The sequence below is a fragment of the Lactobacillus sp. MRS-253-APC-2B genome (assembly GCF_012843675.1).
Taxonomy (GTDB): domain Bacteria; phylum Bacillota; class Bacilli; order Lactobacillales; family Lactobacillaceae; genus Limosilactobacillus; species Limosilactobacillus pulli.
In genome coordinates this window covers 1-41,411 of sequence record NZ_JABAFO010000015.1, presented here as the reverse complement: position 1 = coordinate 41,411, position 41,411 = coordinate 1, and the positions used below count along the sequence as shown (strand labels likewise).

The 41,411-nt window shown below is 44.8% G+C and carries 42 protein-coding genes and 1 pseudogene; 25 read left to right on the top strand and 18 right to left on the bottom strand.

Features of this window, described 5'->3' with window-relative positions:
* Positions 1-210: 210 nt before the first annotated feature.
* Positions 211-552: a helix-turn-helix transcriptional regulator gene (locus tag HF864_RS07640; RefSeq protein WP_045025376.1), complete on the top strand. Its 342-nt coding sequence runs from the start codon at positions 211-213 to the stop codon at positions 550-552.
* 148 nt (positions 553-700) lie between these two features.
* Here the strand turns inward: HF864_RS07640 and HF864_RS07635 are convergent, their stop codons facing one another.
* From HF864_RS07635 to HF864_RS07625, 3 genes are all read right to left on the bottom strand, one after another.
* Positions 701-1,615, bottom strand: a complete 915-nt coding sequence (locus HF864_RS07635; protein ID WP_169462392.1) for a DNA/RNA non-specific endonuclease — start codon at positions 1,613-1,615, stop codon at positions 701-703.
* 134 nt (positions 1,616-1,749) lie between these two features.
* Positions 1,750-2,898 carry a site-specific integrase gene (locus HF864_RS07630; protein WP_169462391.1) on the bottom strand — a complete coding sequence of 383 codons (1,149 nt, stop codon included), beginning with the start codon at positions 2,896-2,898 and terminating at the stop codon, positions 1,750-1,752.
* Between the two features lie 746 nt (positions 2,899-3,644).
* Entirely contained in the window at positions 3,645-4,163 is a 519-nt protein-coding gene (locus HF864_RS07625) for a helix-turn-helix domain-containing protein (RefSeq protein ID WP_080890454.1), read from the bottom strand.
* A gap of 170 nt (positions 4,164-4,333) precedes the next feature.
* Here HF864_RS07625 and HF864_RS07620 point away from each other — a divergent pair, with 170 nt between their 5' ends.
* The 10 genes from HF864_RS07620 to HF864_RS07575 all read left to right on the top strand — a co-directional run bounded on the left by HF864_RS07620 (position 4,334) and on the right by HF864_RS07575 (position 9,683).
* Positions 4,334-4,525: a helix-turn-helix domain-containing protein gene (locus tag HF864_RS07620; RefSeq protein ID WP_006500527.1), complete on the top strand. Its 192-nt coding sequence runs from the start codon at positions 4,334-4,336 to the stop codon at positions 4,523-4,525.
* 2 nt (positions 4,526-4,527) lie between these two features.
* Positions 4,528-4,791, top strand: coding sequence for a hypothetical protein (locus HF864_RS07615; RefSeq protein WP_169462390.1), 264 nt, complete (start codon positions 4,528-4,530; stop codon positions 4,789-4,791).
* A gap of 318 nt (positions 4,792-5,109) precedes the next feature.
* A complete protein-coding gene (locus tag HF864_RS07610; RefSeq protein WP_169462389.1) occupies positions 5,110-5,799 on the top strand; it encodes a Rha family transcriptional regulator in 690 nt (229 codons plus the stop codon).
* A 144-nt stretch (positions 5,800-5,943) separates the two neighbouring features.
* Positions 5,944-6,189: a hypothetical protein gene (locus HF864_RS07605; protein ID WP_039945995.1), complete on the top strand. Its 246-nt coding sequence runs from the start codon at positions 5,944-5,946 to the stop codon at positions 6,187-6,189.
* Positions 6,179-6,397 (top strand): hypothetical protein, encoded by a 219-nt coding sequence (locus HF864_RS07600; protein ID WP_169462388.1) that lies wholly within the window; start codon positions 6,179-6,181, stop codon positions 6,395-6,397. Before HF864_RS07605 ends, HF864_RS07600 begins: the two co-directional genes overlap by 11 nt.
* The gene (locus tag HF864_RS07595; protein ID WP_169462387.1) at positions 6,390-6,716 is read left to right on the top strand and encodes a hypothetical protein; all 327 of its coding nucleotides are present in this window, start codon (positions 6,390-6,392) and stop codon (positions 6,714-6,716) included. Before HF864_RS07600 ends, HF864_RS07595 begins: the two co-directional genes overlap by 8 nt.
* Before the next feature lie 11 nt (positions 6,717-6,727).
* Entirely contained in the window at positions 6,728-7,063 is a 336-nt protein-coding gene (locus tag HF864_RS07590) for a hypothetical protein (RefSeq protein ID WP_143113177.1), read from the top strand.
* Positions 7,064-7,122: 59 nt separating this feature from the next.
* Complete coding sequence (locus HF864_RS07585; RefSeq protein WP_169462386.1) at positions 7,123-8,358, top strand: helix-turn-helix domain-containing protein; 1,236 nt, start codon at positions 7,123-7,125, stop codon at positions 8,356-8,358.
* 334 nt (positions 8,359-8,692) lie between these two features.
* On the top strand, positions 8,693-9,163 hold the full coding sequence (locus HF864_RS07580; RefSeq protein WP_169462385.1) for a hypothetical protein: 471 nt from the start codon (positions 8,693-8,695) through the stop codon (positions 9,161-9,163).
* A 67-nt stretch (positions 9,164-9,230) separates the two neighbouring features.
* Entirely contained in the window at positions 9,231-9,683 is a 453-nt protein-coding gene (locus HF864_RS07575; protein WP_169462384.1) for an ArpU family phage packaging/lysis transcriptional regulator, read from the top strand.
* A gap of 762 nt (positions 9,684-10,445) precedes the next feature.
* On the opposite strand, the gene HF864_RS07570 is transcribed toward HF864_RS07575, so the two are convergent.
* The 5 genes from HF864_RS07570 to HF864_RS07550 all read right to left on the bottom strand — a co-directional run bounded on the left by HF864_RS07570 (position 10,446) and on the right by HF864_RS07550 (position 17,780).
* Positions 10,446-11,837, bottom strand: a complete 1,392-nt coding sequence (locus HF864_RS07570; RefSeq protein WP_169462383.1) for a C69 family dipeptidase — start codon at positions 11,835-11,837, stop codon at positions 10,446-10,448.
* Positions 11,838-11,934: 97 nt separating this feature from the next.
* A complete protein-coding gene (locus HF864_RS07565) occupies positions 11,935-13,371 on the bottom strand; it encodes an amino acid permease (protein ID WP_169462382.1) in 1,437 nt (478 codons plus the stop codon).
* A 300-nt stretch (positions 13,372-13,671) separates the two neighbouring features.
* The gene (locus HF864_RS07560) at positions 13,672-14,916 is read right to left on the bottom strand and encodes a glutamate-5-semialdehyde dehydrogenase (RefSeq protein ID WP_169462381.1); all 1,245 of its coding nucleotides are present in this window, start codon (positions 14,914-14,916) and stop codon (positions 13,672-13,674) included.
* Positions 14,917-15,747, bottom strand: coding sequence for a glutamate 5-kinase (gene proB, locus HF864_RS07555; RefSeq protein ID WP_169462380.1), 831 nt, complete (start codon positions 15,745-15,747; stop codon positions 14,917-14,919).
* Positions 15,748-15,998: 251 nt separating this feature from the next.
* Complete coding sequence (locus HF864_RS07550) at positions 15,999-17,780, bottom strand: 1-deoxy-D-xylulose-5-phosphate synthase (protein ID WP_169462379.1); 1,782 nt, start codon at positions 17,778-17,780, stop codon at positions 15,999-16,001.
* A 162-nt stretch (positions 17,781-17,942) separates the two neighbouring features.
* On the opposite strand from HF864_RS07550, the gene HF864_RS07545 reads away from it, so the two are divergent.
* The 3 genes from HF864_RS07545 to HF864_RS07535 all read left to right on the top strand — a co-directional run bounded on the left by HF864_RS07545 (position 17,943) and on the right by HF864_RS07535 (position 21,166).
* Complete coding sequence (locus HF864_RS07545) at positions 17,943-19,166, top strand: DUF2075 domain-containing protein (RefSeq protein WP_205882327.1); 1,224 nt, start codon at positions 17,943-17,945, stop codon at positions 19,164-19,166.
* Between the two features lie 21 nt (positions 19,167-19,187).
* Complete coding sequence (locus HF864_RS07540) at positions 19,188-19,898, top strand: VTT domain-containing protein (RefSeq protein ID WP_169462377.1); 711 nt, start codon at positions 19,188-19,190, stop codon at positions 19,896-19,898.
* Between the two features lie 71 nt (positions 19,899-19,969).
* Positions 19,970-21,166 carry an MFS transporter gene (locus tag HF864_RS07535; protein ID WP_169462376.1) on the top strand — a complete coding sequence of 399 codons (1,197 nt, stop codon included), beginning with the start codon at positions 19,970-19,972 and terminating at the stop codon, positions 21,164-21,166.
* A 96-nt stretch (positions 21,167-21,262) separates the two neighbouring features.
* Here HF864_RS07535 and HF864_RS07530 read toward each other — a convergent pair whose 3' ends face one another.
* The 4 genes from HF864_RS07530 to HF864_RS07515 all read right to left on the bottom strand — a co-directional run bounded on the left by HF864_RS07530 (position 21,263) and on the right by HF864_RS07515 (position 25,497).
* Positions 21,263-23,005 carry a glycerophosphodiester phosphodiesterase gene (locus HF864_RS07530; RefSeq protein WP_169462375.1) on the bottom strand — a complete coding sequence of 581 codons (1,743 nt, stop codon included), beginning with the start codon at positions 23,003-23,005 and terminating at the stop codon, positions 21,263-21,265.
* 107 nt (positions 23,006-23,112) lie between these two features.
* The gene (gene yjeM / locus HF864_RS07525; RefSeq protein ID WP_169462374.1) at positions 23,113-24,612 is read right to left on the bottom strand and encodes a glutamate/gamma-aminobutyrate family transporter YjeM; all 1,500 of its coding nucleotides are present in this window, start codon (positions 24,610-24,612) and stop codon (positions 23,113-23,115) included.
* Positions 24,613-24,779: 167 nt separating this feature from the next.
* Entirely contained in the window at positions 24,780-25,127 is a 348-nt protein-coding gene (crcB, locus tag HF864_RS07520) for a fluoride efflux transporter CrcB (RefSeq protein WP_240936896.1), read from the bottom strand.
* Positions 25,120-25,497 carry a CrcB family protein gene (locus HF864_RS07515; RefSeq protein ID WP_169462373.1) on the bottom strand — a complete coding sequence of 126 codons (378 nt, stop codon included), beginning with the start codon at positions 25,495-25,497 and terminating at the stop codon, positions 25,120-25,122. The genes crcB and HF864_RS07515 overlap by 8 nt, the downstream gene beginning before the upstream one ends.
* Before the next feature lie 120 nt (positions 25,498-25,617).
* Between HF864_RS07515 and HF864_RS07510 the strand changes: the two genes are divergently transcribed.
* From HF864_RS07510 to HF864_RS07500, 3 genes are all read left to right on the top strand, one after another.
* Positions 25,618-26,007 (top strand): VOC family protein, encoded by a 390-nt coding sequence (locus tag HF864_RS07510; RefSeq protein WP_169462372.1) that lies wholly within the window; start codon positions 25,618-25,620, stop codon positions 26,005-26,007.
* Between the two features lie 72 nt (positions 26,008-26,079).
* Positions 26,080-26,613, top strand: coding sequence for a GNAT family N-acetyltransferase (locus HF864_RS07505; RefSeq protein ID WP_272209207.1), 534 nt, complete (start codon positions 26,080-26,082; stop codon positions 26,611-26,613).
* A gap of 77 nt (positions 26,614-26,690) precedes the next feature.
* Complete coding sequence (locus HF864_RS07500) at positions 26,691-28,451, top strand: AarF/UbiB family protein (protein WP_169462393.1); 1,761 nt, start codon at positions 26,691-26,693, stop codon at positions 28,449-28,451.
* A 54-nt stretch (positions 28,452-28,505) separates the two neighbouring features.
* Here HF864_RS07500 and HF864_RS07495 read toward each other — a convergent pair whose 3' ends face one another.
* The 5 genes from HF864_RS07495 to HF864_RS07475 are packed head-to-tail and all read right to left on the bottom strand — an operon-like array spanning position 28,506 to position 32,560.
* Positions 28,506-29,192, bottom strand: a complete 687-nt coding sequence (locus HF864_RS07495; RefSeq protein ID WP_169462371.1) for a hypothetical protein — start codon at positions 29,190-29,192, stop codon at positions 28,506-28,508.
* 30 nt (positions 29,193-29,222) lie between these two features.
* A complete protein-coding gene (locus HF864_RS07490) occupies positions 29,223-29,636 on the bottom strand; it encodes a Rib/alpha-like domain-containing protein (protein WP_169462370.1) in 414 nt (137 codons plus the stop codon).
* Between the two features lie 12 nt (positions 29,637-29,648).
* Positions 29,649-30,830: an AbiH family protein gene (locus tag HF864_RS07485; RefSeq protein WP_169462369.1), complete on the bottom strand. Its 1,182-nt coding sequence runs from the start codon at positions 30,828-30,830 to the stop codon at positions 29,649-29,651.
* A 34-nt stretch (positions 30,831-30,864) separates the two neighbouring features.
* The gene (locus HF864_RS07480; protein WP_169462368.1) at positions 30,865-31,290 is read right to left on the bottom strand and encodes a CopY/TcrY family copper transport repressor; all 426 of its coding nucleotides are present in this window, start codon (positions 31,288-31,290) and stop codon (positions 30,865-30,867) included.
* A 16-nt stretch (positions 31,291-31,306) separates the two neighbouring features.
* Entirely contained in the window at positions 31,307-32,560 is a 1,254-nt protein-coding gene (locus tag HF864_RS07475) for a hypothetical protein (RefSeq protein WP_169462367.1), read from the bottom strand.
* 148 nt (positions 32,561-32,708) lie between these two features.
* On the opposite strand from HF864_RS07475, the gene HF864_RS07470 reads away from it, so the two are divergent.
* The 8 genes from HF864_RS07470 to phoU all read left to right on the top strand — a co-directional run bounded on the left by HF864_RS07470 (position 32,709) and on the right by phoU (position 40,169).
* Positions 32,709-34,115 (top strand): hemolysin family protein, encoded by a 1,407-nt coding sequence (locus tag HF864_RS07470; RefSeq protein WP_169462366.1) that lies wholly within the window; start codon positions 32,709-32,711, stop codon positions 34,113-34,115.
* A gap of 152 nt (positions 34,116-34,267) precedes the next feature.
* Entirely contained in the window at positions 34,268-34,705 is a 438-nt protein-coding gene (locus HF864_RS07465; RefSeq protein ID WP_169462365.1) for a universal stress protein, read from the top strand.
* Positions 34,706-35,165: 460 nt separating this feature from the next.
* Complete coding sequence (locus tag HF864_RS07460; RefSeq protein ID WP_169462364.1) at positions 35,166-36,044, top strand: phosphate ABC transporter substrate-binding protein; 879 nt, start codon at positions 35,166-35,168, stop codon at positions 36,042-36,044.
* 39 nt (positions 36,045-36,083) lie between these two features.
* The gene (gene pstC, locus HF864_RS07455) at positions 36,084-37,007 is read left to right on the top strand and encodes a phosphate ABC transporter permease subunit PstC (RefSeq protein ID WP_169462363.1); all 924 of its coding nucleotides are present in this window, start codon (positions 36,084-36,086) and stop codon (positions 37,005-37,007) included.
* Positions 37,000-37,890 (top strand): phosphate ABC transporter permease PstA, encoded by an 891-nt coding sequence (gene pstA / locus HF864_RS07450; protein ID WP_169462362.1) that lies wholly within the window; start codon positions 37,000-37,002, stop codon positions 37,888-37,890. Before pstC ends, pstA begins: the two co-directional genes overlap by 8 nt.
* A gap of 17 nt (positions 37,891-37,907) precedes the next feature.
* Positions 37,908-38,708 carry a phosphate ABC transporter ATP-binding protein PstB gene (gene pstB, locus HF864_RS07445; RefSeq protein WP_169462361.1) on the top strand — a complete coding sequence of 267 codons (801 nt, stop codon included), beginning with the start codon at positions 37,908-37,910 and terminating at the stop codon, positions 38,706-38,708.
* Positions 38,709-38,717: 9 nt separating this feature from the next.
* The gene (gene pstB / locus HF864_RS07440) at positions 38,718-39,470 is read left to right on the top strand and encodes a phosphate ABC transporter ATP-binding protein PstB (RefSeq protein ID WP_169462360.1); all 753 of its coding nucleotides are present in this window, start codon (positions 38,718-38,720) and stop codon (positions 39,468-39,470) included.
* A 12-nt stretch (positions 39,471-39,482) separates the two neighbouring features.
* Positions 39,483-40,169, top strand: coding sequence for a phosphate signaling complex protein PhoU (gene phoU / locus HF864_RS07435; protein ID WP_169462359.1), 687 nt, complete (start codon positions 39,483-39,485; stop codon positions 40,167-40,169).
* 334 nt (positions 40,170-40,503) lie between these two features.
* Here the strand turns inward: phoU and HF864_RS07430 are convergent.
* Positions 40,504-41,411 (bottom strand): annotated as a pseudogene (locus HF864_RS07430) (hypothetical protein); the annotation flags it as partial.

Here is a 41,411-nt window from a genome sequence, read left to right as displayed (position 1 = left end):
GTACGGTAACACCATTAAAGACCTTGATGGGTTTTTCTGTCCACTTAAATGTTCAACTTAAATTTTACAATCTGCCTTATGCAAAAAAAAATTACTCAAAAATTCTGTGAATTCTATAATATGTGCATTAATTGTAAAAATTGTTTCGTGAAACCGTTTATTCGTAACGTTAAAAATTTCAAATTTTTTAGTTAGATTTAAAAAGAGGGGGTGCCGGAAATTTTAAATATAGGCGAGAATATTAGAGCCTTCCGTAGAAGCCTCGGTATAACTCAAGAAAAACTTGCTGAAGAAAGCGGTTTGTCTGTCAATTTCATCTCACGATTAGAGAGAACGAGTGATCAAAACGTCAGCATCAAAACGCTTAACAAGATTGCCCACGCCATGCAAATCTCAACTGCACAATTGGTCGAGGACAGTCAGCGTGACCGCGAAACCTCTCTTTCTGTTAATCAGTTGATCTACCAGTTAAAATCGATGGATCCACAGCAGGCTGACAAGGCAGCCTACGCGATTTTACAGTTGATTGACGCGATTAAAGATACACAATAAAAAGAGGCTGGAAATAAAGTCTCAAAACAGAAAAATGGCTGAAGATTGCGTGACTTAAAACGTTGATCTTCAGCCATTTCTATTATTAAAATTGTTTTATTTTGTCAGAAAAATTAGTTTTTTCCCAACCTCTTTTTCTGTTCTGTGATCAATTGCTAGTGCTATTGGCCGTAACCGCACCCGTTGCATAGTTGACTACGATATTGTTTTGGACGTTGGGAACGAACACATTGAACTCCAGACTGCCATCACTGGATTTGGCTTCAATGTGGGCACCAGATGGAACCAAATTGGCACCGTCATAAATATCGGTTACCCGATAGCGGACCTTTTTATTTTGATCCAGGGCCTTTCTAACCAGTCCCTCATAGTAATTTTGACCGGTCGATGTCTCACTGGCTGCTTCATTGGCCCAAGCTGTCTGCGTAGCGATGTTTTTAGCATTGGACTCGGAGGCATCAAAGCCTGAAATCCCCCCAACCAGCGCATAACCCAGCAGATGACCGCGATCATAGGCATGTGATGGTCCGTTGGTCAGATTGGTAGCCTGCAAAAAGCCCGCTGGTTTCCAACTGGTCGCGCCATTGCCTGTTTGATCACGACTACGATACTGGCGCGTAGTTCTGTTCAGCCATGCATCCCCACGCCAGGCTCGCCCACGACTGTCAGTATAGTTGACGGCATAGGGTGCACTGCTGACACCAGCATTCAGACTGGTCTGATTATTGTTGACAATGTAGGCACCATGGCCATTCCAAGTCAGACTGCCACCAAGCTGTTCTTTAACGCCCGCCGACAAAACGGAGGCTGCCTTGGTTTGACTGGGCGTGATCAGCGTACTGGAGCCCTGACGCTGATAGTTGCTGGAACTCGTGCTGCTCTTACCGATTAGACTGCTCAGTTTTTCTTTTGCTTGGCTAGCTAGCGTCGTTGAGCTGCTGGTAGAGCTGATGGTGGAGTTAGTCGAGCTCGTTTGCGTACCAGGCTTGATTAAGCTGCTTAGCGCAAACAAAATTACAAAGGCCGTTAGCCAATGCAGGATCCGCCGCGTTTTTTTCTTCATTTAGTTTTCCTTACCTATCGATTGATTGCTAGTATTGCAGTTTTTCGTTTTTAAAAGTTAATGGCATCTATAAAGCTTATTATAAAGCATATCTACGAGATTATCATAATACGTCAACAGAAACTGTTAACAGATTATGCTTGCATGAACCGGATAAATTTATCAGCGGTATTTTTTCGCTGCTGCTTGGTAACATGAGCATAAATATCTAACGTTGTCTGAATATTGGCATGGCCTAACCGGTCTTTTACATCATTAACTGGTACACCGGCGGCCAATAGCAAAGAACAATGAGTATGACGCAAGCCATGAATCGGGATAATCTTTAGTTTGTTTCTGGTTTGTATCTTTCTGAAAATTCTGTTTAACGTTACCTTAGATAAATATTTGTTGTTTCTACCTTGAAAAACTATTTGATTGCCGTTTATTGCGTTATAGCCTAGTGCAAGCAGCGCCTTACGTTGTTTTAATTGCCATTGTCTTATAATTGCCATTGTCTGACTATCCATTGAAATGACACGCATTGATTTTTTTGTTTTTGTTGTCTGAACAATGGTATGGCCGTTTTCGTTTCTTGAAACTGTTTTATTAATGCTAATGGTGTTGTTGCTGAAATCAATATCATTCCAGGTCAACGCTAAAAGTTCACCCTTACGCATACCAGAATAAGCAAGCAAGCGAAAAGCAGCATAATATTTTAAGTCGCATTCTTTCTTACAGCAGTCTAGGAATTGGCCTAATTCTTGCTTGGTATAGTATTTATCTTTAGCATCTGAAGACTTAGAACGCGGCATTATGACACGTTTAATTGGATTGCTGCTAACGAGTTCAAGGCGATAAGCATAATCGAACACTTGACCAGACCGCGAAACAAGCATCTTAATAAATTTAGGATAGTCTTTTGACCATTGATTAATTACTTTCTGACAAATAGCCGGCGTAATCTTATCCATGTAACGATTGCCTAATTCTGGTAAAATGTAATTATCGAATAATATTTTGATATTGTAGGCAGTTGACGGTTTAATATCTTGGTTATGCTGCTGAAACCATAAATCGTAAACATCTTTAAACGTGTAGCGTTTGGGACGCGGCTTTAATTGCCCGTTTTCAAACGCTTTTTTTGTATCCAGATAAGCAGACAAAGCAGAATCGAAATCTTTAAAACCCCGCTTTTGAATTGTCTTTGAATAGTCCTTGTTGGTATCTTGACCGCCATAAAAGCGAAAGCCGTATTTAGTGCCGTGCTTAGTTTCATATTCGTAAATTGGAATCTTATTCATGATTAGCCCCCCTATTTTGCTTTTAGGACAACGACACGCAAAAAAATAGGACGATACATGAATAAACTTTCGCCACAAGTGGAGAATTTACAAGTTTGTACGCTTGTACCAACAAGTAGCAGATATTGCACTTTCGACACTTTTGCCGAAAGCAGCCGAATCCAAAACTGGATTGGGCCACCTTAAAAATAAGGAAACCCAACAAGCGGCAGAGATGAACCAATCAACCCATAGTCAGAAAACATATACTTTGAAAGTATCTGTTTTGAAACCCAACAAGCGGCAGAGATGAACCAATCCAAAAATGGATCGGTTGGAGATGAGCTCAAAATTGAGCCCGTTAAAAGTTGGCCACAATTGGACAACTCAAAAGCCAAAACTGGATTTTGAACAACATTTACCAATACACAAAGGCCCTTTTTGCACTTACTAAAAAGTATTAGCTTTTAACGAATCGTTAAAAGCCTTATCTATCAGCAATCCTAACAACCGTAAAAACTTTAACGCTTGTTCAATTGGCTATTCGCTGCCTGGTTGATTGTGAACGTTGCTATCAGATAATCGCTTTTACATCATTATCTTTGATAGCAGCAAGGTTCTAACGTTTCGTTATAAGCCCCACACATCAAGCATGAAAGCCGTTTTTTTAGCTTATAGCATTTTGCTAGAAGCCCCATGTAATAGGGTTTCGAGGGTGTAAAAACATTTACGCCGTTCAACCACCTTTTTAAATGCTTTTGACGCATTTAGAAGATTGACGGAAGTTGAAATTCTGGGAGTTCAGATCCTAATTCATCGATAGAATTTTGAATCGATTTATATTTTTCTGCCATTTTGGCATTACTGTTTGATTTTGCATATAAGAAAATTGTCAGCAATTCAGTTACCGTGAACACAAAGTTATCGAATTCTTGGGGATCACTTATTTTAGACTGTAATTCTTCCAATTTTTTCTTTTTTTCGTTGGAAATCGTTTCAAAAAGAATTTTAGTCAGTCGCGAATATTGCGATGAAGATATATCATTCACAGTGTCAAGAGCAGATTTAACTACCTTATCAGTTCCTAGCAAATAAGAAATCGAAACATTACCAAGATCAGCGATCGCTTTTAATCTTTTTTTGTTTGGGCTGCCGCCATGTTCCCACCTTGAAACAGCACTTTTTGGTGCTGGAGGGTCAAACATTCTTCCAAATTCTTCTTGGGTTTTGCCTAACGATAGCCTAATTTTCTTTATACGATCACCTAATTCAACATTATAGGACAAACAAATCACACCTTACTAATTCAAAAAAGTTCAACGTATTTTATTGACTTAAGTATAGTTTAGGTTTTAATATTAGGTCAAGCGAGTTCAAAAAAGTTACGTTTTGAAACATCGCTATTTTTTTAATACGTTTGTTCAAAAAAGTTCAATTCTTGGGAGAAGGTGAAATTATGACGAATGCTTATTTTAACTACAAGCAGGCAATGGAATACTTGGGAATCAAGTCAAAAGCGACTTTTGGCAAGTACATCAAGCAAGGGCTGCCAACAATCAAGGTTGGCCGGTCAAAGCGAATCAGTAAGACCGCGATTGATAAGTTCATGGCAGAACATCAATCAAGCACGATCAAGGGGGACAAGTAACCATGATTGAAGAACAGTTAGATCAGAAACAGCAGCAGAATATCATGCTGCTAGTTGAAACAGCCGTTAATAATGGCGTTCAAAGGGCCTTACATCCCCGTTACGAGTGGATGAACAACAAGCAAATTTGCCAATGGTTAGCCATTAGCAAGACCACGCTTTATAAATGGCGAAAGTTGGGCCTGCCATATAGCAGCGTTGAGGGTATGAGCGTTTACAACAAGGCGCAAGTTAACGAATGGCTTTTAGCACACGGCAATAAGTAGAACAACGGACAACGACACGCAAAAGAGTAGGACAATCAATGATCACACAAATTAAAAACGATATGGCCGCCCTAATCGACACACAAGGCGAGCCAATGACAAAAACAGATGCTGCCTTTTGGTACGTATGTTTGAACGCGGTAACTTTTGCGGTCTTGGGACTGTATGGAGTAGCCGCAATTAATATTTGCGAATTATACCGGTACGGAAAACGCTGCTTTAACAATTAGGAGGCTACTTATGAATGTATTAATGGCGCTGGTTGGCTTGGGACTATATCTGTATATCGATAGCTTGGACGATTAACGAGGTGATTATATGGACACTGAAAAGATTATCAAGGCAGCCGGGAATGCTGAATTAGCAAAGAATTTTAGCGACCTGGTATTTTTAGGCAACGTAACAGAAGAACCCTACACAACAGATGAAATTGTCGCAGCTTATTCTGGATACTCTTTGCACGCGTTAAAGAATATGATCAGAAAACATAAAACACGACTTGAAAAGTTTGGACGATTAAACACTCACGAGGTGCGTTTAATCGGACGAGGACGACCGGTCAAAACATATCGATTAAATGAACCGCAAGCAACCGCATTAATAACCTATCTAGGGAATACAAAGCGAGTTCTTGACTTTAAAGACAATTTAGTTGCTGCCTTTTTCAAAATAAGAAACGAAAAGCTAGAGCAGATTAAAAACCGCGCTAGGTCAATACCAGAGCGCCGGACGCTTACAGATGCAATCCAGAATTGGCCTAATTGCAATCAATGGACGTATAAGACCATTACTGACTTGATATTGAAGAAAACAACAGGGATGAACGCAAAGCAGATTAAGAGCCGGCGAAACGTATCCAATGCAATGGACGGGCTAACACTGAAAGAACAGCAGACTTACAACGCAATTCAGAGTGTAGTAATTGGCCTGCTTGACTTGAAACAGTCATATCAGCAGATTAAGGCGCTGCTTAACTCAATGGATAGCAGCGGACTGTTAGAGGGCTGATACTAACCCCTTGTCGTGCCCGCTTGTGGGCATGGACAGATATCTGACTGTTAGAGGACTGATACTAACATCACCTATTGCTGATCAGAGCAAATTAAAAGGCGCTGCCATAACGACAACGCCGGAATCAAGCGAGGAAAAACCATGCAAAAAATATCTTTTAAGTTGTTAGATCTGTTAGAAACCAATATTAGCGATATTGATAACGCAAGCAAAATCCTATCAGATTATTTTGAAGAATTGACGGACACTGAGCCGGACTTATTGAAAGCTAAATTAGCAGACGTTTCACCGCTTATTGATTTAATGCTTAAAACTATCTATAACGCGGTTGATGCTGCCAACGATAAATTGCGAGTAATTGACGAGGCACAAAGTAATGAGCGATAAAACTGATTTTTGGGCTGAATACTTTAAACAGCCAAGCCCGGACAAAGAAACAATAGAGTTTAACAAACAGCTAGATAAAGGAATCCAGGAAATGTTTGACGATAGCAGGCTACTCGACAAAGAAACAATAGAATTCGACCAATGGTTAGAGAAAGAAATTCAGAAAAAGCTATTCAATACTGAAAGCGAGGACAACGAACATGAATGATTTAACAGTAATTACGATTGAACATCCAGAGAGCGGACGCAAGGCGCTTTTACTTACAGAGAGCGGACGCGAAAACAGTTTAATTGAAAATGGCATTACGGGCGCAAGAATCGAACAAAAAGCCATTGAGGATAAAACAGCTTTGTTCATCAACACACCGGACGATAAAACCGCGCTGCTAATTGGAGATGAAACGCTATTGAACGATTTAGAGGCATTTAAGAGTGCTAACACAAAGAAAATCCATTTAGCACTAGACGGCTTATCAGGCCAATTAAAGGCAGCAGTTCAACGTTTGATCGACATCTATTTAAATTAAGAGGTGATTATATGAGCCAATACCAAAACAAACGCATGACCAAAGATGAACGCCGGTTAATTGAGTTCCTGCCAAAAGGTAGCGAACGGCCGCGACCATTAAAAGAGTTGTCTAAATTGTTATATGGAGATGCTGAAAGCAACAACACACGCAAGACCAGGCGAATCATTAACAGCCTAGTGATCAATTATGAAATTCCAGTAGGATCAAAGCATAACCGGCCTAATGGCTACTTTTTGATCACTAACGAGGCAGAACGACAAATAGCACTTAAAACGTTAGATGCACAATCAGCAGACCTAATCAATCGAGCAGCACACTTACAGAAAGCGTCATTTTGGCGGTAATAGATGAACGGGCGCGACCACTTTAAGCCCTTTAATCTATGGAAAGAGAGAGGGACAAAATGGAATCAGAAAACATCAAGCGTTCAAATTGGGACGCTATATTACCCGCTAAAGTTCGTTATGATAGCCGGTTAAAAGGCGAGGCCAAAGTTCTATATAGTGAAATTCTTTTGTTATCAAGTCAAAAAGGATATTGCTATGCAACAGACAAATATTTAGCTGAATCTTACAGCAGCAGTCAGCGCAGTATTAACCGCCATATTGCAAGCCTTAAAAAATTTGGATATATCAAAATTGAAACCAAACGACAAGGAAAACGAATAACCGAACGGCATATATACCCGTTAGAATTGCCTAAAATGACAATTGCTGACAATGGCAAAGGTACAGCCAAAGTTGGCAATACCTTAGTAGGTATAGACAAAATTGGCAATAGGGGTATAGACAAAATTGGCGTAGTAAATGACTCTAACTCTAATGAATCTAATATTAATAAAGAGATAGAGAAAGAGGGTCAATCAACAAGTGATTGCCCTACCCCTTTTATTGAATTTAAAAATCTTTATTGGTACGAAAACAAGTTAGGCAGCTTAGACGGCAAACTTAAATTGCTACTGGATAAGTATTTAACATCTCTGCCAGTTAACGTTATTCAGTATGCAATCGACAAGGCAGCCAAAAAGGACAAACTTAAATCCAGTTATGGCTATCTGAATAAGGTTTTAGCTGACTATCAGACAAATAACATTCAAACACTGGACGACCTGGAACGGTTAAATGCTGAGCGCTATAAGCAAAACGGCATTAACGACCTAAACGAGTCTAGCAATGGCAAACAGCAGTCTGAAACCAAGTCAATCAGTGAATGGCAGAAAGAGCAGCAAGCTATCAGCCAACATGATATAGACGAGAATCGCAAATATGGCCTGCCTGAATGGTTTGACGCTAAAATGAGAGAATCAGAGCTTGCGACTGAAAAAGAACGAGAATCAAACAGCCTTGACGATACAAAGATCGAAAGCAAGCAACCGGACGACAAAGCCAACAATGACAATCAGCAAGACAAAACCAAAGTTAAGGACGGTCAGCCCGTAATTATACAAAAGACACCGGCTGAAAGACCTAAAATGACACAAAACGAACAGATCAACATAATTAATGGAATTGCTGCCTTGCAAAATGGTGAACGGCTAACCAAGTATCAGATTGAGTTGATTGAGCGGTTTGACAACAGCGAAAAGGATTTAGAGCTGCTGAGAGCATATAAACATCAAGCTGGTATCAAAGTTAGATAAGTGATGCACAACAGCATTCAATTAAACAGGCCTGAGAGTCCCGTATGATCATTTTAGGCAGAGAATGGATAAATTACCCTTAATGATTTATATATCTTTCATATCGTGATAACAGGATAAAAAGAGAGCATGAAACAGCCTGCTGAGAACATCCACTAACCTTATGGCAAACATATATTTGTTTTCACGTATCAAAACCCTATTTGCAATTTAATAGGTCTGAGAGTCCCGTATGAGCGTTTTAAGCCCTAAATGGATAATTACCCTATCAGAACATTATATTGATGAGATAGAGCAATCAGACCGCTAAAATCAAAAGAGAGGTAAAAAGACAATGCAAAAGAAAATTGAATATCCCGTTTTAGTCGAACAGATGCACGCTTATTTAATCAGCAGAGGCATCAACAACGTTAGCAAACTAACGCTATTTAATGAAATGGTCAAAGACGGCATGATAAACAAGAACGGTCAGCCAACTAAAAAGGCCATAGAAAATGGATTAATTGAGGCAGCAGACTATAACGACTTAAACCCAATTCAGCAGTTCAAAGCATACTATCCACAATTTAGCGCAGTACCTGATAAGTTCTTTCAGGTTGACGAGCAAAACAATGTATTAATTGGTTTTAAGGGTTTTGCATGGTACGCAAGCAGGTTAATCAATGACGAGAACGCAAGCATTCAAGAATTAAATGCTACAAAACAAATATTGGCACTCTATAAGCAACGCGGCTTAACAGATCAGAGCGAACAGCAAGCCAACAGCCTAATTGAATCAATTGATCGTTTAAGCAGTGCAAAGTAAGCCGCTATAATATACAGATTTTACACCGCTGAAAAAGCCTATCAGCATTATAGTTTGTAGCCGTGTTTTGAATGGAGATGAAAGTTTGGGAGTCCTTTTTGAGTTTGAGCCGGTCAATGAGAAAGAAACTAATTTACAAGTAAGAGAATTTTTTGATAAGGACGTTCAGAAACTACAAGACCTAGCAAACGAAACGCTACAAGGTATTATTAAATCACCTAGTTTTGACGGAATCGGCAGCGCTGATCATGCAACGAACAAAAGCGAGGAACATTATATTAGAGTTGTTGACGCAAAGAATGAGCTTGAAATTATAGCCAAAGCGATTAATAATTGCCCTGCCCTATCAAAAAAGATTTTGAATTTGCGTTTTGTTCAGGGCTTGCAACAATGGCAGATTAAGGAACAGCTATCGTTGAGCAGTAATAAGCAATATCAGAAATACCGGCGCAAGGCTTATTGTGATTTTGCTGATCAATACTCACGATATGGCAGAGATTTAAGAATAATGAACGATTAAAGGGAATGCACAACGGCATTCCTTTTTTGTTTGCCTTATATTGGCTTTCAGACGCAACGAAAAGTAGTAGCTGCTTATAGTTGATCGTTCATGATCGTTAAAAGAGGAAAGCTCAAAATTGAGCCTTGACCAATTTTAGGCTTACCTAGTTGACATAATTGGACAAAACGGCCCTTTTTACAAATTAGATGAAGACATCAAGACTTGGCAAAACGCCGCTTAAATGAGTTCAATATTAATTCGACAGTCGAGAAAATGGAGAGCCCAAAAATGGACTATCAAAAGCCCTGATCAGCTTATAGCAAAATGCTAAAAGCCTTATAGAACGGCAATCATAACGACCGTACCTTTAAGTACGCTGGTTGCGAACCTTAAAAAACCTAACATAGTCAGCGCCTAGAATTAGACAATATCAAGCAGCAAATGGCCGTTTTCAAGGGACGAATAACAGCTAACAGTTCCTCGCTATGTTTGAGCTTGCGAATGGTATTCCTAAAAAATAAATTGCTTTGGTCTAACAGCCTACACAAAATAAAAAGGCTGCTGCCTGATATGTAGGAATAGTAGCGCCATAAAAAGAGCAAAATAAAAGAGATGCTATAAAACATCTCTTGAAAGTCGTTCTATTCTTTTGAGTGCCGTTGTCTTTTGGTTAACAGAAAACGTCAACAGAACGCCAACAGATATTTGAGTTCGTATCAGTGATCACAAAATTAAGAATGCTGATATATCAACGATTGTAGACCATAGCAAACTATCAAATTAATAACTTAATTTTTCGTTTTTAAAGGCTTCCTTGACCATCTTACCCAAGAGTTTGGTACTTTCATTTAACGAAATCTGAGCCATTTTTTCATTGGTCTTGGTCAGTTCAGCACTGAGTAATGACTGATCTTCAATGTCAGCTGCCTTGGCGTCCATTTGCTCCTGCAGTTGGCGACAGGCAGCAACGACCGTCTGTTCAAAGGCTTCTTCCATCATTTCATAGCGCTGATAGTTTTGATCACCCAGCGCTGCAATCGTATGCGTCAGCCAATACATGTTCTGCAGATCAAAATCACCAGTCGTGTTCTTATAAGGAGCCGGCGTATCATCGATATTGGCATAAAACGGCACGACAGCATTAAACGTATTAGGTCCAAATGCCAGCCAGTGCACGCCGGCAATTGAGTCAGGCACGTGATTTCTGATCTGCAGCATATGGATCTCAAGATTTCGATTCAAGGCAATTGGACGATATTTCTGCCGCTCATTAACCGGACCATGACCATATGGATCATAATCGGTCTGTTGGAAATGCGAGCTCATCGCCTGCTTGACGTCTTCAATGGCTAATTTATGCTTGGGATGACAAACAAATGGCAGATCCTGATCAGTTGGCTGCTGCTCTGCTTCATCACTCAGCAGCCTTTGTACGTACCAGGCCCGTGGGTAATTGTAACGTGCATCGCTGGCCGTACGACTGCCAAAAATCTCGCGCAGATTCAGACCATGTTCTGGATTCAGATGATGCTGCTTGATAAAAGTTGGTAAATCAGCAGAATACATCGATGAGTCGCTTTCAAAATCATAATCGGCAATATTAAACTGATTTGGCGCAATTACATAAGCATCGTCAGGAATTTTCTGAGCTGCCCAGTGATGGCCGCCAATCGTCTCAAAATACCAGACTTCATCGTGATCGCTAAATGCAATTCCGTTTGATTCATAAGTACCGTATTGCTCCAGCAAATGGCCCAGCCGCTTGACGCCTTCACGTGCCGATTTGATATATGGCAATACCAAAACGACAAAATCTTCTTCACCAATTCCACTTTCGGTATTATAGGGATCGGCACCAAGCACGCGCGCATTGGTGGTTGCCGTTTCGGTTGCGGTCATGGCAACGTTGGCCGCATTAATGCCCCCAGCGGCAAAAACGCCCGCACTGTCGTCAGCATCCGGTACCGATGTATACTTAAGCGGATTATCGGGCAGCTCCAACGTAAATTTAGTCGTTTTGGATGCGTAGTGGAGTGGCTGGTCTTTAGGATCAACGACCACGAAGCGCTGCGGATCAAACGCATTGCCATAGTCTTCTTGCCGGCAGATCAAGGTTGAACCGTCAAGCGTGGCTGCCTTGCCTGCCAAAAAAGTCGTACAGGTATGTTTCATTGCAATCTCTTCCTTAAAAATATTGATTAATCAAAATTATAGCATAGCAATCCTGTCAAAAAGCGCCCGGCCGATTCGACCAGACGCTTTTTATCAATTATTTATGACGATTTAAATGATGCTCGTTTTCAAATTCCGTTTCTTCACTAGCTTCTGGTTCCTCATGCTTACGAACGCGCACGAAGTAGATGATTGACATGATTACCAAGAAGATCACCCCAACAGAAACCGAGATGCGCGTATCCGGATTGATAAACATAAAGGCCAGGATCAGCAGCAATGCCGCCGTAGCAAAGTAGTTGTAGAGCGGGAACAGTGGCATCTTGAATGGATGATTCTCCATCAGGTTGGGATTTTGTTTTCTAAAGTGCAGCTCAGAAATCAAAATAACGAACCATGGCACCATCCCCGGCAACACTGAGGCACTGTAGACGATGACAAACAGATTGGAAGCCGTTTTGCTCATCTGGGTCAGAATCGTGTTAAGCACAAAGCCAACCAGAATCCAGCCAGCAATCGTCAAAATCGCCACGTTTGGCACGACGCGCTTAGACAGCTTGGAGAAAAACGGAGAGACCTCATGATCAACCGACAGCTTAAACAGCATCCGGCTGGCACTGTAAATCCCCGAATTGGCCCCTGACATGGCGGCCGTCAAAACGACAAAGTTGATCAAACCGGCTGCCCCAGTGATTCCGACTTTTTCAAAAGTTTCCACAAATGGCGAGCCCACTGCACTCAATTGATTCCAAGGATAAATCGAAACGATTACGAAAATAGCTCCGATATAGAAAATCAGAATCCGCCAGATTACGGACTTGACTGACTTAACAATGGCTTTTTGTGGCGAGGCCGTCTCACCAGCCGCAATCCCTAACAGCTCAATCCCTTGATATGAACCGGCAATCACAGCCAAAGAGAAGAAGAAGCCTTTCCAGCCGTTCGGGAAAAAGCCGCCATGCGACCACAGATTGGAAATGCCGACTGGATGCCAGTTATTGCCCAGACCAAAGACGATTACCATTAAACCAACGACGATCATCAAAATAATCGTTACGACCTTGATCATGGCAAACCAGAATTCCAATGAGCCATATGCCTTAGCCGAAACCAGGTTGGCCAGCGTCAAGATGACAATTAAAATGATCCCCGAGATCCAGTCTGGTAAGTTGGGCCACCAGTAGTTCAGATACTGCGACATGGCAATCACGTCAGAGATCCCAACGATGATAAACTGAAAGACGTTGCTCCACTTAACCAAATAGCCTGATAGTGGATTGATGTATTTGGTACCGTAATCGGCAAACGAACCCGTTCCCGGATTTAGATAGATCATTTCCCCCAAGGCCCGCATCATGGCATACAAAACCAGACCAACCAGGGCATAGGCCAACAATACCGATGGCCCAGCCCATTTGATGGTTGAAGTAGCCCCCATAAACAGACCACTACCAATCGTTCCACCGATGGCTATCATTTCCATCTGCCCCGTCGTCATTGAACGTCGCAGATGACCGCTGTTCTGCTGTTCCATAGAAAAAACTCCTTTATTTTCAGCCAAACAAAAAGCCGATCGAATCCACCCATCTCAATCCCACTTAAGACTTTCTGTAAGTGGTTGAGCGGATTCGATCAGCTGTTAACTGCTTTATTGATATCCAGATTGAAGAACTCAACCACTTTAGATTGTTGTGGTTGAGGTGGAGGTTAGCTGAATCATGTGCATCTTTAATTGTCGAATTAGCATCTCAGCTACCTCCTTAAAACTTAGTATGCTATTAGAATAGCATTAGAAAATGATTTATGCAACTAATTTTATTAAAATTGCCAAAAATCAGTGACGAATCTGGCCATTGCCAATAATCTGATACTTAATCGTCGTCAACTGATCCAATCCCATTGGGCCTCTGGCATGCAGTTTTTGCGTACTGATACCGATCTCAGCGCCAAAGCCAAACTGACCACCGTCCGTAAAGCGCGTAGATGCATTGACATAAACACAGGCCGAATTAATCTGGTTTAAGAAGGCCTGCCCCCGCTCTAAGTCATCGGTAATGATGGCTTCGGAATGGTGAGTGCTGTGCGCATTGATATGCTTAACCGCGTCATCAAATGAATCTACGACCTTGACTGCCATAATCAGATCATTGTATTCGGTATCCCAGTCTTCTTTGGTAGCTGGCTGCATGTCAGAAACAATCGCGCAGGCCCGCTCATCGCCACGCAACTGAACGCCATGTGCCTGCAGACTCTTGGCTAATACCGGCAGATAGGCATCAGCAACGTCTTGGTGAATCAATAGTTTTTCGGCCGCATTGCAGACAGATGGCCGCTGGACCTTGGCATTAACCACGATTGCCTGGGCCATTTCCAGCCGCGCATCCTTGTCAACGTAGATATGGCAGTTGCCCGCCCCGGTTTCGATCACCGGTACCGTTGCCGTCTTGACCACGCGTTGAATCAAGCCACGACCACCACGCGGAATCAAGACGTCTAAGTAGTCGTTTAGATGCATCAGCTCACCGGCCGTCTCATGACTGGTATCAGTGATTAATTGGACGCTGTCTTTAGGCAGGTCTTGATCTTCCAGTGACTGCCGCAAAATGTTGGCCAAAGCGGCATTGGTGTGCAGGGCCTCCTTGCCACCACGCAAAATCACGGCATTGCCGCTCTTAAAAGTCAGCGCGGCTGCATCAACCGTAACGTTTGGTCGCGCCTCAAAAATAATGCCAATTACACCCAGTGGCACGCGCTTTTGCAAGATCTGCAGACCATCTGCCGTGTACCAGCCCTTATCGATTCTAGCAATCGGATCCGGCAGCTGGGCAACCGTCTTTAAGCCATTGGCCATATCATCAATACGGCTTTCATTGATCAACAGCCGGTCGGTAAACTTCTTTGGCATGGCGACGGCATTTTCCATATCGATCCGATTGGCCGCAATAATCTTGTCTTTGTTGTTCAGCAATGCTTGGGCCATCTGCAAAAGGGCCTGGTTCTTGGTGGCTGTGTCCAAGAGCATCAGTTTTTGTTCGGCTGCCTGGGCCCGCTGCCCCATTTTAATCAAAGTCGCGTTCATTTAAAATTCCTCCTTGTTGGCTGATAATGGCTTGATCGTGTTGCGGCCAAAGTGCGTACCAATTGGTTCACCATTGACCACCTTTAAGATGATGCGTGGATCTTGACCGTTGCAAAGCACCATTTGCCGATCCGCGTCTAAAATGGTCTCAGCTGCTCTAAGCTTGGTAACCATGCCGCCAGTCCCAAAACGCGTCGATGAACCTGTGGCACTCAGCCTGATTTCTGGTGTCAATTCAGTCACATTGTCAATCAAGCGGGCATCGTCATTTTTATGCGGATCCTTGTCAAACAAACCATCGATATCGGACAAAACAATCAAGAGATCCGCACCAATCCGTGTTGCCACCAGTGCCGACAATTCATCGTTGTCACTAAAAGTTGTGTGGTGATCCAATTCGTCAACACTGACAGGGTCATTTTCATTAATGATGGGCACGATTTTTTGCTGCAGCAGTGCCTCAATCGTATTCAACACATTGGTACGGTTGAGCGGATACTCCAGATTGTCGCGCGTCAGCAATAACTGTGCAATACGGGTCTGATAGTCCAAAAAGCGCTGTGAATAGATGCGCATCAATTCAACCTGTCCCAGTGATGCTAATGCCTGCTGCTCGGCAATGGCTGATGGCCGCTTGGTTTTGTTTAAGCTGGCCAAACCTGCCCCCATGGCCCCCGAAGATACCAAGACCACCTGATAGCCAGCGTTGTTTAGTGCCGACAGTGAATAAGCCAAGCGATCAATTGAAGGCAGATTGATGCGACCGTTTTTCATTACCAGACTGCTGGTCCCCACCTTGACAACCAGCCGGCGAATCGTTTTTGCTCCCATATTTTCACCTCATTATGAATAAGACAAAAAGCACGCCCTTAATCGAGACACCAGTGACGGCGGTACCATTCTCGTTTAAAGACGTGCTTTACCCTTTTAAAAGATTATTTTCGATGTAGCTATTCGCGACAGGGCTTCGGATACTAGCTCGCCTTTTCAGCTGCTGGCGATTCTCTGAACGATCCTTAATTGATTCGCGACGATATTGATTGAACTATAAAATGTTTTTTAAAAAAAGTCAAGCTGACAGCTTAGTAAATTGCCGAGTGCACGACCCGCTCGATGTCGTCTACGATCTGTTCTGGCGTTAGATGATACCATTCGTACAGCACCTCTAGCGGCACGTTATCGGCAAACTCGCGGGGTGCACCAAAGTTTAAGACCTTCATGTTGGTTGGTCCATAGTAGCGATCGATCGTTTCGCCAAAGCCACCGCTCAAATTGCCATCCTCAATCGTAACGACGATATCATGATCTTCTTGCAGATAGTGCAGATCGCGCTGATCAATGCTGGTAACGGACTTGGGGTTGATCAAGGTAGCATCGATATTAAGCTTTTCCTTTAGCTGACGGCAAACTTCTTCACCCAGCTTCCAAAAACCGCCCACGGCCATGATGGCAACCTCGCTGCCGTGGTGCGCAATATCGTAGTCGATTGCCGCATAGTTATCCTGCGTTGGCGTGCCATGCAAAAGCTCATGTTCCGGCTGACGAATAACAACCGGCGTATCGTTTTGCTTTAGTGCCCAACGCAGCATTGAGATCATTTCCTCAACATTGGTTGGCGCCAGGTATTCGATATTTGGCAGACTGCTAATGTAGGAAATATCAAACGTACCCTGATGCGTAGCCGAACCTGATGAGATCGTGCCACCACGAACGATCATGACGATTGGGTAGTCGTTTAAGGCTACGTCATGTACTAATTGATCATAGGCCCGCTGCAAGAACGTACTGCTTTCAAACAGCACTGGCCGCGCCCCGCCAGCTGCCATGGCAACAGCAGTCGTTACGGAATCTGGTTCGGCAATGCCCACGTCAAAATAGCGATCAGCATGCGCAGACTTAAAACGTTCCAGATCAAACATACCTGGAATAGCAGCATTAATGGCAACAACCGGCTTACCGGACTCAACTTGAGCATTGAGCTCATCAATCACCGCCGCACTATAGCTTTCTTTTGGCGACTGGTGCTTGCTTTTTCCCGTTTCAAGATCGAATGGTGCGCGCCAGTGGTATTCTTTTTGGTTATCAATGGCTGGCTGATAGCCCTTGCCTTTTTGCGTATTAACGTGCAAGACGATTGGGTGATCGATATTTTTAACCTCTTTAAAGACGTCAATCATCGCCTGAAGATCGTTACCATCAGCTACGTAGCGATAGTCTAATCCCATGAACTTAAAGATGTTGTTTGCTGACTGGCCCTGGGTATCACGCAGCTCTTTGAGGCCCTGGTACAGACCACCTTGATCCTCGTCAATCGACATTTGATTGTCATTAACCAAAATGATCAGATTACTCTTAAGCTTGGCTGCATTATTCAAACCTTCAAACGCCAGCCCGCCAGACAGTGAACCATCGCCAATTACAGCCATGACGTTTTCGTGACTATTGGGATTTACGAGATCGCGAGCCTGGGCCATTCCAACTGCCAGTGCAATTGACGTGGAAGTATGACCAACTTTAAAGAAATCATGTGGACTTTCGCTCGGATCAGTGTAGCCGCTGACGTCTTCATAATGATCTGGATCCAAAAATCCCAGCTTGCGACCCGTGAGCATCTTATGTGCATAGCATTGGTGCGACACGTCCCAGATCACTTTATCGTGTGGGGAGTCGAATACATAATGAAATGCAATCGTCAGCTCCATGACGCCAAGATTGGGACCGACATGCCCACCGACTGCACTGTCGCGTTCAAGTACCAGCTGCCGCATTTCTTTAGCCAGTTCCTTGAGCTGATCCAGGTTCATCGGTTTGATGTCTTGGGGCTCATCGACCTCATTCAGCAGGAAATCCGGATGTTGATTCATTTCTTCCACCTCTCAAATTGTAAACAAACTTCCTAGCTGTATATTCTACACCACTTTAACGAATAAAGAAAACGGTTGATAAAACCTTTAATTTGACGGTTGAGCAAAAGATCCGTAACATTAAATAAATATAGGATTATTCCTAAATTGGGGGAAAGAAATTTGTCAAATCAAGCCATTGAAAAACTATCACCTTTTAAAGAATTGACTGATGAGCAGGCTGAACTGGTTGATGATGTCATCGATTTTGCCAGGAAACATCTCGAACAGGATCATCCCGCCGTCTATACGATTCTGGGTGATGCCGGCACCGGAAAAAGCGTCGTCTTGTCACAGCTGTTTGCTGGAATTCAAAAAGCAGCGCGAATTCAAGCCGACAGTCCTTTTTATGGCACGCATAATTATTTTTTAGTCAATCATCCCGAGGTCTTAAAGGTCTACAAACAGATTACTGGACCGATCAAGACCTTGTTAAAAAAAGACTATCAGCGGCCGACCACGTTTATCAATCAGCTGGATAAGCGCGATGAAACTTCCGATATCGTTGTAATCGATGAGGCCCATCTATTGTTGAGCAAGCCAGATCACTACAACAATTTTTATCATGAGAATCAGCTGGTGGAGATCATCAAACGCGCCAAAGTCGTAATTTTGGTCTTTGATCCCTACCAAGTGCTGCGCATGAAGAGCTTTTGGACGCTGGATCGCTTAAATGAGCTGGTTGCCCCTTATCCACACCAAAGCTATCGGCTCAAGCACCAGTTTCGGATGACGGCTTCTGATGAATTGATCGACTGGTTCAATAATCTGACTGATGGTCAAATCAAGCCACTACCCAAAAACGCCCGTGAGCATTACGACTTCCGAATTTTTGACGATGCCGAACTGATGCGCCAGACCATCGTCAAGCGCAATCAAGAAGTTGGTCTTTCACGCATTCTTTCCACATCCGGCTACCCTTCCACGCTTGATGGCGGCAAGCACTATATCACCGAGGGCCGCTTTAAGATGCCATGGGATCAGTATAATTTTACTGCCACGCCCTGGGCTGAATTGCCAGAAACAATTGACGAGGTCGGATCGATTTACACTTGTCAGGGATTTGACCTCAACTATGCCGGGATCATCATTGGACCGGTAATCAGTCAAAAACCAGACACCAATCAGCTGCAGGTCAATCTGGATCGTTTTACCGATACCGAAGCCTTTAAAAAACGCGCTGACCTGACCGATCCTGATCAGATCATCTATTATGAAAAGCGCATGATTCTCAATGCCCTAAACGTAATCTTAAAACGGGGCGTCAAAGGAACCTATCTATACGCCCATGACCCGTTGCTACGCAAGACGCTGGTCATGTTAGATCAACAATTAAATGCGGAATAATCATAGAAAGAAGGTGACTCCATGGCCCCCAAAAAACTGCACCTCAACAGCCGCTTATTAGGCATTTTGGCCGGTATTTTAGCAGTTATCGTCTTGATTAAGGTCGGTTTTGACTATTGGCCAGAAATCAAGCTCTTAATGCACCCAACCCATCAGCACCGCGTTATGTTAACCAAGATGATTCGCGATCACGGCGCCAAGGACTTTTTGCTGTTGACGCTGGTGATTGCCCTGTTCAATGCGATCCCTGGCATGTCGATTGCGGCGGTCTGCATTCTGGCGGGAGCCTGCTATGGACCATGGATCGGCCTTTTAATCAGTTGGAGCGGCAACATCTTAGGCAATCTGGCTGTTGCTTCTTTATTTGGTCATATGCATCTATCGCAAAAATTCAAGAAGCATCAACTGTTGCAAAGACTGCTTAATCAACCACATCCACGGCTGGGCCTAATCATTGGTTATATGATCCCTGCGATTCCCAATGCGTTAGTAAACTATTCGGGCATCCGATTGAAAATCTCATTAACGCAGATGCTGCCTTTGATCGCACTAGGAATGCTGCCATGCTCATTTATCTATGCATTTGGTGGCAATGCCATCTTAAGTGAGAATCTCAGCCAGCTGCTGATCTTTGCCGGTTTAATCCTAATTTTGGCAATTGTTTCAATTATTGCCCATCGTCATCGCCAGCATATCAGCTATCAATCGAAGACCAAAGAGCTAAGCGAATAAACACGGAAATGCGACCCAGCGTCCATTCCCGCTTTCTTTTTGCCAAATTATCTTAAATTAAGGAGTTTTTTATGAGTTCGCAATCAAAACGGACCATCTGGATTTTGTTGGTCTGTCAGTTTCTAATCTGTCTTGGCATGAGTCTGATCTTCCCCGTCATGCCATTTATCAAAAAAGAGTATAATTTTTCGGCCTTTGAAATGGGATTGATGTCTTCGTTATTTGCCTTGGTCCAATTCATCGGCTCCCCCATCGTCGGACGCATCTCTGATAAAATCGGTCGTAAGCCGCTGATTGTCTGGGGACTATTGATTTTCGGCCTGGCCGAGTTTGTTTTTGCCATGGCTGGTCACCTTTTCTGGTTCAATCTTTCACGGGCCTTTGACGGACTGTCGGCAGCCATGGTCGTGCCGACTTCAATGGCACTGGCTGCCGATCTGACCTCACTGAAAGACCGGGCTAAGGTAATCGGCTGGCTGTCGGCCTCCTTTAGCGGTGGATTGATTCTGGGACCGGGGCTGGGCGGTATTTTAGCCAACTTCGGCTATAAGGTGCCATTTGGGGTTGCCGGCATCCTCGGACTGATCAGTACTCTGGTGGCCTGGTTTTTGCTGCCAAACGACCAAAATGAAGAATTCAAGTCCCATACCGAAGACGTTCAAAAAGAGCTGCAGGACAGCACTTGGACACAGGTTAAGTCACTGCTCAGTCCGGCAATGACGACCGCGTTTCTGATGATTTTTGTCGCAGCGTTTGGCTTGGCTGGTTTTGAAAGCATCTACAGCCTTTATGTCAATGAGGTTCACCAATTCGGTCTGGGCGCGATTGCCACCGTTCTGACGCTAAACGGGATCATCTCTTTGATTCTGCAGGTCTTTTTCTTTGAACGCATGGTACTCTGGCTAGGCGAGGTCAAGCTGGTCCGCTGGGCATTTTTGCTCAGTGCTATCGGAACGGTCGTCGTCATTTACGATCACTCCCATTGGCAGATCATCATCGCCACCCTGGTCGTCTTTGAAGCCTTTGATTTACTGCGGCCGGCAATTACGACACTTTTAACCAAAATGAGCGAGCAGAATCAAGGCCTTTTAAACGGCATCAACATGTCGCTGACCAGCGTCGGCAACATCATCGGACCCTTGATCTCAGGGGCGCTTTTGGACATCAACTATCAATATCCATACTGGGTCGTGGTTATCTTCTTGGCCGTTGCCTATATGATCACCTTTGCCCTAAGCCGTATGATTGCCCGGCATCAATTAAGTTAGTAAAAGGGGCTGAAAATAAAGTCTCAAAACAAAAATGGCTGAAGATTGCGTTACTTAGAACGTTGATCTTCGGCCATTTCTATTATTAAAATTATTTTATTTACGCCCATTAAAGATATTTTGCCAATCATAGGTCACGTTTAATTGGGCGGCCAGTCGCACTGCGTAACCATGATTTGCATCAACTGCTTTGATGGCTGCATCCAACGCCTTAACATTATCGGTCACGATGCCGTCAACGCCCAGCAAGGCCGCCTGCTGCATCGTTTTTTGATCGTCAACCGTCCAGACGCAGATTGGCTGATGATTAAAGTTAAACCAAGCAATCAGCATTGGACTAAGCATTGAATGCTCCACGTTCCAGCCCAGGTTTTGCCTCGGCCAACCCAAAGCATAAGGCTGAATCGCCATCAGCTTGAGGCGTGGATTCAGGCGATGCAGCTTTTGGGCCGCGTTTAGATCCATCGTGTGCAGCCAGGCATGATTGGCTTGCAGCCGTTTGCCATAGCGTTGACTAAAATGCAGCAGCATCTCGGATGAGTCATTGGGGGTAGTCTTAATTTCAACCAGCAGTTTTTGATGCTGCTGCTGAGCAAAGCTTAAATATTGATCCAAACTAACCAGCTGGGCCTGTTGCCCATTTTCTTTGGCCACCAAATTTTGTAGCTGTTTTAAAATCAACTGGTGCGGCTTGCGATTGACGCCGGTCAACTGATGCAGATTTTCATCATGTACAACCACAAATTTTTGATCGGCAGTTTCGTGAACGTCAATTTCAATATAATCCGGATGCAGACGCTGCGTTTTTCGGGCAGCCGGCAATGTATTTTGAACCCCATCTGCTTGCGTAACGCCCCGATGAGAAATAACCAAGGGGCGATGCCAGGTCATCGGAAGACTCATGATACTGGTTAAAACAACTAAAGCTCCAATCGTCATCCAAATAACCGCTTGACACCAACGAATTTTTAAGGGCGTGCTTAATTCACCCGCTTTTTTGATCGGCAGTTGCCATAACACCAGACTGACGATTGCACCTGCCAACAGCCAAAAGCCTGCCAAAAGCATTAGGGAACGAAAGGCAATTGCGACTCCCCAGACCCATTTCCCGGGAAATTTTTTTAATTCCATTAAAATCAGCAATAAAAAGTGATTGATGCTCCAGCCCAGCAGACTAAAAATCAGCAAACTAAAAAATAGGCCTGCCATACTCTTAAAATTGCATTTTGCGACTTTGTTTTCCCGCCAGACTGACTGAAAGGAAATTTGATTGGCTGCCATAGCAATTAAACTGCGCATGGTCAGCAGACCGGCCAGCACGATCAGCAGATAAAGCATTCCGGCCAAAATCAGCAACCAGGTCTTACGCGTCAAAAAATCCAGCATTAGCCCTGGATAATTTGGATTTCCCCAGCGCAGCGCACAAAATAGTCCCTGGCCAAGTGGCATCAGCCATAAAAAATCAAGCAGCACCAGCATCGTCCAGTCGGGCCGCAGCCAAAATGATATTCGATCAAACAGCATTGATAACGAAAAACGACGCTGCCTGATCAACATGATCCCGCGAATTGCAATTCCCCAGATGATGCCAATCCAAACAAGCCATAGATACAGACAGCCAATTCCAGCAATCAAAACGATCGGATGGCTCATCAACAACTCTTTAGCCGTCATTTTAGACACCAATGGCACCTGGCCTTGCTTCATCAACAAGGTCAGTATGGTTTTAAATAAAGGACCAGCGATAATCTGATCAACCAGCACGATTGCCAGTAGAAAACTGCCATAATCCAGCCAATGACGTCTATATTCCATCATGATGGCTTTGTTTTTTTTCATTATCAATTCTCCTCAATTAAGTTCCTAACCATCTTAACCCAGGATGGGGCAAAGTAAAAGGACTCGCTCGCCAGCCGAGTGAGTCCTTGCTTAATTATTGATTAGTCTTATTTATCAGCTTTTAAGCCGCGTTTTTGAGCACTGGCATAAAAGATCCAGGCAACCAGGCCAAAGAAGATTGGTCCAAATACCGTCCAGAATGCCGTTTGATAGTCATGCTCCAAGATTGGCTGCAGGCAGGTAAAGACGATCCCGACTGCTACCACCAGCCAAACAATGGCGGAAACCCAGTTGGCCGAACGCTGCGTCTTAAAGAATACAAATGGCCGATCCAGGTCCTTGATCTTCTTAAAGAACGGAAAGGCCCCAACCAAGAACAGATATGGTGCCGAAGTGGCCACATTGGACATATCAGTCAAGATCAAGTAGAACTGTTGGGCTGCTGAACCACCGAAACTGACGGCAAAGATGATTACACAGATGACGATCGCCTGCATCCACATGGCAAAAGCCGGCATATCGTGTTTGTTAAGCTTGGTCATCTTGGCTGGCCACAGATGCGGATCAGAACCCATGATAAATGATTTGATCGGCGAATAGACCATCACAAAAAACGAGCCAATGTAGGCCAGCCACATCGAAAGGCCGGTAAACCGCGTTAAAATATTACCCAGCAGAACTGATGCAGCATGTGACAAGCCCAATGAGCTCCCCAAAACCAGACCTACGTTGTTCATCAGCGCATAAGAGATGTTACCCAGGTTAACATTTTTCTTACCCAGCACGCTTTGCCAGTTGGTGGACATCCCCCACATAAAGATCATCAAGGCATACAGAACCGTAATCACGATCATACCAATCATCAAAGCCTTCGGAAACGTTTTTTCCGGCTGGTCAACCGAATCCATTACGCCCCCCATTGATTCCATCCCGCCATAGGCAAAGACTGCATAGACCATAAACGAAACAACCGCAACGCCGGATTGGAACTGTGGATTTGGCGAGGCGACAAACGAGTGAATCCCCTGAATTGGCTGCATCATAGCGCCATGATTGCAGATCCAGATAATCAGACTGGCCACAATGAAGACGCCGCTTAAAATCATGACAAACGTTCCACCAACGGCCCCTACCTTGGCAATCTTGTCAATTCCGCGACTACCCATGTAGGTAACAAAGATAATCCATAAAATTGCCAAAATTCCGACAAATTGCGTCGAGGTCAGGCCAAAGAACGCCCAGCTCTGTGTTTTGTCCGAGCCAAAGAACAATGCCGACATTGGAATCCAAACCTTGGCAGCCGTTGAAACCATCCAGACGACCCATGAACAAAGCCAGATGAAAGTTCCGATAAAGGCCATCTTTTCACCGATTGAAACCTTCAGCCATGAATAGATGCCCCCTTTGGCACTTTTTAATGCTGAACCGTATTCGGCAAACATCAAAGACGATGGCAGGAAAAAGAACAACGCTGCCAGAACATACCAAATAATCGAGGCATAGCCCATCTGATCATAAGCAACGGTCGTATTGGCAAAACCAAATACGCACGTGAAAATCATCATGGTCAGATTTACCAGCCCGATTTTCTTTTTATCTTGCTCCATTGCAAAATAACCCCTAACCTAATGAATAATTGCTGCCTAACCCTGTTAAGCTCACGTGCATAATTATACTACTTTTATTTGAGTTTAGGGATTAAAAGCTGAAAATAGGTCTTTATTTTTGTTATCCTTGACAAAACAAACTCTTAAAAGCGAATATTTTTTGCATTTTATACGCTCATCCCCAGCCAGGCCATTATGATTCCGCCAAGTGTGCTGATCATGATGTATTCCCAGCATTGCGCGGTTTTTCCTTCATCAAGCATCACCAGCAGCTCGGTATTAAAGGTTGAAAAAGTTGTATAGCCACCCAGCAGCCCAGTAGTTAAAAAAATGCGCATATTGCCAGATAAAACCAGAATTGATAGCCAGCCCATCAAAAATGACCCTGACAGGTTAATTAATAAAGTTGCGATTGGCCAATCCAGTTGCCCCCATTTTTTCCAGGCTATTGTCAAAAGCCAGCGCATTGCCGCTCCTAAACTGGCACCGGCACCAATCATCATCATCTCAATCATTGCCCGTCCTCCGATTTATTTTCATGGCCAGCCTAAAGCCAAGCACTGCCAGCAAAAAACCGCCCAATAGATTCAATGCCATAAAACCGACCCCGGCTAAAAAAGACTGCTGCAGCAGTTGTACGGACTGTAAAGAAAACGTCCCAAACGTGGTAAACGAACCGACCAGGCCTGTACATAAACCGAGATTCAGCCAGCTGGCCAGATATCTTTTGACGATGGTCCGATAGGTTAAAAAAGCCAGCAGAAAGCTGCCGATTAAATTGACCATAATCGTCCCCCAAAAGCCACCCCATACCTGACTGCAAAGTGATCTTAAACAGCCACCGAAAAAGGCAAACAACATTACGCTAAATAAATTTTTGGTCATAGTTGGCCTCCTTAAAAAATATCTTTAATTATAGCGCAGCCCGTTTTTCGTGAACTGTTCAAAAATGACTATGAGTTCTATAATTAAACCAGCCAAATAAATTAAAGTGAGGTCTCATCCATGAAAATGCGTCGAATCGATCACGTCGTTATTACCGTCAGTGATCTGGAGCAATCACGTCGCTTCTATCACGAAGTTTTTGATATGCCGGTCATCGATCAGCAAACCAAGCCTGGCGTTGTGACATTGAGATGTGGTCATCAATTGATCCGGTTGCAAAAAGCTGATCGTGATGCCTTGATAGCTAAAAATCCAACGATTGGCAGTGCCGACTTATGTTTGGTCGCCAACGATCCAATCGATGCCATCATCCATCATCTAAAGAGCTATTATGTCGATATCGTTGCCGGTCCCGTTGACCGCCTTGGTTCAGAAGGCCCGATGCAGTCGGTTTATCTGCATGATCCTGACGATAACTTGATTGAGATCGCGGTTTATCAAAACAAATAATTTTTACTTGGCAAATTTAAAAAAATAGCTTAAAATTTTAAAGCTTATTTTAAATTTCAAGAGGTGAAAAAAGTGAGTGAAGCTATTTACATGCGTAAGGCAAACCTAAATGATCTGGATACGGTAATGGAGATCGTTGAAAATGCCCGCGCGCTTTTAAAGGCTGATGGGAGCGAACAATGGCAGGGAGAAGATGGCTACCCAACGCGCCTGACCTTTCAAATGGACATTGAAGGGGGCTATTGCTGGCTTTTGATGTACGGCAACGAAATTGTGGGTACGGCAACCTTGATGACTCAAGGCGATGCCCATTATATGCATATCGTTAACGGTAAATGGAACCGGCCTGGGCACCCATTTGCGACAATTCATCGCGTTGCCATCTCAGGCAAGTACCGTGGGAAGCACTTTGCCAACTACATCATGAGTCATATGATCACACTGGCCTACGATGCCGGGGTCCGCAATTTCCGGATTGCCACTCACGACAAAAATGACCGCGTCCACAACCTGGTGCAAAACTTTGGCTTCATCAAGCGTGGTCAGGTCTACACTGGACCAACTGATCGCGATCTGCGCAATGTCTATGAATTGAATCTCGACTAGAAAACAAGTACGCTTCGGTAAATCGACGCGTACTTGTTTTGCTATAATAAGGTTATTATCTATCAGTTAAGGACGTGATTTTTCTGAACGAAGAAAAGACAGCGATCAGCCAAACGATTCGCCTCAAACAGATCATCAAGGTCTTAAATCAGCATTCGTTTTTAACCAACTTCTATCGCCAAAAGCATCCTGAAGAGGTTCGTCAAGCCTTGGAAGAACTGGGACCAACCTTTATTAAGATCGGTCAGTTGTTGTCCACGCGTCCTGATCTAGTCTCGCCGGCATACATCAAAGAGCTGCGCCAGCTGCAGGATCACGTTGACATCGATCCATATGAAACCGTTGAACAAACCTTTGAAGAGCAAACCGGCAAGCGGATCGATGAAGTTTTTAAAACCTTTGACAAAACACCCTTTGCTTCAGCTTCCATTGGTCAAACGCACCATGCCACGCTGTTTGATGGTACCAATGTCGTTGTCAAGGTTCAGCATCCTGCCGTCACCCAATTGATTCAGACCGACCTGGCACTGTTCAAACGAGCGCTGGGGATGGTTGAACACGTGCCGATGGATTTTTCGGTAATCGATCCCAAACGAGTATTGGATGAATTAAGTACGTCGCTTTTACATGAAATCGACACCACTACTGAAGTGCAAAACGGTCAGGAGTTCTACCGGCTCAACAATGACTATGACATCATTGAGGTTCCCAGAGTCTATCCTAAATACTGTACGCAAAAGATTCTGGTCAATGAGGCCATGCCGGGACAAAGCATCAAACAGCTGATGAACGAAAAAAAGCCTACCGATGAAAAACTTGCTGCTAAGATCAAGGAGCGTAATCACTACCTAGCCCATGTGCTGGTGGAAAACTTCATCAAACAGGTTTTTGCAGATCACTTCTTTCATGCCGATCCGCACCCTGGTAACGTCTTGTTTTATGAACTCAAACCCGATGATCCTAAATTAAAAGCCACATCCAAGGATTTTGACTATCAAAAACAACTCGGGTCAAATGAGATTGAGATTCAAAAAGAACACCCCTTGCCACCCTTTCGCTTGGTCTACCTTGACTTTGGCATGATGGGACGTCTTTCGCCTGCTTTAACGGATGGCATTGCCAAGGTCGTTATTGCGCTCAATACCAAGAGCACACGTCAGGTTGGTCAGGCTATTTTAGGCATCTGCAATCGTACTGGTGAAATCGATGAACAAAATTTCTACAGTCAATTAGGCAGTTTTTTAAGTCCTTATCTAAATGCCGGTTTGGGCGGCATCGATCTGCCTACCATGCTGTTTCAGATCATCTCGCTGTGTCGGCAAAACAACTTGCAAGTTAAGCCTGAAGTCACGCTTTTGATCAAGGCCTTCAGCTCAATTGAGGGCATCGTGGCTGCTTTGGATCCAGAAATGTCGCTGATGGAAGTTGCCAAGCCGTTTGCTAAAAAATATCTGCTCAAGCACTTCAACTGGAGGGACTCGCTTGAAGCAAGCATCTGGCAAGCACGCCAGACCGCTTTGGATTCGGCGGCTATTCCATCACGCGTTAATGATCTGCTGGAAGTTTTAAGCACCGGTCAGGCCAAGATCAATTTTCAGTACAAGGATCAAGCCCGCGTTTTACGCAATCTGGAACGCATGCTGAATCGACTGCTGATTGTTATCGTTTTGGCTGCCATCATTCTGGGCTCTTCAATTTTAGTGGAGGGGAGCAGCGGTCATCCCGCAATCTTTAAACTGGGGACGGCTGGCTATTCGATTGCCATCATCGTGATCATCTGCCTTTTTATTGGTGATCTGTATCATCACCTTAAAAAACATCATAAGAAACGCTTATAATATAATAATGATAATAATGAAAAATTCCCGCCTCGAACTGAGAGCGGGAATTTTTTAGTGCAGCAGTTCATTAAGATCCAGCGCGTAAAACTGCAAGATCTTATCAATCATCAAGACATCATGGTCAGCCAGGTGCGGTTGGGGATGCTGCAGCCGCAAGAGGTCACACATTCTAGCCAGGCTGATTCCTGAGCTTTTGTCAAAAACATCGCTGCTGATGATTTTTTCCAGATCCAAGGGCTGAATTCTGGTCCATGAACGACTGGTCTGGGCTAGTTGCAGTCGATTGGCTTCTTGATTAAGCACGCTTAAATCCAGGCGATTGTCCCAGCTGACCAGGTAGTCGGGCTGAACTCGATCGATAAATTTTAGAACCTTTTTCAAGACACTGGCAACCGTCAGTCTTTCGGCCTCTGAATAGCGCAGATCCAATCGTTTCAACAGACTCAACTGATCCTTGGCCGTCATCCTGCTGCTAAAGACGTAATAGTTAAAGGCGTCATCTTCACCATATACGCGACCAGCAATTTGACCCAGGCGCGTGGTTCCCGGCATCTGTGGCTGGCAGTCACTATAAAACTCCAGATCCAGACTTAACAGCTTGGCTGGGCCATTAACAATTTCATGAACCTGTTTAAGCGTCGTAACCGCGTTGGCTGACGTGGCCTTATTTTGCGTCTGTTGCCAGTTGGGCCGTTCCAGCGTGATCAGTTCACTAAGGCTGGTTTTGCTTTTTTGCACGCTATCCCTCCAGTCGTTTTTGCTGCGTGATCAATGACGATGGTGCAGACCTTTTTTGGCTGCTTTAAACAAGAGACCAATACCAGCAAACGCATCCATCATCGTACCGCGCTGATTACCCGTTAGGATTGTACCAGGCGTCCGTTTGTTTTGATGATCGACTTGAATCGAGACGTTTTTACTGCGTCCTTTTTGTTTAACGGGCCGCGGCAATACTTCAACCGGAACCTTAACGGCAGCCTGCGAGTCATCAGGATAGGCAACGACAATCGTAACCTGAGTCAACCCTGGTGTTTCTAAGACCGGATCCTGCTGCCAGGCATAGCTGGTCTTTTCAGGCAGCTCATGCCAATTGGCAATTCCTTCACGCGGATTCAGCGTGTCACCTGGCATATAGACGATTTTACGCGTTTCAATCGCATATTTGCCTGCCATTTTCGTCATAATATCTTCCTTTCAGTACTCAACCGTGATGATTTTAACCCGACTGCCCTCACCCAAAAGCCAGGTCAGCATATGCTTTTGCAAGGCTAATTCTTCCGGTGGCTCTCTTTGAAAAATAAATAGAATTACTCGTTTTAAGTGAATCGCCGTTTTGAATAGATCACTGAAGATGCCATGATCGGCCCGCAACGAATGGCCCATGATCGCAATCGTAGCCACGTCTTCTGGATAGACATCGTTGGGCAGCTTGATTTTAAATGGCCGAAATGCATGCGCGGCCGTATAGTCCAAAACACTTTGATCAATTCGTTTTTGGGCACAGCGCCTGGCAATCGCATCAATCAGCCACTGTCTTCTGGTTTGCCACTGCTCAAAGAACCGCGTCGCAAAATAGCGACTGGTCACCGGCATGTCGCTGTCTAAGGTATAAAGCAATGAGATAATCTCATGGTCGCCAAACGCAGGATAAAGGCGACGCCAACCATAGTAGTAAGCATCGTAGGCACGAAATGCGGCCAGCGTTTTTTCGGGGATCGGGCCAAAGTTGTTCTTTATCCAGTACCAACGCTTAAAATCAAGAATATCACGACGATATCCTTTGGTCGTGCTGGCATATTCATATGGTTCACGAGCTATGACGTCATCGTTATCAACGCCTAAAATCGTTTGCCCTTCCAAAAGCGAGCCATGCAAGTAATAGATATTTTCTGGCAAAACGTCATACAGCTGTGTAGCCGTATCGGTATAGTTGAAATTCAGAATGGCTCCAGCCTCACTCAGCAACTCACGGGCGGTCTGTGAACGCGTCGGATCACTGATCAAAACGCGCTCGCGCTCTGTTCGTAAATAGCGCGAGAAGTCATGTTCAAAGCGCCGAATTGCCCGCGTGCTGCGCTGCTGGACCATGACACCAGCCCCAGGCATTCTGCGCGTAGCACTGAGTTGATAAGCATTTTCAGCTGCAACGCGAATCTGCGCCTCTACATCAGACCAACGCACCTGCTGACCGCGTGCCTGACGATTAAAATGCACGATCTCATCCAGAGGCGTTGTCCCGACTTGCTGCCAAAAATCCTGATAGCGACTCTTATAGCCATGAAAAAGGTCAAAGCCATTGCCAATGACGACCAGCAGCTGGTCATGATCATGATGATCAACAGGCAAGGATCGCTCCAGCTCTGGTGGTACATTCACTGACGACACTTCCCTTCTAAATCAGCTTTCCTGGTTAGTCTTCTTGACAGCGCATCCCCGGCACACAGTTGCACGGAACCTCAGCTGGTGCGGTGGCAGCTTTTTTGGCGAGCAGATCTTGCAGCTGGTTAATGTCTGACTGACTGAGCGTGGCTTTTTCAATTACATGCAGCAACGTTTTGCCAACATGCATCTCGCAAAGATTATCAAATAATTCATCAGCTGCTTGATTCATCGTTGGCTGTTCTTCAACCTGAGGCTCATAAACAAATGCTCGACCAACCCGTGTTGTTTTCAGAGCACCTTTTTGTACCAGGCGCCGTAAAAGAGTCTTGATCGTAGCTGGCTTCCAGGCTACCTTACACTGCAGAATATCGATCATCTCCGTGCTGGTAACGTGACCAAGCGTCCAGGCCACGCGCATTATTTGCCATTCTGCCGGCGTAATCGAATTTTCCAAAAAGATCTTCCTTTCTTTATTTTGAGCCGCGCTTAAAGCCCAGCATACTGCCAAGTACCGTTGCAGCCGTTCTTTCCTTGGTCGGTGGAGTTGGCTTGTTCAGTGGCGCCGTCTGGACCACGCCTTGGCTGTCTGTCGAACTTTTTGAAGGATCTGATGCTGCAAAATCAGATCCTGGTTCTTTAATCGGTTCTTCAATAGATTGATTAGTGGCAGCTGAATCGTGTTCAGCCACAGCAGCTGTATTTTCAGATGTTACTGAGTCAGCTGGTGAATCCGCAACTGCCTGATCTGCATTTTCAAAATTGACAACAGGTATGAACTGTTCAACTTCTTCGCCATTCAGTGTTTCATAAGTAACATTAAGCTGACTGACCAGACGATCGGCTAGTTTTTGGGTGGTCTTCTCATTTTTTAGCGCTGTCTGAGCCTCGCTGAGTGCTAGATCAAACGCGGCTTTTCTAGAGTCATAGGCATCCTGATAACGCTTGGTCTGTGAAACGCTGCTCATCTTTTTGACCGCTTTTTGCAACGATTTTAAATTGCTACTTTTGCCGTTGAGCGCATTGCGGGCCTTGATCAGCTCACTAGCCGTCAGATCAATTGTTTCTTGTGGGACCGACTGAAAATTAGGCGCCATCTTTGACAGGTCCGCCACTGGTGCATTCAGTTCCTGATTGGCAGCAGCTTGACTGAGCAGCTGCTTGGCCTGATTGAAGCATTTTTCAAAATTTTCACGCTGATTGGCCGTGGCATTTAAATAACGCAACGTGTTTAAGTCGCTCTGGGCATTTTTAAAAACCAGAGCCAGCTGGCTGAAATCAGTCTCCAAACCGCTCAGTGCCGTTGCTGATTTTTGCAGTTTTTCAACGGTTTGGTCCACTTTTGTCTGCAACACGAAGCCATCCGTTGCCAAGATAGCTTGGGCATCCTGCAAAGCCGTATCCAGATTCTCTTTTGCTGCCGGGCTGGCATTGACGTAACGGGCTGTTTCCATCAGTAGTTCCGCATCACTGATTGCCTGCTTCAGCACAAAAGTAGTCGTCTCTTGCCCGTTAAGCTGAGTTACCGCATGAGCCAGGCTTTCTTGAACCTTTAAGAACTGTTCGAGCGTAACGTCTCGATTTTGTTCCAGGTTTTCCAGCTGTGCATAGGCGGCATCGAATGGCGCTTTTTGGCTGGCATTTTGATAGCGCGCGCTCTGTTTGGTTTGATGCGCTGCCGAAACTAAAATCTGCCAGTGCGCATCATCAATCAATCTAGCCGTCATTTTTTCACCATCTTCCTTATTTATTAATAAATGATTTTATTCTATTATGGACCATTTCTCGTTCAACAAAAAGCGATTTTGCTGAATGCTGACCTTTTTATTTGCTATAATGAACTCAAAGCTAATTTTGAAAGGAAAATTGCAAAATATGGAAGTTAGTACCAGTCCCATAACACTTTTTACAATTATATTTATTCTGCTTTTAGCAGCGCTGTTTACCCTGTTGGAATATTCCTTGATCAAGGTTCGTCCAACCGAATTAAAAGAGCTCAAACAGACATCCAGCGTTCGGCGCGCCGAAAATATGATTGAGCACCTGACGGAATACCTGTCTACGGCTCAAGTCGGGGTCACGATGACGTCTCTGATTTTAGGTTGGATTGGTGAAGCCTACATCACTGAGCTCTTGGAAAAGGCCAACATCTTCCCTAAAGCCGTAGCCAACGATTTCAGCTCGATCATTGGGATTTTGCTGTTTACTTTCCTGCACGCCGTCTTTACCGACTTGGTGCCTAAAAACATGGCAATTGACCAGCCAGTTAAGATTCTGTTGGCCATTGCTCACCCAATGACGTTCTTCCACGTGATCTTCTACCCACTGATCTGGCTGTTTGACTGGACGGCCAAGATCATTACCAAGCTGCTTGGCTTTTCAGTCAATCCAGATGAAGACATCTACACGCAAAATGAAATCGTCACCCTGTCGCAAGAGTCTGAGCGTGCCGGTGAAATGGACAAAGAGGACGTCGTATTTATGGAACGCGCCTTTCGGATGAACGACAAGGTGGCTGATGACGTTATGGTTGACCGTACGCAACTGAGCGTCATTGACATCACCGCAACCGTTGCCGATGCGGCTCAGCTTTATTTCCAAAAGAAATACACGCGGTTCCCAGTCGTTGCCAATAACGATAAAGACCATATCTTAGGCTACATCTTTAGCTATGACATCATGCGGCAAAACCAGATCAATCCTAAACAGGCGATCCGCTCAATCATGCGTAAGATTCCGATCGTCTACCAAAGCGAAGAATTGACCGATGTCTTGCAGATCATGATGAAAAAGCAGGTGCCAATCGTGGTCGTTCAAGACGAATACGGTGGTACGGCCGGGATTATTACCGATAAGGACATTTATGAAGAGCTGTTCGGTACGGTTGGCGAAGAAATTGATCACGTTTCTTCCGATATGATCGAAAAAAAGGAGCCTGACTCCAAAGGCAACTCAACCTATCTGGTATCCGGCAAGATGCCATTAGACGACTTTGAGCGCTACTTTGACGTGCGGATTCCACAATTTGATCAAACCGACGTTTCAACGCTGACCGGCTTTTTCCTGGAGCGACAATACGACTTAAAGGTGGGACAACCCGTTAGAGTCGAAGATTTCAGCTTTACGCCACTTGATCTTAAGAACGCCTACGTCAGTCAGTTTAAGGTCGTTCACATTAAGCCAAAGAAGAAACCTGTCGTTGATAGTGACAGCGACTCAGATCATAAATACCGTTCAAAGCGCGATCGTAAGGATGATCACGATGATGGTGCGCAAGACTGATCCAAATAATCCAGCTGTCTGAAATTTACAAAGACTTTACCTGTGAAAGCGGGTCAAAGTCTTTTTTTAATGCTAAAATTAGGGTGCTCCAATGATTTTGTCACATCAGACGTTCATTCATGATCGTTTCCCCTGATCAAGGGGGTTATCCTATGTACGATCAAATTTTAATTCCCATTACTGTACGCTCGTTTAATCATGAAATTAATCCAGCATGTGTTGCCGAACTAAAGCGCCTGGTTTTAGGTCGGCCCAATGCCACCTTCAAGCTTTTATACATTTTTGAGCCCCGCGACTGCCGCTGGCTGGCTGCTGGGCTACCCAATTTAGATCCAGATTGCTTGCTTAACATGGCTGCTCATCAGCTAACCATCATTGAGCAGCTGCTTGAAGATGCTGGGGTACAAAAAATCACGCATCAATTAGCAGTTGGCAATCAGTATCTAGCCATCAGTCAGCTGATTCAAGAAGAAAAATTCACCCTGGTCGTTGAACCGTGGCAGCCAAAATGGCGGCACCGCTTTTGGCAACACTTTATTCATCCAAAACAAAAAATTACCAACAATCTGCTGATCTTAAATGTTCAGTAAAACCAGCAAAATATTGAATTTACCGCTTACCTGAAACATTTTAGGTAAGCGGTTTTTATTTTTGTAAATGATGGTCGTTACCAAATCCGCTTTTTCGGTCCTAAACCTTAATCTAACGCGTTTTATCGCCAAGGTTAATTTTATTAAGATAATTTGTTTGTAAATTTTAGGATATTTTAAGCTTTTTAGGATTGATCAAAACTATTTACTTAAACATTTTTCAGGAATAGTCGAACATTAATAACGAAAATAACTTTTATTGTTAATATTTATCACAATGAATCATCGGTATCAGCTCTGATTATCAGATTTTTGATCTTTTTGTATCGTTTTTGTAAATTTAGCCGTTACGTGTTTTTTACGGAAAACCGTCTTTTTTCTTTACGTTCTTACTTTAAATTATAAATCGTACTCAGGTACATGCTTTATTCATGGGATATTGAGAAAGGAAGCAAATAACATGAACAAGAAGTCACTTATCTCTTTAGCTGCCGTCGCTACTTTAGGCTTTAGCCTGTTTGGCGGTACGGCTGGTACGGTCCACGCTGCAACTGACAGTAACAAGATTACGATTGTCGGCTCAACGGCTCTGCAGCCACTTGCCGAAACGGCGGCTCACAGCTACATGAGCAAAAACTCTGGCGTCAACATCGACGTCCAGGGTGGTGGCTCCGGTACTGGTTTGAGTCAGGTTCAATCTGGTGCCGTTTCAATTGGTAACTCGGACATTTTCGCTGAACAGCAAAGCGGCATTGATGCCAAGAAACTGCAGGATCACAAGGTTGCCGTTGTTGGGATGGCGCCAGTGGTAAACAAGAGCTTGAAAGTTAACAATCTGTCAATGAGCCAGCTGCAAAAGATCTTCACTGGCAAGATCACCAACTGGAAACAAGTCGGCGGACCAAACGAAAAGATCACCGTTATCAATCGTGCCAAGGGTTCTGGTACGCGGGCAACGTTTGAAGCTGCCGTTTTGAAGGGCAAGACGGCCATGAAGACCCAAGAACAAGATTCCAACGGTACTGTTCAAAAACTGGTTGCCAACACGCCTGGTGCCATCAGCTACCTGGCCTTCTCTTACACGAAGTCTGACAAGATCAAGGCACTGAAGGTTGACAACGTTGCACCAACCGACAAGAACGTCGAAACCAACAACTGGAAGATCTGGTCCTATGAACACATGTACACTAAGGGCGCTGCCAAGGGTCAAACCAAGAAATTCCTGAACTACATGAACTCTAAGGAAGTCCAGGGCAAAGACGTTAAGAACCTTGGCTACATCAGCATTCATGATATGAAAGTCAACAAGAACGCTGACGGTCAGGTTACCAAGAAATAATCATCACATCAATAAAGGAGAGAAACCGGAGGAAGCAAGATGAATGAACAAGATCAACTGATGCAAAGCAGTTTCCAAACCAGGCAGGACCATTGGGGCAAATTGGTCAGCTATTTCTGTATTACGGTAATTGGACTGCTGGTCATTTCAATTATTTACTTCATCGCCGCTCGAGGCTTGAACATGTTTATTAAAGATGGCGTCAGCCTCAAGGACTTCCTGACCGGTACGACGTGGGATCCAACCGTTACTGACGCGCATGGCAAACCAGAAGTCGGCGCTTGGCCAATGATCTTTACCTCGTTTGCCGTTACGATTCTGGCTACGCTGGTCGCAACCCCGCTCGCTTTGGCCGTTGCCATCTTTATGACTGAATTAGCCCCTAAAAAGGCTGCTTCATTCATGCAGTCAGTCATCGAGCTTTTAGTCGGGATCCCATCCGTCGTTTACGGGTTCGTCGGCTTAGTCGTCGTCGTTCCCTTTATCCGCCATCTTTTCGGTGGTACTGGAAGTGGGATTTTGGCAGCCGTTACGGTACTGTTCGTTATGGTGCTGCCAACGATCACTTCCATGTCAATCGACAGTCTTAAAAACGTGCCTAAAAACTATCGTGAGGCTTCAATCGCACTGGGGGCCACGCTTTGGCAAACCATCTACAAGGTTATCTTACGCTCCGCCATTCCCGGCATTCTGACCGCCGTAATCTTTGGGATGGCCCGAGCGTTTGGTGAGGCGTTGGCCGTTCAAATGGTGATCGGTAACGCGCCTTTGATGCCAGAAAACCTGATTTCGCCCGCCTCGACTCTAACCAGTACTTTAACGGTCGGCATCGGCAACACCGTAATGGGAACCTTGCCAAACGACGCGCTTTGGTCTTTGGCGCTAGTCTTGATGCTGATGTCTTTGGCCTTCAACTTGCTGGTAAAGCTGGTCAACAAGAAAGGAGTTTCACGTAATGCTTAATGTCAAAAAAGCCAATCAACTGGCAATGGGCATCATTTATGTCTTAGTCGGTCTGGTGGTCTTGATTCTGTTTGGTCTGCTGGGCTATATCATCTTGAGCGGTCTGCCGCACATCAGCTGGCAGTTTTTGAGCTCGGCTGCCCAAAGCGTCGGTGAAGGCGGCGGGATTCGCGATCAGCTGTTTAATTCAATGTATCTGTTGATCTTAACGCTTTTGATCTCCACGCCGCTTTCAATTGGGGCCGGTATTTTCTTAGCCGAATACGCCCCTAAAAATGGCGTTACGGAAGTCTTTAAAACTGCGATTGAAATTTTAAGCTCCCTGCCCAGCGTGGTCGTTGGCCTGTTCGGTTATCTGTTCTTCGTAATCAAGCTGCACCTGGGCTTTTCCGTCATCTCAGGTGCCATTGCCTTAACGTTTTTCAACCTGCCGCTTTTGACGCGGAACTGTGAGAACGCCTTAAATGATGTCTCGCCACTGCAGCGACAAGCTGGTCTTTCATTAGGACTTTCTCGCTGGAAGACGATGACCAAGATCATGCTGCCGGAAGCCTTGCCTGGTATTTTAACCGGGGTGATTCTGGGAGCCGGCCGGGTCTTTGGTGAGGCCGCTGCTTTGATCTACACTTCCGGACAAAGCGCGCCAAGCGTTGACTACGGTAATTGGAACCCATTTTCGGCTACCAGCTTCTTAAATCCAACCCGTCCTGCCGAAACACTGGCCGTTCACATCTGGAAGCTGAATACTGAAGGGCTGGTTTCTAATGCCCATGCAATTTCCAGTGGGGCTTCGGCCGTACTGATCATCGTCATCTTATTGTTCAACCTGGGAGCTCGCTTCTTAGGCAACCATATTTACAAAAAGATGTCGGCTCGTAAATAAACTAGAGGTGAAAACAGATGGCTGAATATTCTTTTGATGATACCTACACGCTGCCCGTCAAGGAACCACTGGCAATGCAGACCAAAAACGTCAGCGTATACTACGGCAAGCAGACAACGCCTTCACTTCACCAGGTCAGTATGGACTTTGCCGAAAACAAGATCACGGCTTTGATTGGTCCATCCGGTTCTGGGAAGTCTACTTATCTGCGCTGTCTCAACCGAATGAATGATGAGCTGGGCCGCATCGATGGCGAGATCCTGTATCGGGGAATCAATCTGAACTCCCCACAGGTTAACGTCTACGAAACTCGGCGTGAGATCGGCATGGTTTTCCAACATCCAAACCCGTTTGCCAAGTCGATTCGCGAAAATATCACCTTCGCCCCCAAGCTCTATGGCATCAAAGACCAGCAAAAACTAGATCAAATGGTCGAAGAATCCTTAAAGAGCGTAGCCCTCTGGGATGAGGTCAAAGACTCGCTTGACCGCAGCGCGCTTTCCCTTTCTGGTGGTCAGCAGCAACGTCTCTGCATCGCCCGCTCCTTAGCGATGAATCCTAAAATCATCTTGATGGATGAGCCGGCCAGTGCCTTGGACCCAATTTCAACGTCTAAACTGGAAGAAACCATGCAGAAATTGAAAAAGGATCACACGATTATCATCGTGACGCACAATATGCAGCAAGCTGCGCGCTGTTCAGACTACTGTGCCTTCTTCTACTTAGGACATGTCTTGGAATTCAACTCTACCAAAGACATCTTCAGCAATCCTAAGATCAAGGCAACTAATGATTATGTATCCGGTAACTTCGGCTAGGAGGGCATCATGGAAAAAATTCTTAAATGTAAAAACGTGGTGCTCAAATATGGCACTAAAGAAGCACTGCACGGCATTAACATGGAGATTGAACAAAACAAGATCACGGCTTTGATCGGTCCATCCGGCTGTGGCAAGTCAACCCTGTTAAAATGCTTCAATCGCATGCACCTTGACGATAATGCCACGGTTGAAGGTCAGATCCTGTTTAACGATCAAGACATTTATGATCCCAAAGAAGACATGGTTGAGCTGCGGCGGCAGATTGGCATGGTTTTCCAACAACCCGTTCCCTTCCCGCTTTCCATCTATGACAACGTTGCCTATGGACCTCGTATTGGCGGCATCAAAGACAAAACACAGCTGGATCAGATCGTTGAAGAAAGTCTCAAACAGGCTGCCTTATGGGATGAAGTCAAAGACGATCTGAAAAAAAGCGGTCTGGGTCTTTCCGGTGGTCAGCAGCAACGGCTCTGTATTGCCCGCACGCTGGCCGTCAAACCTAAAATCATCTTGCTGGACGAGCCAACCAGTGCCCTGGACCCGATTTCCAGCGGCTTGATTGAGGAAACGCTGATGAAGCTAAAGGATGAATACACGATCGTCATTGTGACGCACAACATGCAGCAGGCTGCCCGTATCTCTGACTACACGGCATTTATGCTCAATGGTTCTTTGATTGAGTTCAACTCAACCAGGCAGATGTTTGAAAAGCCAGACAACCAGCTGACTGATGACTACTTGAATGGGCGCTTCGGCTAAAAGGAGTTTATAATGGGAGATCAAAATCTAGCAGAAATCTTAAAGGTAAAAAAACAGTTCGTTGCCATGGGGACACTGGTCAGCTCACAGATTCATCAAGCAACCAAATCTTTTTTGGAACACGATATGATTCTGGCCAAACAGGTAATTTCTAAAGATCAGCAGGTCAATGAAGCAGAAATCGAATTGGAAAAGAACGTTTTTGACGTCTTGATTCGCAAAAATCCCATGGCCTCTGATTTTCGTGAAACCATGTCAATTCTCAAAGCCAGTTCTGATATGGAACGAATTGGCGACGCCGCGATCCGCATTGCCCGCCAAACATTGCGCATGTCTGACAAGCCAACCTTCACTGCGGCCGAAAAACTGATTCAGCAATTAACCTACCAAGTGCGTCAGATGTTGGATAAGGTTGACGAAGACTACGTCAACGATGACAGTGATGCTGCCTATGCCGTTGCCAACGAAGACATTAAGGTTGACCGCCTCTATCTGCAATTGCGGCAGCTGATTTTAAGCCAACAGGTCAAAGACAAACAGCAGCTAAAAGCTTCTGACGTCTACTTGATCATCAGCCGGCAACTGGAACGTGTTGGCGACCATATCGTCAATATTGCCGAATGGATTGTTTATGCTCAAACTGGCAAGATCGTTGAATTGAATCCCGGCAAAAACGATCCTAAGCTGATCAAAAAATAACCCACTCTCCTCTGTTTTCCATCAAACAACGAACAAAAAAGGCCATCTTCAGCTATTTGAAGATGGTCTTTTTTGCTGGCCACGATTTTATGGCATTGGCCGTCCCCTTGTTCGTGACATCGAGAAATTCAAACGCCTGGTAAATGGCTATATTATTTTCTTCAACAATATTCGTATCTCTGTTAAAAGCAGACGGTCTGAGTCCTGTTGAATATCCCAATCAACAGTTGGCCGCTTAATTTTAAAAGTTTGTCTGGATTTTAGCTTGCACTTCGTCTTAAATCAGAGCAAAAAAGACCCGCCTTAAGCGAGCCTTTTCATTTCTTACTCAATATTAGCCGCGATCATGCTTCTTTTTAAAGTGTCCTGCTAGACCAAGCATGCTTAGCAATGACGTCAACAACCCCATGATGCTCCATGACGCGTCTTTAACATTGTCATTGCCAGTCTGCGGCAATTGTTTCATCGTCGTCTTGGTAGTTGGCGATTCCACTGAAGTCTGCATTGACTGCGAATCACGGACGATGCCTAGCTGAACGGTTTCACTCGGAGCAGTCGGTCGACTTGATTCCGCTGGCTGTTCTGGTTCAACCGGTACGGCATTCTTAGCATAGATCACCGTCTTGACTTGATCAGTCGGTGTCATCTCAAATGCAACCGTCGTCTGATCAGGCGTGTAGCCGTCAATTACTGGCGAGCTGACTGTGGCGTATTCAGTCGGATCACTCGTCCAGTCCGTGGCGGCAATAATCCGCCCCGTCACCTTGTCAACCGTGATCATTCGCGTCCAGCGCGCGGTTTGAACATTGTCAGGGGCCATCGTATTGCCGTCATCATCTTGATAATGCACGATAGCTTGGACTGTTTGATCATATTCGTCCTTGGCTGGCCAAGCTGGACCGGTTGGATCGGCAGGATTGATTGGTGTTGCTGGCAAAATCGGGTTGTCAGGATCCGGATTGTTAGGATCGATTACCTGCGTACCATGCTTGAGTGTAACGATAAACGTCTGCAAAGCATTGCCATCCTGATCAAAGACTGCCTTTCCTGTGTCTTGAGCCTGGGCAAACTCGTCACTGACCAAAACATAGCCTTCATTGGTCAGTTGCTTGATCTGATCAGCGGTACTGTAGTCAATCTTGGCATCAGTTACGCCATCAACCGTGTCGCTTTGAATCGTCTGACCAGTATCTTGATCAACGTAATCGATTTGCGCATGCTGTGGGTCAGCCGTGTAGTTGA

Bases quoted from the DNA above. Each gene is read 5' to 3' on its own strand.
- HF864_RS07635 (WP_169462392.1), bottom strand. From the start codon at position 1,615: ATGAAGAAAAAAACGCGGCGGATCCTGCATTGGCTAACGGCCTTTGTA.
- HF864_RS07630 (WP_169462391.1), bottom strand. From the start codon at position 2,898: ATGAATAAGATTCCAATTTACGAATATGAAACTAAGCACGGCACTAAA.
- HF864_RS07620 (WP_006500527.1), top strand. From the start codon at position 4,334: ATGACGAATGCTTATTTTAACTACAAGCAGGCAATGGAATACTTGGGA.
- HF864_RS07615 (WP_169462390.1), top strand. From the start codon at position 4,528: ATGATTGAAGAACAGTTAGATCAGAAACAGCAGCAGAATATCATGCTG.
- HF864_RS07610 (WP_169462389.1), top strand. From the start codon at position 5,110: ATGGACACTGAAAAGATTATCAAGGCAGCCGGGAATGCTGAATTAGCA.
- HF864_RS07605 (WP_039945995.1), top strand. From the start codon at position 5,944: ATGCAAAAAATATCTTTTAAGTTGTTAGATCTGTTAGAAACCAATATT.
- HF864_RS07600 (WP_169462388.1), top strand. From the start codon at position 6,179: ATGAGCGATAAAACTGATTTTTGGGCTGAATACTTTAAACAGCCAAGC.
- HF864_RS07595 (WP_169462387.1), top strand. From the start codon at position 6,390: ATGAATGATTTAACAGTAATTACGATTGAACATCCAGAGAGCGGACGC.
- HF864_RS07590 (WP_143113177.1), top strand. From the start codon at position 6,728: ATGAGCCAATACCAAAACAAACGCATGACCAAAGATGAACGCCGGTTA.
- HF864_RS07585 (WP_169462386.1), top strand. From the start codon at position 7,123: ATGGAATCAGAAAACATCAAGCGTTCAAATTGGGACGCTATATTACCC.
- HF864_RS07580 (WP_169462385.1), top strand. From the start codon at position 8,693: ATGCAAAAGAAAATTGAATATCCCGTTTTAGTCGAACAGATGCACGCT.
- HF864_RS07570 (WP_169462383.1), bottom strand. From the start codon at position 11,837: ATGAAACATACCTGTACGACTTTTTTGGCAGGCAAGGCAGCCACGCTT.
- HF864_RS07565 (WP_169462382.1), bottom strand. From the start codon at position 13,371: ATGGAACAGCAGAACAGCGGTCATCTGCGACGTTCAATGACGACGGGG.
- HF864_RS07560 (WP_169462381.1), bottom strand. From the start codon at position 14,916: ATGAACGCGACTTTGATTAAAATGGGGCAGCGGGCCCAGGCAGCCGAA.
- proB (WP_169462380.1), bottom strand. From the start codon at position 15,747: ATGGGAGCAAAAACGATTCGCCGGCTGGTTGTCAAGGTGGGGACCAGC.
- HF864_RS07550 (WP_169462379.1), bottom strand. From the start codon at position 17,780: ATGAATCAACATCCGGATTTCCTGCTGAATGAGGTCGATGAGCCCCAA.
- HF864_RS07540 (WP_169462377.1), top strand. From the start codon at position 19,188: ATGGCCCCCAAAAAACTGCACCTCAACAGCCGCTTATTAGGCATTTTG.
- HF864_RS07535 (WP_169462376.1), top strand. From the start codon at position 19,970: ATGAGTTCGCAATCAAAACGGACCATCTGGATTTTGTTGGTCTGTCAG.
- HF864_RS07530 (WP_169462375.1), bottom strand. From the start codon at position 23,005: ATGAAAAAAAACAAAGCCATCATGATGGAATATAGACGTCATTGGCTG.
- yjeM (WP_169462374.1), bottom strand. From the start codon at position 24,612: ATGGAGCAAGATAAAAAGAAAATCGGGCTGGTAAATCTGACCATGATG.
- crcB (WP_240936896.1), bottom strand. From the start codon at position 25,127: ATGATTGAGATGATGATGATTGGTGCCGGTGCCAGTTTAGGAGCGGCA.
- HF864_RS07515 (WP_169462373.1), bottom strand. From the start codon at position 25,497: ATGACCAAAAATTTATTTAGCGTAATGTTGTTTGCCTTTTTCGGTGGC.
- HF864_RS07510 (WP_169462372.1), top strand. From the start codon at position 25,618: ATGAAAATGCGTCGAATCGATCACGTCGTTATTACCGTCAGTGATCTG.
- HF864_RS07490 (WP_169462370.1), bottom strand. From the start codon at position 29,636: ATGACGAAAATGGCAGGCAAATATGCGATTGAAACGCGTAAAATCGTC.
- HF864_RS07475 (WP_169462367.1), bottom strand. From the start codon at position 32,560: ATGACGGCTAGATTGATTGATGATGCGCACTGGCAGATTTTAGTTTCG.
- HF864_RS07470 (WP_169462366.1), top strand. From the start codon at position 32,709: ATGGAAGTTAGTACCAGTCCCATAACACTTTTTACAATTATATTTATT.
- HF864_RS07465 (WP_169462365.1), top strand. From the start codon at position 34,268: ATGTACGATCAAATTTTAATTCCCATTACTGTACGCTCGTTTAATCAT.
- HF864_RS07460 (WP_169462364.1), top strand. From the start codon at position 35,166: ATGAACAAGAAGTCACTTATCTCTTTAGCTGCCGTCGCTACTTTAGGC.
- pstC (WP_169462363.1), top strand. From the start codon at position 36,084: ATGAATGAACAAGATCAACTGATGCAAAGCAGTTTCCAAACCAGGCAG.
- pstA (WP_169462362.1), top strand. From the start codon at position 37,000: ATGCTTAATGTCAAAAAAGCCAATCAACTGGCAATGGGCATCATTTAT.
- pstB (WP_169462361.1), top strand. From the start codon at position 37,908: ATGGCTGAATATTCTTTTGATGATACCTACACGCTGCCCGTCAAGGAA.
- pstB (WP_169462360.1), top strand. From the start codon at position 38,718: ATGGAAAAAATTCTTAAATGTAAAAACGTGGTGCTCAAATATGGCACT.
- phoU (WP_169462359.1), top strand. From the start codon at position 39,483: ATGGGAGATCAAAATCTAGCAGAAATCTTAAAGGTAAAAAAACAGTTC.